The 57,671-nt window shown below is 38.7% G+C and carries 55 protein-coding genes, 4 tRNA genes and 2 pseudogenes (1 of these 61 running past the window's edge); 42 read left to right on the forward strand and 19 right to left on the reverse strand.

All coding sequences use genetic code 11. The features are described 5' to 3' along the window. Window positions 1-340: integrase core domain-containing protein (locus tag MKL62_RS00525; RefSeq protein WP_031559337.1), on the forward strand; the 340-nt coding region annotated here is incomplete at its 5' end. Between the two features lie 61 nt (window positions 341-401). Here the strand turns inward: MKL62_RS00525 and MKL62_RS00530 are convergent. Then, a pseudogene (locus MKL62_RS00530) lies at window positions 402-713 on the reverse strand (NUDIX hydrolase); the annotation flags it as partial. Window positions 714-827: 114 nt separating this feature from the next. Between MKL62_RS00530 and MKL62_RS00535 the strand changes: the two are divergent. The 6 genes from MKL62_RS00535 to fghA all read left to right on the forward strand — a co-directional run bounded on the left by MKL62_RS00535 (window position 828) and on the right by fghA (window position 6,010). After that, complete coding sequence (locus MKL62_RS00535; protein ID WP_002000136.1) at window positions 828-1,454, forward strand: CoA pyrophosphatase; 627 nt, start codon at window positions 828-830, stop codon at window positions 1,452-1,454. Window positions 1,455-1,476: 22 nt separating this feature from the next. Beyond that, the gene (locus tag MKL62_RS00540; RefSeq protein WP_086223200.1) at window positions 1,477-2,004 is read left to right on the forward strand and encodes a gamma carbonic anhydrase family protein; all 528 of its coding nucleotides are present in this window, start codon (window positions 1,477-1,479) and stop codon (window positions 2,002-2,004) included. Between the two features lie 132 nt (window positions 2,005-2,136). After that, the gene (gene tsaB / locus MKL62_RS00545) at window positions 2,137-2,802 is read left to right on the forward strand and encodes a tRNA (adenosine(37)-N6)-threonylcarbamoyltransferase complex dimerization subunit type 1 TsaB (protein ID WP_005129612.1); all 666 of its coding nucleotides are present in this window, start codon (window positions 2,137-2,139) and stop codon (window positions 2,800-2,802) included. An 11-nt stretch (window positions 2,803-2,813) separates the two neighbouring features. Then, window positions 2,814-3,605 carry a class I SAM-dependent methyltransferase gene (locus tag MKL62_RS00550; protein WP_005129611.1) on the forward strand — a complete coding sequence of 264 codons (792 nt, stop codon included), beginning with the start codon at window positions 2,814-2,816 and terminating at the stop codon, window positions 3,603-3,605. Between the two features lie 136 nt (window positions 3,606-3,741). Beyond that, window positions 3,742-5,193, forward strand: coding sequence for a C13 family peptidase (locus MKL62_RS00555; RefSeq protein ID WP_000566251.1), 1,452 nt, complete (start codon window positions 3,742-3,744; stop codon window positions 5,191-5,193). Further along, a complete protein-coding gene (fghA, locus tag MKL62_RS00560) occupies window positions 5,162-6,010 on the forward strand; it encodes an S-formylglutathione hydrolase (protein WP_005129602.1) in 849 nt (282 codons plus the stop codon). Before MKL62_RS00555 ends, fghA begins: the two co-directional genes overlap by 32 nt. On the opposite strand, the gene MKL62_RS00565 is transcribed toward fghA, so the two are convergent. Continuing rightward, on the reverse strand, window positions 6,011-6,283 hold the full coding sequence (locus MKL62_RS00565; protein ID WP_000843452.1) for a DUF2218 domain-containing protein: 273 nt from the start codon (window positions 6,281-6,283) through the stop codon (window positions 6,011-6,013). 184 nt (window positions 6,284-6,467) lie between these two features. Between MKL62_RS00565 and rpe the strand changes: the two genes are divergently transcribed. The 14 genes from rpe to MKL62_RS00635 all read left to right on the forward strand — a co-directional run bounded on the left by rpe (window position 6,468) and on the right by MKL62_RS00635 (window position 16,639). After that, window positions 6,468-7,154, forward strand: coding sequence for a ribulose-phosphate 3-epimerase (gene rpe / locus MKL62_RS00570; RefSeq protein WP_000043044.1), 687 nt, complete (start codon window positions 6,468-6,470; stop codon window positions 7,152-7,154). Between the two features lie 355 nt (window positions 7,155-7,509). Next, a complete protein-coding gene (locus MKL62_RS00575; protein WP_000216413.1) occupies window positions 7,510-8,331 on the forward strand; it encodes a Cof-type HAD-IIB family hydrolase in 822 nt (273 codons plus the stop codon). Between the two features lie 100 nt (window positions 8,332-8,431). Continuing rightward, complete coding sequence (locus MKL62_RS00580) at window positions 8,432-8,827, forward strand: hypothetical protein (protein WP_000174928.1); 396 nt, start codon at window positions 8,432-8,434, stop codon at window positions 8,825-8,827. Window positions 8,828-8,867: 40 nt separating this feature from the next. Then, window positions 8,868-10,802: a copper resistance system multicopper oxidase gene (locus MKL62_RS00585; protein WP_005129600.1), complete on the forward strand. Its 1,935-nt coding sequence runs from the start codon at window positions 8,868-8,870 to the stop codon at window positions 10,800-10,802. Beyond that, window positions 10,789-11,544, forward strand: a complete 756-nt coding sequence (locus MKL62_RS00590; protein ID WP_005129598.1) for a copper resistance protein B — start codon at window positions 10,789-10,791, stop codon at window positions 11,542-11,544. The genes MKL62_RS00585 and MKL62_RS00590 overlap by 14 nt, the downstream gene beginning before the upstream one ends. A gap of 28 nt (window positions 11,545-11,572) precedes the next feature. Continuing rightward, window positions 11,573-12,568 (forward strand): cation efflux transmembrane domain-containing protein, encoded by a 996-nt coding sequence (locus MKL62_RS00595; protein ID WP_001131889.1) that lies wholly within the window; start codon window positions 11,573-11,575, stop codon window positions 12,566-12,568. Between the two features lie 149 nt (window positions 12,569-12,717). Further along, a complete protein-coding gene (locus tag MKL62_RS00600) occupies window positions 12,718-13,038 on the forward strand; it encodes a DMT family transporter (protein ID WP_000312237.1) in 321 nt (106 codons plus the stop codon). A gap of 11 nt (window positions 13,039-13,049) precedes the next feature. Further along, window positions 13,050-13,529 carry a methylated-DNA--[protein]-cysteine S-methyltransferase gene (locus MKL62_RS00605; protein WP_000927479.1) on the forward strand — a complete coding sequence of 160 codons (480 nt, stop codon included), beginning with the start codon at window positions 13,050-13,052 and terminating at the stop codon, window positions 13,527-13,529. A 136-nt stretch (window positions 13,530-13,665) separates the two neighbouring features. Beyond that, complete coding sequence (argJ, locus tag MKL62_RS00610) at window positions 13,666-14,886, forward strand: bifunctional glutamate N-acetyltransferase/amino-acid acetyltransferase ArgJ (RefSeq protein ID WP_005129596.1); 1,221 nt, start codon at window positions 13,666-13,668, stop codon at window positions 14,884-14,886. Window positions 14,887-15,032: 146 nt separating this feature from the next. Then, on the forward strand, window positions 15,033-16,097 hold the full coding sequence (gene nadA / locus MKL62_RS00615; protein WP_001278262.1) for a quinolinate synthase NadA: 1,065 nt from the start codon (window positions 15,033-15,035) through the stop codon (window positions 16,095-16,097). A gap of 142 nt (window positions 16,098-16,239) precedes the next feature. Next, window positions 16,240-16,316, forward strand: a tRNA-Pro gene (locus MKL62_RS00620). Between the two features lie 56 nt (window positions 16,317-16,372). Continuing rightward, a tRNA-Arg gene (locus MKL62_RS00625) sits at window positions 16,373-16,449 on the forward strand. Between the two features lie 33 nt (window positions 16,450-16,482). Beyond that, window positions 16,483-16,558, forward strand: a tRNA-His gene (locus MKL62_RS00630). Between the two features lie 4 nt (window positions 16,559-16,562). After that, window positions 16,563-16,639: transfer RNA gene (locus MKL62_RS00635), tRNA-Pro, on the forward strand. 226 nt (window positions 16,640-16,865) lie between these two features. Here the strand turns inward: MKL62_RS00635 and add are convergent. After that, window positions 16,866-17,861, reverse strand: a complete 996-nt coding sequence (gene add, locus MKL62_RS00640) for an adenosine deaminase (RefSeq protein ID WP_000629044.1) — start codon at window positions 17,859-17,861, stop codon at window positions 16,866-16,868. 403 nt (window positions 17,862-18,264) lie between these two features. Between add and MKL62_RS00645 the strand changes: the two genes are divergently transcribed. Then, window positions 18,265-19,440 carry a zinc-binding dehydrogenase gene (locus MKL62_RS00645; RefSeq protein ID WP_000843800.1) on the forward strand — a complete coding sequence of 392 codons (1,176 nt, stop codon included), beginning with the start codon at window positions 18,265-18,267 and terminating at the stop codon, window positions 19,438-19,440. An 88-nt stretch (window positions 19,441-19,528) separates the two neighbouring features. Here MKL62_RS00645 and MKL62_RS00650 read toward each other — a convergent pair whose 3' ends face one another. Continuing rightward, a complete protein-coding gene (locus MKL62_RS00650; protein WP_002124034.1) occupies window positions 19,529-20,476 on the reverse strand; it encodes a LysR substrate-binding domain-containing protein in 948 nt (315 codons plus the stop codon). Between the two features lie 245 nt (window positions 20,477-20,721). On the opposite strand from MKL62_RS00650, the gene MKL62_RS00655 reads away from it, so the two are divergent. The 3 genes from MKL62_RS00655 to MKL62_RS00665 all read left to right on the forward strand — a co-directional run bounded on the left by MKL62_RS00655 (window position 20,722) and on the right by MKL62_RS00665 (window position 24,772). Further along, window positions 20,722-21,942, forward strand: coding sequence for an acyl-CoA dehydrogenase (locus MKL62_RS00655; RefSeq protein ID WP_005129583.1), 1,221 nt, complete (start codon window positions 20,722-20,724; stop codon window positions 21,940-21,942). Window positions 21,943-22,167: 225 nt separating this feature from the next. Continuing rightward, on the forward strand, window positions 22,168-23,490 hold the full coding sequence (locus MKL62_RS00660; protein ID WP_005129582.1) for an MFS transporter: 1,323 nt from the start codon (window positions 22,168-22,170) through the stop codon (window positions 23,488-23,490). A gap of 52 nt (window positions 23,491-23,542) precedes the next feature. Then, complete coding sequence (locus MKL62_RS00665) at window positions 23,543-24,772, forward strand: CaiB/BaiF CoA transferase family protein (RefSeq protein WP_005129581.1); 1,230 nt, start codon at window positions 23,543-23,545, stop codon at window positions 24,770-24,772. A gap of 40 nt (window positions 24,773-24,812) precedes the next feature. Here MKL62_RS00665 and MKL62_RS00670 read toward each other — a convergent pair whose 3' ends face one another. Further along, window positions 24,813-25,364: a TetR/AcrR family transcriptional regulator gene (locus MKL62_RS00670; protein ID WP_005129580.1), complete on the reverse strand. Its 552-nt coding sequence runs from the start codon at window positions 25,362-25,364 to the stop codon at window positions 24,813-24,815. Window positions 25,365-25,461: 97 nt separating this feature from the next. Here MKL62_RS00670 and MKL62_RS00675 point away from each other — a divergent pair, with 97 nt between their 5' ends. After that, window positions 25,462-25,995, forward strand: coding sequence for an HPP family protein (locus MKL62_RS00675; RefSeq protein WP_005129579.1), 534 nt, complete (start codon window positions 25,462-25,464; stop codon window positions 25,993-25,995). A gap of 78 nt (window positions 25,996-26,073) precedes the next feature. On the opposite strand, the gene tcuB is transcribed toward MKL62_RS00675, so the two are convergent. The 6 genes from tcuB to MKL62_RS00705 form a co-directional block, all read right to left on the reverse strand. After that, window positions 26,074-27,207 carry a tricarballylate utilization 4Fe-4S protein TcuB gene (gene tcuB / locus MKL62_RS00680; RefSeq protein ID WP_005129577.1) on the reverse strand — a complete coding sequence of 378 codons (1,134 nt, stop codon included), beginning with the start codon at window positions 27,205-27,207 and terminating at the stop codon, window positions 26,074-26,076. Continuing rightward, complete coding sequence (gene tcuA / locus MKL62_RS00685) at window positions 27,197-28,603, reverse strand: FAD-dependent tricarballylate dehydrogenase TcuA (RefSeq protein ID WP_005129572.1); 1,407 nt, start codon at window positions 28,601-28,603, stop codon at window positions 27,197-27,199. Before tcuA ends, tcuB begins: the two co-directional genes overlap by 11 nt. Before the next feature lie 103 nt (window positions 28,604-28,706). After that, the gene (locus MKL62_RS00690) at window positions 28,707-29,636 is read right to left on the reverse strand and encodes a LysR family transcriptional regulator (RefSeq protein ID WP_005129571.1); all 930 of its coding nucleotides are present in this window, start codon (window positions 29,634-29,636) and stop codon (window positions 28,707-28,709) included. A gap of 131 nt (window positions 29,637-29,767) precedes the next feature. Beyond that, window positions 29,768-30,562 carry a substrate-binding domain-containing protein gene (locus MKL62_RS00695; RefSeq protein ID WP_000749502.1) on the reverse strand — a complete coding sequence of 265 codons (795 nt, stop codon included), beginning with the start codon at window positions 30,560-30,562 and terminating at the stop codon, window positions 29,768-29,770. 93 nt (window positions 30,563-30,655) lie between these two features. Beyond that, entirely contained in the window at window positions 30,656-31,966 is a 1,311-nt protein-coding gene (locus tag MKL62_RS00700) for an MFS transporter (protein WP_000383636.1), read from the reverse strand. A gap of 278 nt (window positions 31,967-32,244) precedes the next feature. Continuing rightward, window positions 32,245-33,174 carry a LysR family transcriptional regulator gene (locus MKL62_RS00705; RefSeq protein WP_005129570.1) on the reverse strand — a complete coding sequence of 310 codons (930 nt, stop codon included), beginning with the start codon at window positions 33,172-33,174 and terminating at the stop codon, window positions 32,245-32,247. Window positions 33,175-33,472: 298 nt separating this feature from the next. Here MKL62_RS00705 and MKL62_RS00710 point away from each other — a divergent pair, with 298 nt between their 5' ends. Next, window positions 33,473-34,858 carry an outer membrane protein transport protein gene (locus tag MKL62_RS00710; protein ID WP_005129569.1) on the forward strand — a complete coding sequence of 462 codons (1,386 nt, stop codon included), beginning with the start codon at window positions 33,473-33,475 and terminating at the stop codon, window positions 34,856-34,858. A 33-nt stretch (window positions 34,859-34,891) separates the two neighbouring features. Next, window positions 34,892-36,259 carry an amidohydrolase gene (locus MKL62_RS00715; RefSeq protein WP_005129568.1) on the forward strand — a complete coding sequence of 456 codons (1,368 nt, stop codon included), beginning with the start codon at window positions 34,892-34,894 and terminating at the stop codon, window positions 36,257-36,259. Window positions 36,260-36,316: 57 nt separating this feature from the next. Here MKL62_RS00715 and MKL62_RS00720 read toward each other — a convergent pair whose 3' ends face one another. Then, window positions 36,317-37,324, reverse strand: coding sequence for an AraC family transcriptional regulator (locus MKL62_RS00720; RefSeq protein ID WP_005129557.1), 1,008 nt, complete (start codon window positions 37,322-37,324; stop codon window positions 36,317-36,319). A 216-nt stretch (window positions 37,325-37,540) separates the two neighbouring features. Here MKL62_RS00720 and MKL62_RS00725 point away from each other — a divergent pair, with 216 nt between their 5' ends. Beyond that, entirely contained in the window at window positions 37,541-38,566 is a 1,026-nt protein-coding gene (locus MKL62_RS00725) for a fatty acid desaturase (RefSeq protein WP_109850619.1), read from the forward strand. Window positions 38,567-38,667: 101 nt separating this feature from the next. On the opposite strand, the gene MKL62_RS00730 is transcribed toward MKL62_RS00725, so the two are convergent. Then, window positions 38,668-39,276 (reverse strand): LysE family translocator, encoded by a 609-nt coding sequence (locus MKL62_RS00730; RefSeq protein ID WP_005129555.1) that lies wholly within the window; start codon window positions 39,274-39,276, stop codon window positions 38,668-38,670. Between the two features lie 255 nt (window positions 39,277-39,531). On the opposite strand from MKL62_RS00730, the gene MKL62_RS00735 reads away from it, so the two are divergent. The 9 genes from MKL62_RS00735 (at window position 39,532) to hxsA (ending at window position 48,540) form a co-directional block, all read left to right on the forward strand. Continuing rightward, window positions 39,532-40,404, forward strand: a complete 873-nt coding sequence (locus tag MKL62_RS00735) for a LysR family transcriptional regulator (RefSeq protein ID WP_005129554.1) — start codon at window positions 39,532-39,534, stop codon at window positions 40,402-40,404. 365 nt (window positions 40,405-40,769) lie between these two features. Beyond that, window positions 40,770-41,756 (forward strand): DUF1852 domain-containing protein, encoded by a 987-nt coding sequence (locus MKL62_RS00740; protein ID WP_000031355.1) that lies wholly within the window; start codon window positions 40,770-40,772, stop codon window positions 41,754-41,756. Window positions 41,757-41,777: 21 nt separating this feature from the next. Next, window positions 41,778-42,821, forward strand: a complete 1,044-nt coding sequence (locus MKL62_RS00745) for a methionine synthase (RefSeq protein ID WP_000735355.1) — start codon at window positions 41,778-41,780, stop codon at window positions 42,819-42,821. A gap of 185 nt (window positions 42,822-43,006) precedes the next feature. Then, window positions 43,007-43,498 (forward strand): flavin reductase, encoded by a 492-nt coding sequence (locus MKL62_RS00750; protein ID WP_000249482.1) that lies wholly within the window; start codon window positions 43,007-43,009, stop codon window positions 43,496-43,498. A gap of 676 nt (window positions 43,499-44,174) precedes the next feature. Further along, window positions 44,175-44,729 carry a TetR/AcrR family transcriptional regulator gene (locus MKL62_RS00755; protein ID WP_223236542.1) on the forward strand — a complete coding sequence of 185 codons (555 nt, stop codon included), beginning with the start codon at window positions 44,175-44,177 and terminating at the stop codon, window positions 44,727-44,729. A gap of 183 nt (window positions 44,730-44,912) precedes the next feature. Further along, window positions 44,913-45,185 (forward strand): hypothetical protein, encoded by a 273-nt coding sequence (locus MKL62_RS00760; RefSeq protein ID WP_000192295.1) that lies wholly within the window; start codon window positions 44,913-44,915, stop codon window positions 45,183-45,185. Beyond that, entirely contained in the window at window positions 45,154-46,608 is a 1,455-nt protein-coding gene (gene hxsB / locus MKL62_RS00765; RefSeq protein ID WP_005129552.1) for a His-Xaa-Ser system radical SAM maturase HxsB, read from the forward strand. The genes MKL62_RS00760 and hxsB overlap by 32 nt, the downstream gene beginning before the upstream one ends. A 7-nt stretch (window positions 46,609-46,615) precedes the next feature. Continuing rightward, window positions 46,616-47,806 carry a His-Xaa-Ser system radical SAM maturase HxsC gene (gene hxsC / locus MKL62_RS00770; RefSeq protein WP_005129550.1) on the forward strand — a complete coding sequence of 397 codons (1,191 nt, stop codon included), beginning with the start codon at window positions 46,616-46,618 and terminating at the stop codon, window positions 47,804-47,806. A 47-nt stretch (window positions 47,807-47,853) separates the two neighbouring features. Then, window positions 47,854-48,540 (forward strand): His-Xaa-Ser repeat protein HxsA, encoded by a 687-nt coding sequence (gene hxsA / locus MKL62_RS00775; RefSeq protein WP_005129549.1) that lies wholly within the window; start codon window positions 47,854-47,856, stop codon window positions 48,538-48,540. A 121-nt stretch (window positions 48,541-48,661) separates the two neighbouring features. Here hxsA and MKL62_RS00780 read toward each other — a convergent pair whose 3' ends face one another. Then, a complete protein-coding gene (locus MKL62_RS00780; protein WP_005129548.1) occupies window positions 48,662-49,009 on the reverse strand; it encodes a darcynin family protein in 348 nt (115 codons plus the stop codon). Window positions 49,010-49,130: 121 nt separating this feature from the next. Between MKL62_RS00780 and MKL62_RS00785 the strand changes: the two genes are divergently transcribed. Further along, window positions 49,131-49,730, forward strand: a complete 600-nt coding sequence (locus tag MKL62_RS00785; RefSeq protein WP_005129547.1) for a TetR/AcrR family transcriptional regulator — start codon at window positions 49,131-49,133, stop codon at window positions 49,728-49,730. Window positions 49,731-50,647: 917 nt separating this feature from the next. Here the strand turns inward: MKL62_RS00785 and MKL62_RS00790 are convergent. After that, window positions 50,648-51,736, reverse strand: a complete 1,089-nt coding sequence (locus MKL62_RS00790; protein ID WP_005129546.1) for a C40 family peptidase — start codon at window positions 51,734-51,736, stop codon at window positions 50,648-50,650. 266 nt (window positions 51,737-52,002) lie between these two features. Then, window positions 52,003-52,653, reverse strand: coding sequence for a hypothetical protein (locus tag MKL62_RS00795; protein ID WP_005129544.1), 651 nt, complete (start codon window positions 52,651-52,653; stop codon window positions 52,003-52,005). A gap of 93 nt (window positions 52,654-52,746) precedes the next feature. Here MKL62_RS00795 and MKL62_RS00800 point away from each other — a divergent pair, with 93 nt between their 5' ends. Then, window positions 52,747-53,739 (forward strand): hypothetical protein, encoded by a 993-nt coding sequence (locus MKL62_RS00800; protein WP_005129543.1) that lies wholly within the window; start codon window positions 52,747-52,749, stop codon window positions 53,737-53,739. A gap of 384 nt (window positions 53,740-54,123) precedes the next feature. On the opposite strand, the gene MKL62_RS00805 is transcribed toward MKL62_RS00800, so the two are convergent. Next, the gene (locus MKL62_RS00805; protein ID WP_005129541.1) at window positions 54,124-54,987 is read right to left on the reverse strand and encodes a LysR family transcriptional regulator; all 864 of its coding nucleotides are present in this window, start codon (window positions 54,985-54,987) and stop codon (window positions 54,124-54,126) included. 224 nt (window positions 54,988-55,211) lie between these two features. Between MKL62_RS00805 and MKL62_RS00810 the strand changes: the two genes are divergently transcribed. Continuing rightward, a complete protein-coding gene (locus tag MKL62_RS00810; protein ID WP_005129539.1) occupies window positions 55,212-56,105 on the forward strand; it encodes a PhzF family isomerase in 894 nt (297 codons plus the stop codon). Between the two features lie 85 nt (window positions 56,106-56,190). Then, a pseudogene (locus tag MKL62_RS00815) lies at window positions 56,191-56,310 on the forward strand (TetR/AcrR family transcriptional regulator); the annotation flags it as partial. An 80-nt stretch (window positions 56,311-56,390) separates the two neighbouring features. Here the strand turns inward: MKL62_RS00815 and MKL62_RS00820 are convergent. Continuing rightward, complete coding sequence (locus tag MKL62_RS00820; RefSeq protein ID WP_005129537.1) at window positions 56,391-57,170, reverse strand: tetratricopeptide repeat protein; 780 nt, start codon at window positions 57,168-57,170, stop codon at window positions 56,391-56,393. A gap of 114 nt (window positions 57,171-57,284) precedes the next feature. Continuing rightward, a protein-coding gene (locus MKL62_RS00825) for a ribonucleotide-diphosphate reductase subunit beta (protein ID WP_000025828.1) crosses the window boundary here: on the reverse strand, window positions 57,285-57,671 show its 3' end. 897 nt of this gene lie beyond the right edge of the window; only the last 387 of its 1,284 coding nucleotides appear in the window; the start codon falls outside the window, past its right edge; the stop codon is at window positions 57,285-57,287.

Here is a 57,671-nt window from a genome sequence, read left to right on the forward strand (position 1 = left end):
AGCTATTGAAAAATATGGTCGACCTGAAATATTTAATACAGACCAAGGCAGTCAGTTTACCAGTGATGCATTTATTGATGTATTGAAATCAAATGACATCCAAATCAGCATGGATGGTAAAGGTCGATGGGTTGATAATGTGATGGTTGAACGATTATGGCGGAGCGTTAAATATGAAGAGGTGTATCTCAAAGCCTACAGCAATGTTTTGGATGCGAAGAAGCAATTAAACGCATATTTTGAATTTTATAATTTGAAACGACCTCATTCGAGTCTGGACAAAATGACTCCAGATGAGTTTTACTATGACCAGCTACCACAACAAAATAAGGTAGCTTAACTAGAGCAGAGTATCACTTATAAATAAGCTTTTAGTTGTTCAAACATGTGGGACCACCTCTATTGTACATGCAATAAAGTTGTTCTATTTCAATCTCGGCTTCTGCCTCTTCACGAGTTTCACGCGCCGCACCTTGTTCCATAGTTTCGAACAATTCCATATAACCCGCAGGCAAAGTCCATAAGCCATAACGAGGTTCAATCGCGCGACGACAAAGTAATACTTTGTCTTCCCATAACGCTAAGGCACCGCAGATTACTTTGGGGTTTTCATAGTGAATATTTCCACAATGAGTACAAACACGGCGTACTTTATGATCACCTAAAGGAATTTTTTGTTCGGTTTTATGCCCACACGCTACACAGAAACTCATAATTATCATCGAGTATAGAGATGCCTCAGCATAACTGAATTTTTAGACTTACGCATCAACTCTATTCCCTAAGTTTGATTTTCAGATATGATGCAAAGAGAGACAGAATAATAGGTGAATGGTATGGAAGAGCACTTGCTAACACAAAAGTTACAGCAAAGATTGCGCTTTTCCACCCGCATACAAGAAGCACAAGCTGCGGTACTTATTGCGATTACGAATGAAAATAATCCTAAGGTACTGCTTACACGCCGTTCAATACATATGAACAACCATGCGGGGGAAGTTTCTTTTCCTGGTGGCAAGCGTGACCCTAGTGATACTAGTAATATTGTTGTAGCGCTAAGAGAAGCTCAAGAAGAGACGGCTTTAAATCCGTTTGATGTGCAGTTGCTAGGCGATTTGCCGATGCAACGTGCAAGAAGTGGTTTGTCTGTAAAACCGATTGTTGGGCTTATTCCTCCTGAGGTAACTTTAATTCCTCAGCCCACCGAAATTGATCGAATTTTCTTTGTGCCTTTACAGCAACTTATAGAGACGCGTCCGACGCCATATGAAGTGCGATATGCTCATCAATCTTTATACTTCCCAAGCTTGCAGATTGATAATGAAATTATTTGGGGTCTCACAGCGCGAATGTTAATTGCCTTATTTAAATATGGTTTAGGCTACCAAAAAGAATGGCCATTTCTACTGAATGCACCAACGTTTGGAATGCCAAAATTTTCTCATAAAAAATAAAGATCAGGACTGATAAATTATGATGTATAGCTATCAAGGGCAGCATCCAAAAGCCTTACATGAGCCATGGGATGGTTGGGTTGCTCCAACCGCAACGCTTATTGGACAAGTAGAACTAGGCCGTCAGGTCAGTATTTGGTTTGGTGCTGTAGTGCGTGCCGATAATTGTGTCGTTCGGATTGGTAATTTTTCTAATATTCAAGAAAATTCGGTATTACATACTGATGCGGGCCTTGAGCTAAATATTGGCGAATATGTCACTGTTGGACATAAAGTCATGTTGCATGGTTGTACGATTGGCGATAACAGTTTGATTGGTATGAATGCTGTCATTTTAAATCGAGCTGTGATTGGTAAGAACTGTATTATTGGTGCGAATGCTTTAATACCGGAAGGTAAAGTGATTCCAGATAACTCAGTGGTAATGGGCTCACCTGGCAAAATTGTAAAAACTTTAGATGAAGAAGGCGCAGCAAAAATACGCTTGAGCGCACTACATTATGCTGAACACTTTAAAAGCTATGCCGATTTGAAAGAATTCTACTTTTAAAATTTTAGTGAGATATTTTCTATGCCAAGCACCAGCTTGGCATTTTTATTTAGATAGGAACAACTCGCCTATCAGAGCCGAGTGGGGTATCATAACTTCTGTTTTTAATCTGATTGAATACTAAGGTTGTGCATGAAACTGCTGGCGTTGGAAACTGCAAACGAGCAATGTTCCATTTCATTAATCGATGAAACCCAAGAACTCTTTTTCCAACTCGATACGCGAGCGAAAGCACAAACCCAGACCATTTTGCCAATGATTGAGCAAGGGTTACAGCAAACCGGACTTAACGTAGCTGGTTTGGATGCAATTGCCTTTAGTCGAGGGCCCGGTTCTTTTAGTGGTGTTCGAATTAATGCTGCTGTTGCTCAGGCTTTAGCTTGGTCACAAGATTTACCTGTGGTTCCCGTTTCTACCTTACAAGCTCTTGCACAAGCGGCTTACCGACTTGAAGGTTTAGAACAGGTGACTGCGGTACTCGATGCACGTATGAATGAAGTTTACATTGCAAGTTTTGTTCTAGATGAGCGAGGCATCATGCAGTGTATAGATGAAGAAAAATTAATGAACTACGAGCAAGCGGCTGCCTATGCAAAGCATTGCTTAATCGGTTCGGGTGCTAAGCTTCTTCAAACTGATGCAGAACATCAAACAATCACTGCCACTGCACAAGACATTGCTTCGATTGCACTTGTGTATGCAGCGCAAAAACAGTGGGTTGATGCTGAACATGCTTTACCAGTTTACTTGCGTGATGATGCATGGAAAAAAATTGCGGATCAGGGTAAAGCAAATTAAAGGCACTGCGCATGCACATATATTTTGAAGTAGATTTTCAAGAACAAGCACAGCACTACCAAGCTGTGCTTCATTCTAGAGGCGTGACTGTCGATTTACAGCCTATTGAAAAACTCAATGCCCGTTTTTTACGTTTAAACCCTGACTTGGCTCTTTGTGTAGATGAAAACGGACTTTGGTTATCTGCTAACGGCATGAAAATGCAGCCTGACTGGAAAGCTGAAATTCCGCGTTTAAAACGAGCAAGTCTTAAATCGGAAATGATTGCTCGTGCTTGTCAGTTAGGTGAAAAGCCAGTACTGGTCGATGCTACAGCGGGCTTAGGTCATGACAGCTTACTTATGGCTTATCTAGGAGCCCAAATCCAGCTTGTTGAGCGCCATCCGATTTTATTTACTTTACTTGAAGATTCAAAAGATCAGGCACAGCATGATCCATTTTTAAGCCAATTTATAGATCGTATTCAACTGATCTTCGCTGACTCTGCAAGCTATTTACAGCAATTAGATCAACAGGCAAAAACAGTTGATGTGGTCTACCTTGACCCGATGTTCCCACAGCGCGATCAAAATCAACAAGCAATTAAAAAACAAGCCCAAGTCAAAAAGCAGATGCAGCTTTTGCATTTACTTTTACCCGAAGATGGAGAAATGGATTTGGGTGATCATTTGCTTGAGCTAGCCAAAAAAGTTGCAAAGCGAGTGATTGTAAAGCGTCCACGACATGCTATTTTTTTAGCAAATCAAGAGCCAGCCCATCAGTGGCAGGGGGATGCTTGTCGTTTTGATGCTTACTTTCAGTAAGCTTATGTAAGGTTAAGTTTTATTGCTTGAATAATGCACAAATATATGTGATATAGTTCAAAAGCATGATTGCTAAAATTCTTAGCAGGCATACACTTATGGTGCCTGACAAAAACGAAATTTTTGAAACCTTTTTATGATTGATCTCAAACCTTCCATTAACTTTTGGCATGATTTTAAAAGTAACCAGCTTGCCGGAATGTGGTTATTTTTGGGGTCAAGACGTTCCTTACAGATCGTACATCCCTCTATTCTTCAGCTCATTGTTTGGGGAATATTAGGTGGGTGTACCAACTCACTTTATAGTTGGCTTGTTGCCGGTCAAATTGGCGACTTCAACTCACAAGGTCTAATTGGATACGCACTTTGGCCTTTTATTGCGCTTATTGTTGGCATTTTCTTATCACAGCGTATTAATCAGCCGCGTTTAATGTTGGTTCCAGCCTTATTGTGGTTGGTTTTAGATACCAATATTTTATTAATACAGTGTTTAATTCAATATTTGGGATCTAATGGTTATCTAAACTTTATTCCGGATGCTATTTATAACGGTATTTTACCAGGTTTGTTTGTAGCACTTTTTGTGTGGCAAAGTTTGGCGGTCATTTGGGTGTTCTCACGTGAGCTTAAGTGGCCTTGGTGGGAGCGGGCATTGGTTATGGTTGCGACCATTGCGACCATGGTGGTTTGGCAACTTTCCGTAAAAGATCAGCCTATTTGGAAAGTGGAAGATTCTCCACCTACTTTTGCCGAAGATGCTTTTTATGCACAAAGTAAATTACTTCATGATGCTTTAGAGCAAGTTCAATATGGTGAGTTAGCTAAAAGTCATTGGTATTTCTTGGGTGTTGCAGGCGATAGTTATCAAGACGTTTTTAAATCGGAAGTGGTTCGTATTAAAGAACAATTTGATACGCGTTTTGGTACAGTCGGGCGTTCAATGATGCTGGTCAATAATCCGGATACCCGAACCGAAATCCCGATTGCATCTAAAACCAGTATAGAGTTGGCCTTACGCCGTATGGGCCAGCAAATGAACCGTGATAGTGATGTGTTATTTTTATATATGACATCGCACGGTGAACAAAACCATTTTGAAATTGAAAATGCACCTCTAGATTTGGGGCAAGTCGATCCGAAATGGTTACGTGAAACGCTCGATAAAGCGGGGATACGTTGGCGTGTGATTGTCATTTCTGCTTGTTACTCAGGAAGTTTTATTCCGGCGTTACAGTCACCTGATACTTTAATTATTACGGCATCTGCTGCGGATAAAACTTCGTTCGGTTGTAATAACGAAGCTGACTATACTTATTTTGGACGAGCTTTCTTTGATTTAGCGATGCGTGAGCAGTCTTCTATGAAAGATTCATTTAATGCTGCTAAGCAAACCGTAACCAAATGGGAAGTAGCTCAAGGTGTAGAACCTTCAGAGCCACAATGGATGATTGGTAAGAATATGGAACTTATGCTACCTCAGTTGGAAAAATATCTTTTTCCTCAACCAAATACAGGTAGTGTAAATATTGCTCAGACACAAACAGAGGCTAAAAACGATGCAACTCCTGCAAAAAAACCGCTGCTTTGAAGGTGAGCAGCGCATTTATCAGTTTGATTCTCAATTATTAAAAGGCTCTACTAAGTTTGGGGTGTATTTGCCACCTGCTGCTTTAGAAGGTAAACCTTGCTCAACTTTGTTTTACTTAGCGGGTTTAACATGTACTGAAGAAACTTTTGCCATTAAGGCACATGCACAGCATATGGCTGCCCAGCTTAGTCTTATACTGATTACACCTGATACTTCACCTCGTGGTGGACAAGTTGCAGTAGGTGACAATTGGGATTTAGGTCAAGGCGCAGGCTTTTATATTAATGCCACAGAAGCACCTTGGTCTGAGCATTATCAAATGGAAAGCTATTTAATCGATGAGTTATATCCACTTATTTTAAAAAGTTTTCCAGTAAATGCTCAACAGGTCGGTATCTTTGGGCATTCGATGGGGGGACATGGCGCCTTAACTTTAGCTTTTAAATATCCTGAGAAGTTTAAGTCAGTGTCTGCATTTGCACCGATTTGCGCGCCAACTGAATGTGCATGGGGTGAAAAAGCATTCAGCCATTATTTAGGTGCAGACCGCGATAGTTGGTTGGCTCATGATGCCACAGCTTTAGTCTCAAAAAATGGTGCGGTATTTAATGAAATTTTGGTGGATCAGGGGTTAGATGATCAATTTTATGAACAACTTCACCCTGAAAAATTTAAACAAGCATGTTTAAAGGCAGGACAGCCTTTAACTTTAAGACAACATGCTGGCTATGATCATGGCTATTATTTTATCCAGACCTTTATGGATGAGCATTTGCAGTTCCATGCAATCCAGTTGGAAAAGGTCGCTGGCGAATAATTAGTGCTGCCATTCCACCTGAAATTCTTGTTGAGCCATACGGTTTAGATGATCAAGGACAACTTTTTCCAAGTGGTCATGGTCATCTAACTGGCTATCAATAGCAACATTTAACTGCTCTGTTTCTGGCGCAAGCGTAATAGTTGCTGTAGGCATTAAGATTTTAAAATCTTGTTCAGTTTCTTGTACTTCAAATTTATGTTTCCAATGATTAACTAGACGTTTTGCAATGCGTTTTCCATCGTTTGTTAATAGATGAGTTGTGCTTTTCATTATCAATCCTCACATTGGTTTAATGTACCTTAACAAATTCGTTTGGCACTTGGCATACTATAGTAGCAACGTTACGTTGCAAGTTTGAAATGTTGTCATTTAAGCAAAGAAGAGCGGGCCAAGTAGGTTCTTTTTTGTTATAATTTTTAGCCTCTCCTTAAATTTTTAGCCAGGTCATCCACCTATGTCCAAGCCTTATTTGATTGCTCCTTCTATTTTATCTGCCGATTTTGCTCGTTTAGGCGAAGATGTAGACAAAGTGTTAGCTGCAGGTGCCGATGTAGTGCATTTTGATGTGATGGATAATCACTATGTTCCAAATTTAACTTTTGGTGCAGGTGTGTGTAAGGCTTTAAAAAATTATGGAATTACTGCTCCTGTTGACGTGCATTTAATGGTATCTCCAGTTGACCGTATTATTGGTGATTTCCTAGAAGCAGGCGCAGATATCATTACGTTTCACCCAGAAGCTTCTCATCACATTGACCGTTCATTACAGCTTATTAAGTCTGGTGGTGCTAAAGCAGGATTAGTTTTTAACCCAGCAACACCATTGCATTATCTAGACTATGTTCTTGATAAAGTTGACCAAATTTTATTAATGAGTGTAAATCCAGGTTTTGGTGGGCAAAAGTTCATTCCAATGACTTTAGAAAAATTACGTGAAGCGCGTAAAATTATTGATGCAAGTGGCCGTGATATCCGTTTAGAAGTAGACGGTGGTGTTGGTCCTGCAAACATCCGTGAAATTGCAGAAGCTGGTGCAGATATGTTCGTTGCTGGCTCGGCAATTTTTGGTCAACCAGATTATAAAGTTGTGATTGATCAAATGCGTGCAGAGCTTGCAAAAGTCGGTAGTGTAGACGCTTAAAAAAGAATATTAAGCTGAGAGTAAACTTGTGGATAACTTTGTTTATAACTGTATGGATAACTGTGTTGATAACCATATGGATAAGATGTTGGTAAAATAAACAAAATCAGATCAACCGTTTATTCTCTAAGCAAAATGTATGAAAAAAGAACGCTTTGGCGTTCTTTTTCTATTCTATAGGGATATTTTTGGATCTGTTTTTTTATTAAGCTTTGCTAAAAAATAACCTGTGCAAAAAACGAGAGGGCTTGTGTAAAACTTTTTAAAATATATTGAATAGAAAACTGTAAAAGTGTCATGAAAAATAAAGCTAAATTTGATTTAATAAGATTTTAGTAAGAGACCTAGATCATTAATGACAGTAAAAATTTTAGCGGTAGATATGGATGGGACTTTTCTTAATTCTAAGAAGCAGTACAACAAAGCACGTTTTTTAAAACAGTATGAACAACTAAAACAAAATAATATCCGTTTTGTAGTCGCTAGTGGTAACCAGCTTGCAAAGCTTGTTACGTATTTTCCAGAAATTAATCATGAGATTGCTTTTATTGCCGAAAATGGTGCTCATGTTGTAGATGCGGGGCAAGAGTTAGCTTTTGCTCATTTAAGCAAAGAGCAATTCATTGAGATTTTAAATGCGATTGACCCAGTGTATACCTCTAAAATGGTGATCTGCGGAAAACAGAGTGCTTATGTGCATAGCAGTATGAATGCAGAAGATTATGCTAAAGTCGCTCGCTATTTTGAAAAGCTGACGGTTATAGATGACTTTTATGCACTAGATGACTTGGTGTGTAAAATTACTTTTACTGCGCAGGAAAATGAAAGTTTTACGATTTTTGAGCATTTTCAGAAGCAAAGTTTTGTAAAAGATAAGGTTCTAGTACCAGTTTCAAGTGGCTTTAATTTTATCGATTTGATTCTTCCGGACCAGCACAAAGCACATGGTTTGAAGCTATTATTGCAAAAATGGCAGGTTCAACCCGATCAAGTCGTTGCGATTGGTGATAACAATAATGATATCCAGATGATTAAAGCAGCAGGTTATGGGTTTGCAGTCGAAAATGCAGTTGAAGCCTTAAAAGCCGTTGCTCCTTACACAACTGCAAATAATGAGCAAGAAGGTGCATTACAGGTAATTGATTTGGTTCTTCAGCATCAACCTCCATTTGCTTAATGACCTCAATAACAATCATCTAAGATGGAAAATTGTATCTAATTTAAAACTTAGTTATGCTAAACAACTAAGATAAGTAGATTGCTCAAGGCAATAAATGATGACACTGCAACACTTACGCAAGTATGCTTGGTTTGTGTTCCTGATGACTTTAGTTATTGGGTGGAGTGGTGTGTCTATTGCTCAGACACCTATGCAGCATGATCTTCATACTATGCCGTGTCATAGTGAGCAAATGAAACATCACTCTATGCATATTCAAGCTGATGAGCAGACAACGTGTCATCAATCTATGGCTCAGGTTTCTCACCAACATGGTGAACACTGCCAAGACTGTAATCCGGTCCATTGTCAGATGGTAAATCTGGCTTTACAGCAAGCTGTACCAGATATTGAATCATCATTTATTCCTATTCCATCTCAATTTAGTAGTATTTATCAGGCACAGCATTTAGCCGGATACTGGCAAGAAATCTTACGTCCACCAAAAGCTTAATCCTTTCTTACTTATTTTTTTAGTTAAAAGGATTAAAGCAATGTCTCATAAAACGATTAGCAGCCTCGTCGCTGTATTTGGTCTATTGGTTTCACCATGGACTCTCGCGGCAATTAAGGAATATCACCTTAATATTAATGAACAACAGGTCAATGTTACGGGCAAACCCCTTAAACGAATTACCGTAAATGGAAAATTCACAGCACCACTCCTTGAGTTTGAAGAGGGGGATGAGGCTGTTATTCACGTCCATAACCAATTAAAGAATCAAGATACCTCTTTACACTGGCATGGGTTATTACTGCCAGGATTAATGGATGGTGTGCCAGGTTTTAATAATTTTAAAGGAATCGCGCCAAACGGAGACTTTGTTTACCGCTTTAAGGTGAAACAAAATGGCACATATTGGTATCACGCCCATAGTAAAGGCCAAGAGCAAGACGGTTTATATGGGCCGCTTGTGATTTACCCAAAAGGCAAAATACCAGTTGCGGCGCATGAAAAAACTGATCGTGATTATGTAGTGATGCTTTCAGATTTCCATGATTCTTCTAGCGATAGCATTATGAAGAATTTGAAGAAATCTGCTGAGTATTATCAAAACCGCCGTGAAACTGTATCTGATGTATGGAAGCAAGTTAAAGCACAGGGCTTAAAAGCAACTTGGCAAGATCGTTCAATGTGGAATCAGATGCGGATGTTAAAAACCGATATGTCTGATGTGACGGGCTATACCTTCTTAGTCAACGGCAAGACTCCTCAGCAAAACTGGACAGCTAATTTTAAAGCTGGTGATAAGGTTCGATTGCGATTTATTAACGCATCGGCAATGTCATTTTTTGATGTCAGAATTCCAAATTTAAAAATGACTGTCGTGAGCGCAGACGGGCAGCCAGTTAAACCTGTAGCAATTGATGAGTTTCGTATTGGTACAGCCGAAACCTACGATGTCATTGTGGAACCTAAACAGCCAAATTATCAGATTGAAGCAGAGTCTATTGACCGTAGCGGTTTTGCCATTGGTACTTTGCACAATGAAAATACGCAGGCTGTGGGGCCAGTCCAAATGCCAACACCACGCCCACGTGCTTTATTGATCATGGATGATATGGGCATGAGTCATGGTGGTGGAAGTAATGAACATGCTGGCCATCAAATGAACATGCAACATGACATGTCGGCCATGCCTGAAATGAAAAAAGAGACGAGTCAGGCTAATCATGATCACACAATGATGAAAATGGATCATGACATGAAAAATATGTCATCTGGCGAACATGATCATTCCATGATGCACATGAAGCATGATATGTCAGCGATGTCTGAAATGAACCATGATATGCAGGCAATGTCATCTAGCGAGCATGACCACGCTATAATGAATATGAATCATGAGATGCCTGCTCAATCTGAGAATAAGCCTAAAAAGGATGAACCAGTTTATGGCTGGGCAAATGCTTCAACGCCAGCGGGTATGAAGGCACTGCAATATAGCGATTTGCAATCTTTAACACCTCAGCTAGATACCCGTGCGCCAGAACGAGAGCTTGTTATTCGTTTAGGCGGCAACATGGAGCGTTATATCTGGACCATTAATGGTAAGAAATTTAGTGATACCACACCACTACAAGTTAAGTATGGTGAACGCATACGCTTGAAGTTTGTGAATGACAGTATGATGGCTCATCCAATGCATTTACATGGCATGTTTATGCAATTGGAAAATGGTCAACAAGCTGAAAATTTACCAAATAAACATACTATTATTGTTCCACCCGGAAAGACCGTTACTGCGTTATTGACAGCCGATGCTTTGGGAGAATGGGCGATTCATTGCCATCTGCTCTATCACATGAGTGCTGGAATGATGAATAAATTAATTGTTGCTCAAGTCAACGATGGACAACAACCCGCTCAGTCCCAGCCAACTGTTCAATCTGAAAATGAGAAAGGAGCTAGTCATGCGCATCACTAAGTTATTTTCTCAAATGATATGTTGCGGTGCTTTCTCGGGTATATCTGTATTTGCTTTTGCTCAAGAACCTTTAACACACGATCATTTACGCGAACATGGTGGACAGGTTTATCAAGCAACAAAGATTGATACTGGCTGGACTCAAAATGAAGAGGGTGAAAGCAGTTTTTCTTCTGAATTGGAAAGCTGGGTGGGAACGGATGAAAATAAATTGTTCATTAAAGCCCACGTTGAGAAAGCAGAGTCAGAAGATGCTAATTATGGCGGTTCATTACTTTATAGCCGCAATATAGCTGACTATTGGGATGTACAGGCTGGTGTAAACTACGAGCGTTTGCAAAGAGAAAATGAAAAGCAAGATCGCTGGGCTGGTGTAGTGGGCTTACATGGCATGGCACCTTACTTTTTTGAAACCGATGCTTATCTGTATGTAGGTGAAGATCAGTTATGGAAGTTAAGCCTAGAGACAGAAAGAGATTTGCTTTTTACTCAAAAGTTGATTGGTAAGCCCTATTTAAATGCAGATGTTGTTTTACAAGATGAATCTCGCTATGCCATTAAAACAGGCCTGTCGAGTTTACAAGCCGGCTTTCAAACCCGTTATGAAATCAATAAAAAGGTAATGCCATTTGTTGATTTCGGTTATGGTTATGAAAAAGGTTTAAAACAAACCGCTTGGCAAACTGAAACCGACTCAGAACATGGTTGGTATTATGGAGCTGGGTTAACACTAAAATTCTAATTGCCGAACAAAAAGTAAGCTTAATGACATGCCATTGGTTTATACTGATGGCATTGTTTTTTGTGTCAGTTATGGTGCAAAGATGGCTTTAGAAAAACAAGAGAATCAAATAAATGTAAATAAAAGCTGTTCTAGCTGTGGGTGCTCAAATGTAGCAGCTCAGGACTTTTCTGTGGCAAGTGAACCTAGGGTAAATAAAACCCAATGGGTGAGTTATTATCATATCCCCCGTATGGATTGTGCAGCCGAAGAACAAATGGTACGAATGGCTTTAGCTTCTTATGCTGAACATATTCAAGAACTTTATTTTGATTTGCCCGCCCGCCACTTAGCGGTGTATCACAGTACTCAAGACGAAAAGATTACTCAGTGCCTGCAACGTCTAGGTTTAGGAGCCGAATTACAACAAACCCAACCACATTATGAGCCTGTTGAAAAACCCAAAAAGGTTCGATCAAGTTCCTCAACTAATGCAGCACAAAAACAGGTACTACAATGGCTGTTACTCATTAATGGGGTCATGTTTGTCATTGAGTTAATGGCAGGCATCATTGCCTCCTCCACAGGGTTAATTGCTGACTCGCTCGATATGTTTGCCGATGCTGCAATTTATGGTATTGCATTATTCGTGGTGGGTAAAAACCTCGACGCTCAATTAAAGGCTGCGCATCTTTCCGGATGGTTTCAATTTGGTTTAGCCATAATCGTTTTAATTGATGTGCTGCGCCGTTTTATATATGGCAGTGAACCAGTTTCAATTTTAATGATTTTAATTGGGGGATTAGCGCTTGCAGCCAACATTAGTTGTCTTTACTTAATGAGTGACCATAAAGAGAGCGGGGCACATATGAAGGCGAGTTATATATTTTCTGCAAATGATGTCATCGTAAACTTAGGTGTCATTATTGCGGGAATACTGGTTGCAATCACAGGCTCTCGTTATCCTGATTTAATTATTGGATTGATTATTGTTTTGTTCGTTTTAAATAGTGCACGAAAAATTTTACAGTTAAAAAATGAATAATATTTTCTGATAGAGGCAAGCTTGAGTTCGGGTTTGCCTTCATTTTTTATTTTAAAGTAAACTGAGTCTTCACATACTGGAGGAACGACCTCCCCCATAATGGGTAATCATGTCGGGACGACCTGACACTATAAAAATTAGTGAATGTTATGGCTTGGGCTATTTTAATTTTAGCAGGTGTATTTGAAGTGATTTGGGCATATTCTATGAAAATGTCTGAAGGTTTTACACGCTTAACACCTAGTATTATTACCGTAGTTTTTATGATTTTGAGTGTAGTTCTACTTTCAATTTCAATGAAAACTTTACCCCTTGGTACTGCTTATACGGTTTGGACAGGCATTGGTGCAATTGGATCATTTTTAGTTGGTATTTTCTTTCTTCATGAGCCTATTGGTGCGATGAGAATGATTGCCGCTGTACTGATTGTATCTGGACTGGTTCTAATGAAAATTTCATCTCCATCCTAAGAGGATCAAGTATGTTGCTGTCTTATAAGTATATCAATTCGCCTGTTGGGCAATTAAAGCTGGTTGCGAATGAAAATGCTTTGGTAGCAGTACTTTGGGACAATGAAAATCCAAAACGTGTTCGACTGGCAGAGCTGGTCGAACAACTTGAGCATCCAGTTTTATTAAAGACCGAACAACAATTACAAGAATATTTTGAAGGCAAACGCCGTGAGTTTACATTACCACTAGATTTTGAAGGGACTGCATTTCAAAAGCAGGTCTGGGCGGCATTACTGACGATTCCGTATGGTGAAACAAGAAGTTATAAAGATATTGCCGTTCAGATCGGAAATGAAAAAGCAGTGCGAGCAGTGGGTGCTGCAAATGGCAAAAATCCGATTTCAATTATTGCACCTTGTCACCGAGTCATTGGTGCGGGTGGCGCTTTGGTGGGTTTTGCCGGTGGTCTTGATAAGAAAGATATTTTATTAAGATTAGAGCAAAAATAAGCTATTTTTAGCGCTCGATTTTTTCAGGCTTTTCTAATAAGCTGTCAATTCTGATATTTCATATAAAGCGTGTTTTATAACCTCGCTATTTTCTGAAATATTAATCTATTCATAACAAACTCTGGATGTTTTAAAAATGGCTGTCGGTGACGTAACAATGCCACAAATGCATGTGGTAAAAGGTGTAAAAATTGGCTCAACAGAAGCATATGTACGTTACCCAAACCGACGAGATCTAGTCATTTTTGAATTTGCAGAAGGTTCAAATGTTGCAGGTGTATTTACGCAAAATGCATTCTGTGCGGCACCTGTTCATGTCTCTAAAGCCCATCTTGCACAAGGCAATCCGCGCTATTTAGTGATTAATACAGGTAATGCCAATGCTGGTACTGGTCCTACAGGTTTGAAAAATGCTCAGGATACTTGTGCAAAGTTAGCGGAGCTTGCTGGCGTTAACAGTTTCGAAGTACTTCCATTTTCAACAGGCGTGATTGGTGAGCAGCTTCCGATGGAACGTTTACTCGCTGGCTTACAACCTGCATTAAATAGCGTACAAGACGCTGCATGGAGTGATGCGGCATCTGGCATTATGACAACAGACACAGTGCCAAAAGGCGCATCTGAACAATTTGAGCTTGATGGTATGACTTATACCATGACCGGTATTAGTAAAGGCGCTGGGATGATCCGTCCAAACATGGCAACTATGCTGAGCTTTGTGGCAACAGATGCGCCTATTCGCCGTGATTTAGTACAAAAGCTATTAAAGACTACAGTTGAGCATTCATTTAACCGTATTACCATTGATGGTGATACCTCAACAAATGACTCTTGTATTTTTGTGGCAACTGGTCAGGCTGGTGGTGCTGAAATTACATCGGAAAGCGATGTACGCTACGCTAAAGTGTTAGAAGTACTTGCTCGTGTAATGAACCGTTTAGCACAGTTAATTGTCCGTGATGGAGAAGGTGCGACGAAGTTTATTACTGTTGCTGTTGAAGGTGGTGCAAATACTCAAGAATGTTGTGACATTGCTTATAGTATTGCGCATTCACCACTTGTTAAAACTGCACTTTTTGCATCTGATCCGAACTGGGGACGTATTTTAGCTGCAATCGGCTATGCTGGAGTGAAAGACTTAGACGTGTCTAAAATTCAGGTATGGTTAGACGACGTGCAAATCTGTAAAGATGGTGGTGCAGCCGAGGACTATACCGAAGAAGCAGGTGCTCGTGTAATGGCACAAACCGAAATTACCATTCGTGTTGACTTAGGCCGCGGACAAGCCAAAGACACGGTATATACGTGTGACTTATCTTACGACTATGTCAAGATTAATGCAGATTACCGTTCGTAAATATTCAGTTATAATCAAGCCTCGACAAAGAGGCTTTTTTATTAGCCCGATCTTTTGATATTAAATGATTGAATTTAGTAAATCGTTTAAGCAGTAACGTTATATGCGAGCAGGTATGCCAGCATGAAGGATAGAGAAGACGTTTTATGAGTGATGCGACTTTAATTGCCAACGATGCAAAAAACATTGTACAAGCGCATTTAGACCGTTTAGGTGAACCAAAAGACAACCGCCTAAGTGAAGAAGCAAAACAACAAAAGTTTGCACAGATCGAAGCAGAGCTCAAAAAACGTGATGCTGTCCTTGTTGCTCACTACTATTGCGATCCAGATGTACAAGAACTTGCCGAAAAAACAGGTGGATGCGTTTCTGACTCTTTAGAAATGGCCCGTTTTGGACGAGATCATGCAGCCTCTACACTGGTTGTGGCTGGCGTTAAGTTTATGGGCGAAACAGCAAAAATTCTGTCTCCTGAAAAAACGATTCTTATGCCGACGCTTGAAGCAACCTGTTCACTTGACTTAGGTTGTCCAGTCGATGAGTTCACGGCATTTTGTGATCAGCACCCTGATCACACCGTAGTTGTTTATGCCAATACATCGGCTGCTGTTAAAGCTCGTGCAGATTGGGTCGTGACTTCAAGCTGCGCAGTTGAAATTGTTGAGCATCTAGACAGCTTGGGTGAAAAAATTATTTGGGCACCAGATCAGCACTTAGGCCGTTATATTCAAAAGAAAACCGGCGCTGATATGCTGCTTTGGGATGGCGCATGTATTGTGCATGAAGAATTCCGTGCACGTGGCATTGCAAACATGAAAGCACTGTACCCAGATGCGGCTGTCTTGGTCCATCCTGAGTCACCAGAGTCGGTGGTAGAAATTGCAGATGCAGTGGGTAGTACCTCTCAATTGATTAAAGCTGCACAGACTTTGCCACACCAACGTCTAATCGTGGCAACGGACCGTGGCATTTTCTACAAAATGCAGCAAGCAGTACCAGATAAGATTCTGGTTGAAGCCCCAACAGCGGGTGAGGGCGCAACTTGTCGTTCATGTGCACATTGTCCGTGGATGGCCATGAATGAACTTGATGGAATTTTAGAGGTTTTACAAAAAGGTGATCAAGAAATACACGTTGACCCAGCACTTGCTGAACGTGCCAAAATGCCTTTAGATCGAATGTTAGCCTTTAGTGCATCATTAAAACGTTAAAAAGCCTCAAAATGCTTGTTAAATATACATTTGATAAGGATTTTTAACTTTTTTTGACAATAGGTGTTGACGTCTGAGGGCGTCGCGCCTAGAATGCACACCGTACCGCACGATGTGCGATACAGCAAAAGCTGAGATAGATCGGAGCATAGCACAGCCTGGTAGTGCACCTGGTTTGGGACCAGGGGGTCGTAGGTTCGAATCCTACTGCTCCGACCACTTAAAAGAATATTTTAAGATCGGCGAAGTATCGCATGATAAGTATCATCGGTTAAGCGCCTGTAGCTCAGTTGGATAGAGCATCCGCCTTCTAAGCGGATGGTCACAGGTTCGAATCCTGTCAGGCGCGCCATTTGGTAGCTTGGTACGTAGAACTTATTTGATGGTGGATGTAGCTCAGTTGGTAGAGCCCTGGATTGTGATTCCAGTTGTCGCGGGTTCGAATCCCGTCATTCACCCCAATTTCGGAGCATAGCACAGCCTGGTAGTGCACCTGGTTTGGGACCAGGGGGTCGTAGGTTCGAATCCTACTGCTCCGACCATATTTAAAAGCGTTTAAGCTTTCTAAAATATCCCATATATTAAAATCATTTCTTCTGATCTTATGGATAGAAGGAATTTTTTTTGTTTTCTATAATAAAATTTTAATTCCAAATTGCTCCAATATCTGAACTTATTTATATAAGCTCTGTTCGCTGTTCGCTGTTCGCTGTTCGCTGTTCGCTGTTCGCTGTTCGCTGTTCGCTGTTCGCTGTTCGCTGTTCGCTGCTATTGATATTTCTGTCTTAACTCATCTTTTTCTTGTTCTGATAAAAATGCGATTTTTAGTCCATTTTCTTGAGCTGTATAAATTTGCTCAGGGCTTAAACCTGCTAGTGGGGCAGCAGTTAAATATTCATGCTGTATCTCAATGCCTTCTACTGCTGGGTCATCCGTATTAATGGTAGCAAGCACACCATGTTCTAAAAAAGTCTTTAATGGATGCTCTGCTAAAGAAGGCACTGTGTTGGTTTGAATATTTGAGGTGAGACAAGATTCAATACCAATCTGGTGTTTAGCCAAATAATCTAGAAGTTTTAAATCTTGAACTGCTTTAACACCATGTCCAATTCGTTCAGCACCTAATTCTTCAATGGCTTGCCAAATACTTTCTGGGCCGGCAGCTTCGCCCGCATGTACGGTAATGTGCCAACCCGCATCACGTGCTTTTTTAAAATGATCAATAAATAAATTGCCCGGAAAACCAAGCTCATCTCCAGCGAGATCCAGCGCTTTAATATCATTTTTATGGGCGAGTAGAGCATTTAACTCTTTTTCACAGGCTTCTTGGCCAAAAGTACGACTCATAATGCCAATTAAATTCGCTTTTACGCCGTACGCCTGACTGCCTTCTTTTACTCCAGCAATAACTGCTTCAACAACGCCTTCAAGTGGGAGTTGATGGGTCATACCCATGTAACCTGGTGAAAAACGTAGTTCTACATAGTCTAGGCCTTGCTGTGCTGCATCCTGCATGTTTTCAAAAGCAATACGTTTGCAGGCATCTAGGCTCGCTAATACCTTTACGCCCCAATCGAGCTTCGATAAAAAACTTAATAAGTCGGGTTGGTTATCCATCACTTGTACGTGTGGTCGTAAAGATTCAATGTCGTAAGCAGGCAAATCTAAATTGTATTGTTGCCCCAACTCTAAAATGGTTTGAATGCGGATGTTGCCATCAAGGTGGCGGTGTATATCTGTAAGCGGGAGCGTTTTTGTAATCATAGATTTCTTCTTATCTGTTTGCATCAATTCATCATGCCTGTTTAGATGCACTGATAAAAGTTTGGTTTTGCTATGTTTTTGTGAAAATGGTTGAGTTGAGTTTTTTGAAATTACTATATTTGTATAAGTTTTAATTTTGATGACATTGTTCTGGCCTAAGAAGACAACACAGTCTGTGTAAGATACAAGCACCAAGATTTTTATTGTTTTTAATTTCGCAGAGCCTGTTTGTCTGTTGACTCTTTAAGAGTGGATTGGCTGAAGAATGGCCATTGGTATTTTGCCTTTTACTTGTAAAGATGAATAAAGGCTTGCTAAAGACCAAACCGATAAAGCGATTAATTTATCTGTAGAAATCTATTTCTGGCAAGTAAATGAAAAAGAAGAAATAGGAAGCACTCAAATGAAGTCGGTACTTTGTCATCAAACAACATTGCAAGTAGTGGACCAACCGAACTTAACACCTGCAAAAGGACAAGTTTTATTGGAAGTGGTGCGATGTGGGATCTGTGGTTCAGATTTACATATGCAGCATCACTGCGACCACATGCATGATTTGGCTGCACGTGTCGGGTTTAATGGTTTAGCGAAGTCTACAGACCCATTTGTACTTGGACATGAGTTTTGCGGCAAGGTTTTAGACTACGGTCCAAAAACACGCCATAAATTTAAAGCGGATACACTCGTTTGCGCAATGCCGCTTTTGAATGTAGATCAGCATGGTTATTTGTCTACAGGGCTTTCCCCAAATGCTTCGGGTGGCTATGCCGAGCAAGTATTGGCTCAATCAAGCTTGATGTTTGAAGTACCCAACGGTCTAGATGCGGATAGTGCTGCCATGACCGAACCTATGGCGGTTGCATTGCATGCTGTTCGCCGTAGCCGTGTAAAAACAAGTGAACCTGCGATTGTGATTGGCTGTGGTCCTGTCGGGCTAGGTGTCATATTAATGCTTAAAGCTGCTGGGGTTAAAACCGTAGTTGCCAGTGACTTTTCTCCAAACCGACGTAAGCTTGCCGAGCAATGTGGTGCGGATATTGTGGTAGACCCTAAAGAGACATCGCCATTTGCCAACTGGAAGGAGTTTGGTTTGCTTGGCAATGTTTCTGATGCCATTAACATGGGCATGGGGTTGTTTGATAAGTTGCAAGCGACACGCTTACCGTGGTGGCATGGATGGCGCATGATTGATAAATTGGGCGCTCTACCAAAACGTCCTGTTATTTTTGAGTGTGTGGGCGTACCGGGCGTTTTGCAGCAAATTATTGAAGGTGCACCTTTGTTTTCTCGAATTGTTGGGGTAGGCGTGTGCATGCAAAGTGACAAAATAGAACCAGCACTTGCAATTAATAAAGAGTTAGAAATTCAGTTTGTGTTGGGCTATACACCGCTTGAGTTTAGAGATGCGCTACACATGATTGCAGAAGGGAAAGTGAACTGTTCACCGCTCATTACGGGTGTTGTTGGCCTAGAAGGAGTTACCAATGCATTTGAGGCATTACGTGATCCTGAACAGCATGCCAAAATTTTGATTGACCCAAAACGTAGTGGTTCAGATATTCAATTGATGAGTCATTAATTCAAAGTAATCTATGCTTAACTAAAAGGTTGTGATCTCATCAATCACAATCTTTTTTTATGCGTATAGATCGCACAAAGTAACTTAGCTAATTTGTATTACTTTTTAGTTGTTCTAGTTCTTGGTAAATCCACTCAACAAATTTTTGAATAGTCGGTGAGATGTCTTGGCTCGAATGGATGAGGTAGTACTTTCGGCTGCCTTTTAATTTTTTATTGGAAACAATCACCAGTTCCTTTTTTTGTAGTTCAGACTCAATCAACATTTGTGGAATTAAAGCCATTCCCATGTCATGACTGGCAGCAACGGCAAGCATCGAAAATAACTCATGGCGCTGTCCATCAAAAGGCTTAGGGTGCTGCATGTGATGAGTTAGAAACCATTCTTGCCAAATGCTAGGCCGAGTGGTTTGTTGCAGTAGGGGAATTTTCAGTAAATCTTCAGGACTTAGATCATAGGTATTTTCATTGATCATCACAGCATTTGGAAAATACTTTTCGATTAGTCTTGGTGAGCACACAGGTACAATTTCTTCATCCATTAAATAATGTGCTTGTATGCCGGGCCAATGGTCAATTTGCTGCTGCGTACCTGCAAAAATAGCAGCATCAAAAATATTGTCATTAAATAAAAAGGGCTTGGTACTGGTTTCTAAATGAACCGTAATTTCCGGGTGTTTTTGATTTAAAAGATGGAGCTTGGGTAATAGCCAACGTGTTGCAAAGGTAGGAACCACACCTAATTTTAGTGTGCCACCTAAACCCTTATGAGAAATCACATCGGCTGTACATTTTTCTAAACCCAATAAATAGGGTTTAATGCTTTTAAAATATTGTTGTCCTGCAATGGTGAGTTCAACACCATGCCGAGTACGTATAAAGAGTTCAACGCCCAAGAAATCTTCTAATTGCTGAATTTGGCGCGAGACTGCACTTTGGGTAATACATAACTCTTGCGCAGCATAGGTATAACTTAGATGTTTTGCTGCACTTTCAAAGCAAATTAGACCCTGAATGGACGGGATACTTCTTCGCATAAACAAATCCTTTTATTTGTCATCATATTTCAAAACAGCATATGACCTAAATGCAGATATCCGAGTTTAGTATAAAAATAAGCCATTTTTAATGAAATACAACCAATTAAATAGTTAAATTTAATGCGACCCATTTTAAATATGCGTAAGTCGCATATCTGCATGAACATTTATCGTTTGATTACTGCATTTTTCACGCATAACATCGAGTTAAATAAAGAAGATCAAATCAAGCAGAGGATGCGATGAATCACATGGTGACAACAAAAAAAGCAAAAGTTCAATTTAACTGGCAAGACCCATTTTTAATTGAGCAACAGCTTACCGAAGATGAGCGCATGATTCGTGATGCAGCTCATGCCTATTGCCAAGAACGCTTGCAGCCCCGTGTACTTGAACAATTCCGTCATGAAACAACAGATCCATCTATTTTCCGTGAAATGGGAGAGCTTGGCTTACTTGGCCCAACCATTCCTGAGCAATATGGCGGCGCGGGTTTGAACTATGTGAGTTATGGTTTGGTTGCGCGTGAAATTGAATATGTCGACTCGGGCTACCGCTCTATGGCGAGCGTGCAAAGCTCATTGGTCATGGTTCCGATTCATGAATTTGGTACTGAAGAGCAAAAGCAGAAGTACTTACCTAAACTGGCTACTGGTGAATACATTGGTTGTTTTGGTTTGACCGAACCTGACCATGGTTCAGATCCGGGCAGTATGATTACACGTGCTAAAAAAGTTGAAGGTGGTTACCGTTTAACTGGCGCAAAAATGTGGATTACCAATAGCCCGATTGCCGATGTATTTGTAGTCTGGGCAAAAGAAGTTTCTGCTGAAGGCAATGTCGGTGATATTCGCGGCTTCATTTTAGAAAAGGGCTGGAAAGGCCTATCTGCACCCGCAATTCATGGCAAGGTCGGTTTACGTGCCTCGATTACGGGTGAAATCGTGATGGATAACGTATTTGTACCTGAAGAAAATGCATTCCCTGAAATTCGAGGTTTAAAAGGCCCATTTACCTGTTTGAACAGTGCGCGTTATGGTATTGCATGGGGCGCAATGGGGGCGGCCGAGTTCTGCTGGCATACTGCACATCAATACACCATGGACCGTAAACAATTTGGTCGCCCGTTAGCTGCAAATCAGTTAATTCAAAAGAAACTGGCAGATATGCAAACTGAAATTGCATTAGGTTTGCAAGTGGCTTTACGTTTTGGCCGTATGAAAGATGAAGGTATTGCATCAGTTGAAGGCACATCCCTAATTAAGCGCAATAACTGTGGAAAGGCGCTTGATATTGCTCGTATGGCACGTGACATGATGGGTGGAAACGGCATTAGTGACGAGTTTGGTGTGGCACGTCATTTGGTCAATCTTGAAGTCGTAAATACCTATGAAGGCACACATGACGTTCATGCCTTGATTTTAGGTCGTGCACAAACAGGCATAGCCGCATTTAGTAACTAACTCATTCATTTTTAAAGGTAGAGGTGTTCTTTCGGGAGCACCTTTAGGGTTTTTTACGCAAAAATTTATGGAAAATGACAAGATTCATCGTAAGGATACTCATGTGAAGATGTGCCTCTGTGTACTTAAAACAAAATGTAAGGTATTGAAAATATATAAGATTAAGTTATGCAGAAAACATAAGTAAGCTACCGATGACTCATTTGGGAAAATGAGGAACTAAAGATGAACAATGACGTTCAAGTAATATCGAAAGAATTAAGAAATACATTTCCAAGTAACCTTGGAACATACGAAAGGATTGGACCTCATACATGGAAATGGGCGTTGTTATTTGCCTATTTTGCGATGGTGGTCGATGGCATTGATATTATGCTGCTATCTTATAGCTTGACCAGTTTAAAGGCAGAGTTTGGTTTAAGTACCTTTCAGGCTGGTGCATTAGGCAGTGCTTCTTTAGCAGGTATGGGTATTGGCGGTATTTTGGGTGGCTGGGCATGTGACAAGTTTGGCCGTGTACGAACCATTGCCAACTCGGTGACTTTCTTTTCTGTAGCGACTTGTTTGTTAGGCTTTACGCAAAGCTTCGAGCAATTTATGGCTCTACGTTTTATAGGTGCTTTAGGAATCGGAGCACTCTATATGGCGTGTAATACCTTAATGGCTGAATATGTGCCAACTACTTACCGTACAACGGTCTTGGGCACATTACAGACTGGTCAGACCGTAGGTTATATTGCTGCAACGTTATTAGCTGGTGCAATTATTCCAGATTATGGCTGGCGTGTTTTGTTCTTCCTGACAGTGGTGCCTGCTTTTGTTAATATTTTCCTGCAACGATTTGTACCAGAGCCAAAATCTTGGCAGCTCACCAAAATTGAAAGCTTACAAGGCAACAGACAGCCTAAAGAAAGAGTGGTGGCTGAAAAGCCAAAAAGTAGCAGTATTTATGAACAAATTTTTAATAACTTTAAGCACCGTAAAATGTTTTTGTTGTGGATGACCACAGCATTTTTCTTACAGTTTGGTTATTACGGCATTAACAACTGGATGCCAAGTTATTTAGAAACAGAAGTGCATATGAACTTTAAAAACTTAACCAGTTATATGGTGGGTTCATATACTGCAATGATTCTAGGCAAAATTTTAGCGGGTTATCTTGCTGACAAATTTAACCGCCGTGCTGTTTTTGTGTTTGGAACAATTGCCAGCGCCGTGTTCTTGCCAATCATTATTTTCTTCAATACCCCTGACAACATTTTGTATTTATTGATCACTTTTGGCTTCTTATATGGCATTCCATACGGTGTGAATGCGACTTATATGGCTGAAAGTTTTTCAACCGACGTGCGCGGAACAGCCATTGGCGGTGCCTATAACATTGGTCGTGTCGGGGCAGCGATTGTACCAGCCACCATTGGATTCCTGGCATCGGGCGGTACGTTTACTATGGCCTTTATTGTCATGGGCGCTGCGTATTTTGTTGCGGGTGTATTGCCAGGCTTATTTATTAAAGATCGTCAATACGATCCGCAAAAACAATCATAAACAATGACAGGAAGGTGCTCTGAGTACCTTCTAAAAAGATAAGGGTATCGTTATGGGTGCATTACAAGGAATTCGGGTTTTAGATTTAAGTCGTGTGCTTGCAGGGCCTTGGTGCGGACAGATCTTGGCAGACCTTGGCGCGGAAGTGATTAAAATTGAACGTCCTCGAGTCGGTGATGACACCCGTATGTGGGGACCACCATGGATGTCCGATCAAGACGGAAACATGACTCGTGAATCTGGCTATTTTCAGTGTACCAACCGCAATAAATATTCGGTTGCGGTAGACATAACCACACCCGAAGGTCAGGCTTTAATTTATGAAATTGCCAAGACTGCCGATGTCGTGATTGAAAATTATAAGACAGGGTCTTTGGCTAAATATGGTTTGGACTACGCGTCATTAAGTGAGTTAAACCCAAATATTGTTTATTGCTCGATTACCGGTTTTGGGCAAGATGGCCCACGTGCAGAAGAGCCCGGCTATGATTTTATTATTCAGGGTATGTCAGGCTTAATGAGCATTACCGGTGAGCCTGATGATGTGGCAGGTGGTGGTGCACAAAAAGTTGGAGTGGCTGTGGTAGATATTCAAACTGGATTGTATTCCACCATTGCCATTCAAGCGGCACTGATTGCACGCTCACACACAGGACGCGGTCAGTATATTGATATGTCACTCCTTGATGTACAGGTCGCGGCATTGGCAAATCAGGGAATGAATTATTTAGCTTCAGGTAAAGCGCCACAACGCATGGGTAATCAACACCCAAGTATTGTGCCGTATCAAACTTTTAAGGCTAAAGATAAAGAATTTATTATTGCTTGTGGCAACGACAAACAGTTTAAAGATTTGTGTATTGCGATTGGTTATCCAGAGTTGATCGAAAATGAAAAGTTTGTGCGCAACCAAGACCGCGTAAAATATCGAAATGAACTGATTCCTTTATTGTCGGAACACTTTTTGCAGAAAACTGCTAAAGAGTGGGTCGAGAGGATTCATGCACTTAAAGTACCCGTAGGTGTTATCAATTCTATTGAAGATGCTTTGGCTGAACCACAAATCGTGCATCGTAATTTGGTGGTCAATATTCCTCATCGTTTAAATGAAAACTTCCAAACCATTGGCTCACCCATCAAACTGTCTGATACTCCAGTTGAATATCATCATGCACCACCAGAACTAGGTGAACATACTGCTCAAATCTTATCGAGATTTAAAACAGCAGAAGAGCTTGCTGCGTTAAAAGAGAAAGGCATTATTGATGGGAAAATTGCTTAATCAAAATCTCATCTATTCAATTGCAGCTCTAGGGCTGCAATTATAAATTTTGGTTAATATTAAATAATTGATTAATCGAATTTTTCATGTTTATCGCAAGTGTTTCATCGAAACCATCGACTAAAAAGCGGCTAATGAGCCCTTCAATCACCGTATAGATCAGCTCAGATAAAGCTTCACCATTCGGCATATTGCAGTTTGCGGCGATGAGTTCTTTAATCCATTGTTTATGGGCTTTTGAAATCGAAATGATGTCTTGATCATTTTGGTTAGATTCTGCGACTGCTCTTACAAATAAACAGCCTTTAAAAAAATCTTGTCTAAACCAGTTGGTGTGCCAATCCAGAATTTTATTGATGGCCTCTAACCCTGTTGCATCTCCAACATAGCTCAAAAGGCTTTGCTTGAATCGCTCATCACGTGCAACGAGCACAGACTTAACCAATTGATTTTTATTTTTATAGTACGTGTACATGGTGGTTTTAGAGCAGCCAGATTCATCGCGAATCAGGTCAACGCCAACCCCGACAAAACTATTTTCATTAAATAACTTCTCGGCTGTATCTAATATTTTTAAGGCAGATTTTGACATGTGTCTTTTCCAAAAAATAAAATAGTACAGATCTGTACTATTTGAAATTTTATCTATATGCTTTTTAAAAAGCAATGTCTGTTTAAGGAATAAAACCATGTTCTCGATCTTTTATGGCAAAGAAAAACTGGCTCCGTCGCCCACTAAAGTTGATGTCTTAAGAAGCCTTGTTGGGGGGACGCTCAGTATTTTTATACTGTTGTGGTTGAGTAAGCTCACACACAATATCTTTATCATGGCCCCGTTTGGTGCAACCTGTGTATTGCTCTATACCGTGTCGCAGTCACCTTTGGCACAGCCCAGAAATATTATATTTGGGCATCTTATCTCGGCTTTTGTGGGTTTGTTTTTTTTAAAATTTGTCGGTGTTTCCATTTTTACAATTGCTTTTTCAGTGGGCTGTGCAATTGCGCTCATGCAGGTTTTTAAATGCGTTCATCCACCTGCTGGGGCCAATCCTTTAGTTATTTTGCTTACCGCAAGCAGCATACATTATGAGTGGAGTTTCTTAATTTTCCCTGTTTTGGTCGGTGCAGTGTCTTTAGTTTTAGTGGCGATGCTCATTAATAATATTAAAGCGAGTACGAAATGGCCGATGTATGGCTTAGGAATTTTAAATAGTAAAAAGTAGGGACGGTATGAAATGTTTTGAGCTTAAAAATAATAAAAGTATTCACTATGCCAAGATAGTGAATACTTTTGAATGAAATTATGACTTCTTAGAAATACGTTCTTCGATGGCAAATTTGAGTAAAGAAGCACTGCGGTAAAAACCATGTGCGAACTTTCCAAATGGCATGGTAATAAAGAATGTCATGACTGTGGCTAAATGGAAAATCAGTAAAAGTGCCATGTAAGGGGTATTGCGAAATGCCATGAGTGCTAACCCTGAAGCGCTAACGATAAGTAGAAGGAAAATAAAGCCTCGATCTACAGGTTTTTGCTCACGGTCACCATGCAACGGATGACGTTTAAGATTTAAATAGAGCAGGCCAGATGGTCCAACAACTAAGCCAATTCCACCCAAAGTGCCTAAAATCACAGGTAAGCTTAGGTAAGGATAAGGTGCGTGTAGGTCAAGAAAATAGTGATATAAAGTCGCTACACCCGTAGCTGCAAAGCAGAGCATAAAGCCATAAAACGTCAGATGATGGAACACTCGGCGGATTTGTGTGTAACGGTCATCTTGCTCATTACAGCCTTTACCATGTCCACCATCTAAATATTTAAGTGTTAATACGTTTTGGGTAGCTTGAACCAGATCGGGTTTCTCAACTTTGCCATGAATGACTTTAGAGGTTTGTCGCCAGAATTTGCTAATTCCAATGCCGAGCAAAACAACCGCAACTGTAAAGGTCGCTCCAAACAGTAGCGCTAAAAAGTTATGCGGGAAAATCGCATAGAAATTACCTTGATAGCCTGCAAACAGGTCGGTACCTTTGTACCACACCACAGCTAACATGCAAAAAAAGAAAATGAGTGTTAATACCGAGACAAAAGGAATACCTACAGACTTATAAAGTCGACCTAAAGGCTGAGGTGTAGCAAATTCTTGGTAAGTTTCTAAACGTACTTGCGCCATCGCTTTAGGAATGTTTACGCCAAACTCATGTGGTGGGGCATATTGGCAAGCGTGTAAACACGCACCACAGTTATGGCACAGGTTTGCGAGGTAATGAATATCGGCTTGGTTAAACTCAAGACGTTTGGTCATGGCCGCAAAAACAGCGCAAAATGACTCACAGTAGCGACAAGCATTACAAATCTGTAGGGCTCTTTGAACTTCTTGCTCATGGTCAGAGAGCTGAACAACTGGAATTAGGGCTTTGCTATTAGCATTCATGTTCAACTCCTTGTGAAAGTGCATAGTGGGCGGCATTTTTTCCGGCAATTCGACCAAACGTCGTTCCGATCGACATGCCGACACCTGCGGTATAACCCTGACCAAGTACGTTACCTGCCATCATTTCACCTGCGACAAACAGGTTGCGGCTAGCTTTATTGTTAAAACGCACAGCAGCATCATCTTCGACTTTTAAACCTAAATAGGTAAAGGTAATGCCGGGTTTAAGGGCATAGGCATAGAAGGGTGGCTGGTCGAGAGGAACGGCCCAATGAGTTTTGTTGGGAACAATATTTTCGGTGGTGCAGTCATCTAAAACAGTATGGTTAAAGGTGCCTTGCACACAGGCTTGATTAAATTCTTCTACGGTATGGCATAAGGTTTTGGCATCTAGCCCGATTTTTTCGGCTAACTCTTGAATGCTATTTGCTTTTACGCCAGCAAATACAGGTGGCATAAAGCGACCAATGGCTTTTGAATCAATAATCGAATAAGCAATTTGCTGGGGTTGTTTAGCAACAAGACGGCCCCAAATCGCATAACGTTTTGGCCAGAAGTCTTCGCCTTCATCGTAAAAACGTTCAGCTTTGTTATTGACCACAATCCCCAAGGAAACGCAGTCAATACGAGTGCAGATGCCGCCATCATATAACGGTGCTCTTGCATCTACAGCGACGCAATGTGATTGTGATGGGTCACCAATAATATCGGCGCCTTGATCTATCATAAATTTGAGTAAATTGCCCTGATTAAAGCGGGTTCCGCGAATAATGAAATTATCGGCAGGCCATTCGCCGTTTTCATTTTGTCCCCATGCTTCTCTTAACCATTCGAGATTTGACTCAAAACCACCTGCGGCCAATACACAGCTTTTTGCTTTAAATACACGTCCATCTTCAGCAATTGCAGCTTCAAAATGTCCTTGGTTTAACTTTAGATCTTTAATTTTTGTGTTGTATAAAATCTCGATGCCAAGCTCTTGAGCACTTCGGTAATACGCATTAATGAGGGCTTTACCGCCACCCATAAAAAAGGCATTGGTACGTGCAACATGCAAAGCACCCGATAGCGGTGGCTGAAAATTCACCCCATGTTTACGCATCCAGTCGCGGCAGGTCGCCGTGCTACGAATGACGAGACGAGCTAAATGTTCATTGGTTTTGCCCGCAGTCACTTTAAGTAGGTCTTGCCAATATTCTTCTTCGGGATAAGCATCGACCAATACGTCTTGAGGAGCATCATGCATGCAGCGAAGGTTACGAGTGTGTTGGGAGTTACCACCACGCCACTCTTTGGGCGCTGCTTCTATTATCAGTACAGAAGCACCACTTTCTTTTGCTGTGAGCGCGGCACATAGTGCGGCATTCCCACCACCAATTACAATCACATCATGCATGGATTTCTCCCTTTCTCAGCTAGGGCTAATGTAGCTTCAAAAGGAAAGATGAAGTGAGAGGCTAGGCTTGAATGGGTGTTTAGTAAAAATAAACACTAATGGCTTAAGTGTTTATGAGTTCCGCACCGGGCCAGTGCTTTTCATTAATCAAGTTTGCTACACAGGCACGAATCACTACTTTCGTGGCTAAGGTGGCAGGTGAGAGCTCTTCTTCAGAGAGACTAATTAAATAATTAATACGTTCAATAGCAGGTTCTACAACGCGTAGCAAACATAAGTCTTGCCTTGAGTTTAATGATGCACCCGCAGGTTGAATGGTTGCCATTTCGAGTTGGCTAATGCTTTCCATTAACAAATGCAGCCCATCAATTTCATAGGCCACTTTAAGCTGGTGAATTTTCTGTTCGAGCAACAAACGCAGTCCATGTCGCTGGCTTGGTAAAATCAGTGGAAGTTCTTTAAGCTGTGAATGAGTAATGGTTTGAGTATCGATACAGCTTTCAAGATGGTACTGACTCAGTACTTCTTTAGGCGAGATTAAAAACATTTGCTCTTTGACTAAAGGCTGTATGGCCCACTGTGGGTCGACATCGTCACTAAAGATGATAGCCACATCGAGCTGCCTTGCATTCACCAAGGCTTTGAGGTCACCCGATAAGCCTTCGATTAAACGGACCTTAATGTCCGGATAACGGTTTCTCATGAGTTTTAAAAAATGCGTGCCTATAACAGCTGCCACACTCGGTGAAAAACCGACGGTGACGTGACCACTTAAACGTGAGGAGTGCGCAGAGTCTACAGCATGGTCTAAGTGCCTAAGCGCCAGTTGAACCTGTTGAAAAAAAGCTAAACCCGCAGGGGTGGGAACCGTACCCAAAGCAGTACGTTGTAAAAGGCGAATAGAAAGCTCGCTTTCTAATTTTGAGATTTGCTGACTTAATGCAGACGTTCCAATATCGAGATTTTTTGCAGCTTTACCCAAGCTTCCTGACTCGATCACTGCAATAAAATACTTTAATTGTTTAAGTTCCACGGCAAATTCTACTTTGACCTTTGTTAATTATTCTACACTGATTTATTACTCTACATTTTGTTCTATTGCTTTGAGTAAACCGTTCAAAGAGTAAAGGCAACATCTTCTCAAAATGCTGCCTTTTAGAGCTTTTATTGTTTAACCTGCTCAAGACCCTGTTCTTCAATAATTTGTGTCGCTTGAGGCGATTTCACAAATTTAATTAACTCTTTTGCGACTTTTGCATGTTCCGAGTTTTTACCAATACCAGCAGCAAATACGGTAACCTTTTGGTAAGGCGCAGGGATTGGACCAACTAACTCAACTTGACCATATTTGCCGGTAAAAGGTTTGATTTCACTAATTTGCTGGAAACCAATATCAAACTGGCCTTCGGCAATACGTTTTGCAACGCGGTCGCCTACCACTTTTTCTGCTTTACTCGAAATTACTTTGTATTCGACAGGTGGGAAGCTTGGGAAAACATCTTTTTCAAGATGCGTACCACTCGCACTTGCTGAATAGCCTATGTGCTTGGCATTTAATAAAACTTTTTCAAATTTTGCCGCAGAGCTAATATCTGGTTTTGGTGCACCTTTAGGCACAGCCATGCCAATGCTTGAATTGACTAAAGCACTTTGTGAATTTGAGTCTACATAACCTTTTTCTGCAAGCTTGTTCAGTTCAGGAGCAGCCAACACAACAATGTCAAAACGTTCACCACGATTGAGTCGATTTGGAATTGCAGTCGGTGATTCACCCATAGACGAACCAGATGAGAGGTGAACCGTGTGACCAGTTTGTTTTTCAAATATTGGAATGAGTTTTTCCATAGATGAATAGAAACCGCCTGAGCTAATTACTTCGAGCGTATCTGCATTGGCAAATGTAGAACCTAAGCCTGCACCAGCTAGGCAAATGGTTATGAAGATAGGGGACTTTTTCATAGTGCCTCACTTGAATTGCAAGAAAGCATAGTACGGAGACTTAAGATCTGCCGTACTGTTTATTAAAATTTCAGGTTAAGGAATGAGTTGTTTTTAAGCGCTAACCTTTGCAGGTTCAGCAATCGCGTCAGGGTCTTTCTGTTTAGAACCACGACATAAATACAAGCTTGAGATGAGACTACATACCGCAGCGAGCATGAGCCAGAACGCTGGTGTGCTTGCATTACCTGTATTTTCGACAAGGAAGGTACAAGCCATTGGAGTCATACCACCAAAAATCGCGGCTGCAAGACTAAATGCTAAAGAGAAGCCAACGGTACGTACACGTTTTGGCATCACTTCGGCAAGCGTTGCGACCATAGTGCCGTTGTACATACCAAAGAAGAACGAGAAGTAAGCAAGGGTAATAAGTAGGTTTGAGAAGCTAATGTCGCTTACCAACCAGCTTAAAACCGGATAGCTGGTAAAGATCGCAAGTGTCGTAATACCCACTAATACTGGACGACGGCCAATTTTGTCGGAAAGTAAACCACCCATTGGTAACCAGAAGAAATTCGATAAACCTACAAACACGGTTGCTAAAAGGCTGTCTGTGACCGACATTTCTAAAGTACGTTTCGCATACACCGTGGTGTAAACCGTAATAAAGTAGAAAGTTGTCGTAGTCATCGCACTCATCATCATGCCGGCAAGTACAATGCGCCAGTTGCTTACAAGTGTGCTGAAAATTTCTTTTGAAGATGGATGAGTTTTTTGCGCTTTAAAGTCTTCAGTTTCCTCTAAAGTACGACGGAACAAGAAGATTAAAGGAATGATTAAACAGCCAATTAAGAACGGAATACGCCAGCCCCATTCACCCACTTGAGCATGAGTTAAAATGGTGTTGAGCCAATAACCAAGTAAGGCCGCAAATACAACCGCAATTTGTTGGCTACCAGACTGCCAGCTAGTAATAAAGCCACGATTTTTATCGGTTGCAATTTCAGCGAGGTAAATTGAAACACCGCCAGATTCAACACCTGCCGAGAAGCCTTGTAATAGACGCCCAATCACCACCAAAATTGGCGCGATAATACCAATGGTTTCATAACCTGGCACAAAGGTAATTAAGATGGTGCCAATTGCCATAAGACTTAAAGTGACAATCAAACCTTTACGGCGACCGACTTTGTCGACATAGGCACCCAAGAAAATAGCGCCGAGAGGACGCATAAGAAAACCCGCAGCAAACACGGTAAATGTCATCATTAAAGAGACATATTCATTATCAGAATGGAAAAACTTTGCTGCGATATAGGTGGCATAGAAACCAAAAAGAAAAAAATCGTACTGTTCTAAAAAGTTGCCACTCGTTACATTTAATATTTTTTTAAAAGTAGCCCTACGGTTATTAACGACATCCATTGGAGACCTCCTTGGCCTAACAAAATGGAAACATTCACGATCTTCAAGGATTGGACGTAAACTGATTCAATCAATAAACCTAAATAGGAAATGGGTTAGAGATGAGATTTAAAGGTGTCCTTCGTAGAAAATGTGATGCCTTGTTTCCAGTTCAAACTACACATCTATGTTTCGATAAACAGAAAACCACTTATCATTCGAAGGAAAATGTAATCTTAAAAAGCAGGAGGGAGTGAGAGGAGAAAATTAATTAGGTATTTAGAAAAATTAATGACCCTTTATAAAATAATTTCAGAACATGGCCAAATCTGGTTTTGAATCAACTCTTTCACACATGCCTTAATGGCTGACTTGGCAGCAAGTGCGGCAGGTGATAATTCTTCTTCGGCAAGGCTCACCAAATAGTTAATTCGTTCAACTTCCGGGTCGACCACCTTAAGCAATTGCAGCTTGTGTTTATACTCTTGTAAGCAAGCACTACCGGGACGAACACTCGCAAGATCAAGATGAATCAGGCTGTCCATAAGCAAATGCAAGCCATCAATTTCATAGACGACATTGAGCTGTCCAATCTTGTGCTCAAGCAGTTTCCTTAAGCTATGGCGTTGACGTGGCAACACTAAAGGAATATCGCCGATTTGATGCGACTGAATAATTCCGCTTTTAATACATTCGCTAAGACCGTATTTTTCGAGCACTTCTTTGCGTGCCATTAAATACATTTGTTCGCGTACCAAAGGCTGAATTGACCACTGTTTATCAATTTCATTGGTAAAAATAATGGCAATATCAAGCTGACGCGAATTAATCGACTGAATCAGGTTCCCCGACAAGGTTTCCACAATCTCTAAACGAATGTCTGGATAACGTTCAGACATTAGTTTCATTAAAGGGATGCCAATTAAAGCGGTAATGGTCGGTGGAAAACCAAGGCTGACATGACCTGAAAGCCGTGCTGAATGTGCAGCATCTATGGCGAAGTTCACTTGACGCAAAATAAGTTGAGAGTGCTTTAAAAAGGCAAGGCCAGCAGGGGTTGGGGTCACACCAAAAGCATTACGCTGTAATAAGCGAATGCTTAACTCTTGCTCGAGCTTACTAATTTGCTGACTAATTGCCGAAGCACCCACATCGAGTTTTTGGGCAGCTTTTCCAATACTGCCTGATTCAACGACCGTCAAAAAATACTTTATTTGCTTGATTTCCATAATAAATGTATTCGCTCATCATCCTTGATTTATAGAGATATGAAGGATTGGGAAATCTATCATGCGTTTTAATATTAACAGCAATATATAAAAAAGTTTCTTAAAAAAATAACTTCTCATTTTAAAAGAACAATCGTTTTTAGGGTGATTGAAAAATAATATCCATGTTGTAGCTACACAAACTATAACTTTTCAATATGGCATCTACGGTCAAATTATTGGCGTTTTGAGCTAAGCATAATCGTTCAAATCTACATAAAGTGAGGAATCAAAATAAAAAAATATCCAGGATGGATCTATGAATTTTGTTGTGAATAAAAAAATATTTATCTTAGGAATAGCATCGATTTGCACAAGCACATTACATGCTGCTGCATTTGATAAAACAGGGCAGTCTGTAGCGGCATTTTTACAACCGGGCAACTATTTTGAAGCAAGTTTAGGAATAACAGATGCCGATTTAAGTGGTGTAGAGTCGGGTACCAATCCTTCACATCATTCAATTTCAGATATCGCCAATACCGATTATCGGCCTACGGCAGCGTTAAAACTACAGTTGGCACCGCAGTATTCATTTGGTCTGTTATATGATCAGCCTTTTGGTGCTGACACGGAATATTCAGGTGTAAATGGCTTCGTTGCAACGCCAAAAGATACCGTTATGTTACCTGGAATTACAACCACAGGGCTTGCCAGCGCTACATTGGGCCATGCTCCTACAGGAAATGCAAAATCAGAATTTGATATACAAAATTTAAGCTTCATTTTGGGTTACCAACCCACAAAAAACTGGAATCTTTATGCGGGGCCAGTCTATCAAACTTTTAAAAGTCAGGTTGAATTAAGGGGTAATGTATTTAGTCTCTATAATGGATATGACTTTCATACTAAAACTGTCAGTGATTTAGGGTGGTTAGCAGGACTTGCTTACCAAATTCCAGAAAAAGCTGTGAAAGTCTCATTAACCTACCGTTCAGCCATTACCCATAAAGTAAACGCGACTGAAAATGCCCCACTCATTGATATGTTAAGCACTCAACAAGGTCGTGATTTAGTTAATCAGCATCTAGATTACATGATTTCTATTGGTCAGATGACTCCACAAAAGAAAGCTTACTTAAATCAGATTATTGCTAATTTGCCAGAACAAGAAGATACAGGTACAACAAAATTTAAATCTCCTGATTCAGTGAATTTGGAGTTCCAGACTGGACTGCGTCAGGGAACGTTACTATTTGGTAGTTTACGCTGGGTAAATTGGAGTGATCTCGCTCTACAGCCTTATCGCTTTGGTGAGATCTCAAAAGTTGTTGGCGTACTATCAACACCAAGCCGCCCGGAAGGTTTTAATTTGGTTCGTTATTATGACGACCAATGGTCTTTAAATTTGGGTTTAGGACAACGTTTTTCGCCAAAATGGTTAGGTTCTGTGTCAGTTGGATGGGACTCAGGAGCAGGCGATAAAGTGTCAACGGGTGGCCCAACTAAGGGATATTACAACTTGGGCGTGGGTGCTCAATATAGCCCGACATCTCAATACTTTATTTCTGGCGGTGTGAAGTATTACTGGTTAGGCGATGCAAAAGCTCAGCTTGGCGCACAGGCGGGTAGTGACTATTATGTAGGTGAGTTTAAGGATAACCACTCAGTCAGCTATGGCTTAAAAATTGGATATAAATTTTAAAATTAAATCAGTCATTTATAAGGTTTTAATTACATGAATAAAATCATTAAAAACGGTATGTTTTTAGGGTTGTCGACTTTGATTTCAGGTTATGGAACTCTTCTCCATGCGGAAGCAAGTCCAACAAATTTACCCGTAGTTTCACAAAAAGCGTTAACCATTATTGATGGGCAAACCGAGTGGTTAAATAAGGTCTATAAAGACATTCATGAACACCCTGAACTTGGGTTTATGGAAAAGCGTACTTCTGCCATTGTTGCCAAAGAGCTTAAGTCACTAGGTTTTGACGTTAAAACGGGAATAGCCAAAACAGGTGTGGTTGGCATTTTAAAAAATGGTGAAGGGCCAACGGTTATGTACCGTGCCGATATGGATGCCAACACTGTTGAAGAGGCAACTGGTCTACCATACGCGAGTAAAGTGCGCGTAAAACTTGATGATGGAACCGAAACGCCTGTAGCCCATATGTGTGGTCATGATGCACATGTGACATGGATGCTCAGCATGGCAAAAACATTAGTCGCTTTAAAAAAGGAATGGAGCGGAACTGTTATTTTAGTCGCGCAGCCTGCTGAAGAGCCAATAACAGGTGCTAAAGCTATGGTGACTGACGGTTTATGGACAAAATACAACTTACCAAAACCTGATTATTTCTTTGCCGTACATACCACACCTGCACCTGTGGGCGTTGTCATCAATGCACCGGGGCCACGTATGGCAGGAACCGATCAGCTTGATGTTTTATTTAAAGGTGTGGGTGGCCATGGCTCATTACCAATGCTCACCAAGAACCCGATTAGTATGGCTGCAAACGCAGTGACTCAATATCAAACCATTATGGGTAATGCAGTTGATCCGCAACAAGCGGCAGTGTTATCGATTGGCTCAATCCAAGCTGGAAACTCGAATAACGTGATTCCTTCTACTGCATTGGTCAAAATGAATTTGCGCTGGTTTGATCCTAAAGTGCGTGAAACCATGCTAAATAATATTAAGTCTATGAGTGAAGGTGCGGCCCAAATGCAGGGCATGGGTAAAGATCAATTACCTACCTTTACGTTTAAAGGTTCGAGCACACCTGTAGTTAACAATAAAGAATTTTCGGCACGTTTAAATGGGCCTTTAAAAGCACTATTGGGCGATAAACATGTTCTAACTGAGTATCCCGCGGTTATGGGATCAGAAGATGTTCATCATTTATTAGGCGACCAAAAAGACATTCCTTTTAACTTTATGTTTATTGGTGTAGCAGACCCAGTTGTGTTTGCAAATGCAGTCAAGCAAGGCAAACCTGTGCCTTATATTCCACATAGTCCAAACTACATTGTTGACTTAAAAGCTTTGCCAGTTGGTGCCAAGGTCACTACAGTTTCGATGTTAGAACTACTCACTAAAAAGTAAGTTACTCATAAAAAAAAGATGCATTCATATGCATCTTTTTTTCTAAGTTTTTAAAAGTTAAGAGCAAGCTAGATATTTTTCTCGATAATGGATGGGCGATAAATCGGTCCAACGTCGAAAAGCACGTGTAAAACTACTGACATCGGTAAAACCTAAAATATATGCAATTTCAGTCACACTATGGCCTGTGTTTTTTATATAAGAAAGTGCCAGTTCATGACGGGTGTCATCTAACAGTTCACTATATGAAGTGTTTTCTGCCGAGAGTTTCCTTTGCAAGCTACGAATACTTAACCCTAAACTTTTTGCTATTTCTTGTTGCTGAAAGTCGCCGCTAGAAAGCTTTTCAATTAATTTTAATTTTACTCGCGCTAATATATTTTCTTTATCAAACCGTGCCAGATAACGAATAATAATTTCATCATACTCTTGGGATAGGCTTGGATTTGCACCTTCAAGCGGCTTTTCTATCGTTGCTGTATCAAACACAATCATGTCTTTAGGTGCATTGAAAATAATTGGTGCTTTTAAAATATTCTGAAACGTGTCTAAATCTTCAGGTTCTGAACGTCTAAGTTCAATCCGTAACGGAGAAAAAAGCGATTCTTGCAGTGCTCGACATGAGCGAATAAATATCGAAATAAAAGCATCAATCGATTCAGGCTGAACTTCCTCAGGCACATGAATAACGAAATAATGATTATTACCTTGCCCATAAAATTCGAGTTCAGGAATATCAGTCACAATACGAAAGTAACGGATAATTTTTAAAAACATTTCTTTTAAAGTTGTACTTGTAGTGAGAGAGTGACCGAGTACATGAAATGTGTTTTGATTAACTTGGCTTGCGACTTTAAGGCCAAAGCACGAATCTTGAGTGGCCTCCACAGCCAGTCTCCATAAAGTTGCAGTGTGCTCAAGTGAGTAACGTGCATCGGGATTATGAAGGGCCTGAATATCTAGACCTGCTTGTTTTAGTAAAGTTTGGCTATCACATCCTGCCTTATCAAGAGCTTTTTGAATTGCTTTAACCCAGCTGGCTAGCGCCGTTGCTGTCTGTGACATGTTATATCCTATAACTTCTGATTTTTATTCCTTACCTCATTATAAAAGAATTAAAAAATAAAAAAATCTTTTGTTTTTTGAGCGAAATATCAATTGGCATCTCCAGCCAATATTTTGGCGTTGTCGGTTAAGCGTATTAAGTAGCTTGGAAATAAAGTAGAACCATGAGAAAAGTGAGGGACAATCATGACCTATATTTATAAAAATCCTGCCGGAATGACCGATAGCGAAAAAACGGAACATATTAAAAAAGTAGTAACAGCAGAAGGCGTGGCTTTACGCAAACGCCATCCTATTTTGAACCATCAAAATGCTATCGGGGCTGTCATTCTATTTTTTTCTTTAGCAGGAATGATCACGACTGCGGTCCTTTATATCAATCATCAACTTTCAGCTTGGTTTGCAATTCCAATTATTGCTTTTTTTGCATCTCTTACCCATGAGTTAGAGCATGACCTGATTCACTGGATGTATTTTAGAAAGAAACCATGGGCACATCATTTAATGATGGGCTTAGTCTGGTTAGCTCGACCAAGTACTATTAACCCGTGGAAGCGTCGTGAGCTGCATTTTAACCATCATAAAAACTCAGGCACCGAAGTTGATTTAGAAGAAAGAGCTTTAACTAATGGAGAGCAGTGGAGCATACGTCGACTCATCGCGATTGGTGATAACGGCTTGGCGGTCTTGTTCCGTATTATTTCTGCAAGCAATTGGACGGTGAGAAAAGTAATTTTTAAACGTGCATTTATGGCTTATTTTCCGTTAGGAATTATTCATTGGTCGCTGTGGTATATCTTTTTAGGTTTTCATGCAGTAGATGCTGTTTTAAGTTGGGCGAATGCACCGATTGCTTGGTCAGCTACCACTTTAAATATTATGCATGTGGTTAATATTTTGACTGTTGTTTGGGTTGCACCGAATGTACTGCGTACCTTCTGCTTGCACTTTGTGACTAGCAATATGCATTACTACGGCGATGTCGAATTGGGTAATGTCATTCAGCAAACTCAGGTGTTAAAACCTTGGTGGATGATGCCGTTCCAACTGTTTTGCTTTAACTTTGGTTCAACGCATGCCATCCACCATTTTGTGGTGAAAGAACCATTCTACATTCGCCAAATGACGGCACCGGTTGCCCATAAAGTCATGCGTGATATGGGAGTACGGTTTAACGATGTTGGAACCTTTAAAAGAGCAAATCGTTGGAACATAAATGATTTATCAGGGTCAAAAAGTTAAAACATAGCTTTTTATCTCACTCAAATGGACTGAGTTCTGTACGAAGCGCTCAGTCCATTAACCATAAACTCACTATAGAGTTTCTTAAAAATTAAGCGGCTCTACTGAAACTTAGTAAGAAGCAAAATCACGCCTAAGACACATAAGATTGAACCAATCACCCTATTAATCTGTACTTGCTTGGCTAACATTTTTTGTCTTAGTAGCATGGATGAGAACAGTACAGCCACCAGTGAAAACCATACAAAATGGGCAAATGACATAAAAAAGCCATAAGCCAAAAGAATGGCTTTAGGCGTAGTTAAACTCACGATTTGCGTATAGGTACTAATCACAAATAGCGTGGTTTTTGGGTTCAGGGCGTTAGTAAAAAAGCCGTATTTTATCGCTTGAAAACTGCCTATAGCGTTTAAAGCAACAGAGTCTAAAACTGGTTTTTGAGTAAAGGTTTTATAGCCAATATAGATCAGGTAAATTGCACCAATATACTTAACAATATTCAAAATTTGCGGTGTATAAATCATCACAAAGGCAACGGCGACTAACGTATAAGTCACATGCACCAACACGCCAAGCGATATTCCAAGTGAAGTAAACACACCTATTTTTCGACCGTACAAGTAACTATTTTTAGTCACAATCGCGAAGTCAGCGCCGGGGCTAACCACCGCCAAAATCGTAATGAGAATAACCGCAATAAACTCAGCCATTATCTTGCACCCTCACTGAAAACGAACGGTTTTATCTGTACTTTTTGGAATGTATTCGAAAGGAGAGCTGTTTTACTTAAAGCTGCTATTCTTTTGGTGAGAAAGATTGGGGCTTTACATTTATGAAGATAGATATAGATATTTAAAATATTTTTCATCATCTAAAATAGGTTTTAATAAAGATGATTTTTATTTTGAACAGAAACCTAAAAATAAAAATCGATAAAAACGACAACATAATTATGAGTTTTTGGAATGATCGAAAGAATATCGCTGAATTCACTAAAATTTTTCTATTTCGTGGCGAAGTATGGCAGCTTGACTTTAGCTGCAAAGAAATTATTTGTGACGCAAAGTGCGGTTAGTAAACAGATTTATAATTTAGAAGAAGCCTTAAATACGGCTTTGTTCGACCGAAAAAATAAAACGCTTGTGATGACTAAGCAGGGTGAAACTTTATTGAGTTGTTGCCATCAAGTTTTTGGTCAACTCGATGAATGTTTAATACAACTCAGCCAACCCAAAACCGAAAACAAACAATTGGTCTTGTCCTGTGAACCGACACTTTCTATGAAATGGCTCATACCGCGGCTATCAAAATTTAAAAAGCTTGGTCATGATTTTGAGGTTGTGCTACTCACAGCAGGCGGTGTGGTCGATTTTGAAAAAGATAATATTGATATCGCGATTCGTAGAAATGACTTTGATTGGGGTGAGCATATCTATAGCGAAAAGATTGCTGATGAATATATCGCTCTAGTTCAAGCAACCAACCCATCGGAAACCAACGACGTACTCATTTCGACTTCTAGACCAAATTTTTTCAAAAACATGAGCCGCATTGCTGAGTTAAAGCAGAATTTAAAAGGCTACTGCAACGTTGAACTTGAACATTTTTACCTATGTTTAGAAGGTTGTTTGGCTGGACTTGGCGCGACAGTCATCTCAATTTATATGATTGAAAAAGAGCTGGAGTGGAACTTACTGAAAAAAATTTCACCTGTTGTACAAGATGGTTCAGCCTATTTTTTACTTTCTCATAGCGCTTTTGAGGAAGATTCACGCAAAACCATATTTTTAGAATGGCTAAAAGCAGAGATGAATGAAAGTCAGCACACATTACTTTAAGTTGATTCTTCTAAAATTGAATTTTTTTAATAAGTAACTGAAAATAATGATAAATATTTAGAGTGATTAAAGCGCTACGTGAGCATCATATATTGAATTTCTGCTGTCTAAAATTCCCTAAGATGAAAAATATTTAACTTCATACTTATTTATAAAACCCTAAACATGAATTTCACTCAGTTTTGAATGAGACTAAATCATTTTTATTCATGTTGTGATTGCGGTATAAATCTATCCATGCTCTGAAGCGCTCCAGTTATTCACTTTTGATAAGACCACAAGGCACAAAACTGATAAGGCTGGAAAGTTCAAAAAGAGCAAAAAGATTTTTTAGGTTTATCTCAGAAATTAGGGTACTGATCACAATGAGTAAAGAATTTACATTTACGATTAAGAGTATTTGTTTCGATGAGAACTATCGTCCAGCAGACAATACGCGTATTACAACCAACTTTGCTAACTTGGCGAGAGGGATGAGCCGCGAAGAAAATTTGCGCAACACATTACGGATGATCGACAATCGTTTCAATGCCTTAGCTCATTGGGACAACCCTAAGGGCGACCGCTATGGCGTTGAACTTGAAATCATTTCAGTTGAAATGAATATTGATGCCGAAAACCGTACTAGCGGGCTTCCTTTAATCGAAATATTGAAAACCAATATTGTTGATAAAAAGACCAATGAACGCATCGAAGGTATTGTAGGCAACAACTTCTCGTCTTATGTACGTGACTATGACTTTAGTGTGCTTTTGTTAGATCACAACAAAAACAAGTCGACTTTTAGCACGCCAGAGAAGTTTGGTGAATTACACGGTAACTTATTTAAGAGCTTTATTAACTCTGAGACTTATAAAGCCAACTTTAAAAAGGCACCAGTCATTTGCTTAAGCGTTTCAACAAGTAAGGTGTATCACCGTACTGAAAACGAACATCCTGTTTTAGGTGTTGAATACAAGCAAGAAGACTATTCATTAACCGATGAATATTTCCAAAAAATGGGCTTAAAGGTTCGCTATTTCATGCCGCCGCATAGCGTTGCGCCGTTAGCGTTCTACTTTACTGGCGATTTGTTGAGTGATTACACCAACCTTGAGTTGATTAGTACCATTAGTACGATGGAAACCTTCCAAAAGATTTACCGTCCTGAAATTTACAATGCAAATTCAGTGGCTGGAAAGTCTTATCAACCAAGCTTGAAGCACCAAGATTATTCACTTACTCGAATTGTGTATGACCGTGAAGAACGTAGCCGTTTGGCTATAGAGCAGGGGAAGTTTGTTGAAGAGCAATTTATCAAACCATACCAAGCGATTCTTGAGCAGTGGTCTGCGAATTACGCTCCTAATTAATCAACATATAGGTCATTTATTATGAAAAAGTTATTACCGACTTCAACTGCTGGCAGCTTACCAAAACCGTCTTGGCTTGCAGAACCTGAAAAGCTTTGGTCGCCGTGGAAACTCGAAAACGAAGGCTTAGTTGAAGGTAAAAAAGACGCGTTACGTTTAGCACTTCACGAACAAAAACTTGCGGGCATTGATATTGTCAGCGATGGCGAACAAACCCGTCAACACTTTGTGACGACATTTATTGAGCACTTAAATGGCGTAGATTTTGAAAAGCGCGAAACAGTTCGTATTCGTGACCGTTACGATGCAAGCGTACCGTCTGTGGTAGGTGCCGTGTCGCGTCAAAAGCCTGTGTTTGTTGAAGATGCAAAGTTTTTACGTCAGCAAACTGATCAGCCAATTAAATGGGCGTTACCTGGCCCAATGACCATGATTGATACGCTTTATGATGGTCACTACAAGAGCCGTGAAAAGCTTGCTTGGGAATTTGCCAAAATCTTGAACCAAGAAGCGAAAGAGTTAGAAGCTGCTGGTGTAGATATCATTCAGTTTGACGAACCTGCATTTAACGTATTCTTTGACGAAGTAAATGACTGGGGTATTGCAACTTTAGAGCGTGCAATCGAAGGCCTAAAATGTGAAACTGCGGTTCACATTTGCTATGGTTACGGTATTAAAGCCAATACTGACTGGAAAAAGACACTCGGTTCAGAATGGCGCCAGTACGAAGAAGCTTTCCCGAAACTTCAAACTTCTAACATTGATATCATCTCGTTAGAATGTCACAACTCACGTGTGCCAATCGATTTACTCGAACTCATTCGTGGTAAAAAAGTCATGGTGGGTGCGATTGATGTTGCAACGAACCAGATTGAAACACCGGAAGAAGTTGCCAACACACTACGTAAAGCGCTTCAGTTTGTAGATTCAGACAAGCTTTACCCGTGCACAAACTGCGGTATGGCGCCTCTTTCTCGTGAAGTGGCACGCGGCAAACTAAATGCCTTAAGTGCAGGTGCAGAAATCGTTCGCCGAGAACTGACGGGTTTTGATCTTACTGCTTAATATTTACCAATAAGTGGTATAAAGGGTTACTTTTTTGATGGCAGTTGATAATCAAACAAGTAACCCTCATTTTACTTACTACATGTCGCTCTAATCTGATCGCATGTCGATAGTACCTTTCTGATGGAGTTGGGCGGTATAGCAAACACACAGGACAAGGTACGGTTCAATTTAGGAATAATGTCATGGTTCAAGCAACAGACTTTAGAAATGCAATGTCTTTACTCACAAGTGCAGTTAGTGTTGTGACCACGGCAGGCATGTCTGGCCGTTTTGGATTTACTGCCTCTGCTGTTTGTAGTGTGACTGACACACCGCCGACATTATTGGTCTGTATGAACCAAGCTGCGAGTTCACATGCACATTTCCTAGATAACAAAATCTTAACGGTAAATGTATTAGGCGCGCACCACGAACATATCTCAAAAGCATTTTCATCTAAGCTCACACCAGAAGAACGCTTTAAACATGGCGAATGGATTGAGTTAGAAACAGGCGCACCTGTGTTGGAAGATGCTTTGGTGAGCTTCGATTGTGAGATTGAGCAAATTCAACAAGTCGGCACACACACGATTTTTATATGTCCGATTGTGGCGATTAAACAAAGCCAACATGACCAAAGTTTGGTTTATTTTAACCGTGCTTATCACCAAGTGGGGCAGACAGAGACTGTCTAATCCTACTTATCATTTCGTTATTTCATATTAAAAGTCTCATTAAGAAGTCAATAAGCACGGATCGCTTCTGTTTAATTTTAAAAATATAATTAAATATAATATCTTAAATAATAATTTAGTTAATCTAATGAAAAACAATAAGAAATTTAAACACTTGTCATTAAAGCTACATTGACACATCTCAACTCTCAGATTATGCTTTGCGTGCTGGCCACATTGCCAGCCGGCTTTGACAGGCCGCGCTCAAGAACATTGAAAAAACTCGTTTTTTTTGATGTAGACCCGTTCGTCTCCCTTTTTGTAGCGGTAGGACGGAAGGGGGACACCTTCGGGTGTGCTGGGTCTTGAGCCAGTCTGTCAACCCTCTTTCGTTCTGCCACCATAATTCCAAATGAATGCTTTGGCAGAACTCCCAAAATTAGGAGTTGGCTATGCACATCCATCATTTGTTGGCCTTGAGCGCCAAAAGCTATAACGACACAGCTTAAAAATTTAAAGCAGCTTGAACGCCGTAGGGTTTTCAGGCTTTACGTCATTTTTATTTAAAACTTAGCAACAACAAAACTTGAGATGTGCCAAGCACCGTCTTACGGCTTTGCTGTGCCTTTTTTTCTCCCAAAAGGGCACAGGCTTTTTATCTCATTTAGAAACAACAAGAATTTATAACGGTAAAACGATGCCAACTTTAGAAATATCTTCCAAAAAATTACAGGTAGTCCAAACCGCCATCCAACTCTTTACCACGCATGGATTTCATAATGCAGGGGTAGACCTCATTATCAAAGAAGCCAAAATACCGAAAGCCACGTTTTACAACTACTTCCACTCCAAAGAATGCCTAATTGAAATGTGCATCGCCTTTCAAAAAAGCCTACTCAAAGAAGAAATGCTCTCGATTATTTACTCAAGCCGTTACTACACCCAAAAAGATAAACTTAAAGAAATTATTGTCTTACATACCAATTTAAACAGTCTGTACCATTTGCTGCTTAAAGCGGTTTTTGAAATAAAACGATTGTATCCGCAGGCCTACCGTATGGCAGTTGAATACCGAAAATGGCTGCATCGGGAGCTTTTTGACTTGATTTTTAGCTGTGAAACCCGTGCTTTTAAATTTGATGCAGACATGGTTTTAAACCTTATAGATGGCCTGATGCTACAGGTTTTAAGCTCAAATTGTTTGGATGAAAGAGATGTAGTGTTGGAGAGGTTTTGGGGGAGGAATATATAGGAATAAGAAGATCTTAAAATAATAGGTATTAATCCGATAGAGGTTTAAAAATAGGATGAATAATTTATAAATAAAGAATAAAGGTGATATTTTTATGAGCTTAATATGAGTATAATTGTTTAATTAAACTAAAATATATTATGTGATCAGTTTATCTAAAATATTATTGAAAATGAGGTAAAAGTGACTCAAAAATTAATTAAGTTCGGCTTTGATTTTCATAGCGAATTATTATTGGATGAAATTTTGCAGGCATTGAAGTTTTGTCCAGTTCAATACGATATTGAGCAAATTAGCGAGCAACATTACTTTTTTGAAGTCAGTGAACCGAAAGAAAAGTTACTTATACTTAATTTTATTAATGATTTTTATTTGCGGAAAGAACTCAATGCAAAAATAGCACCTGAGCAAAAATCATTTATCGATGCCATTATTAGAGCGAGTATTAGTAAGTAAAATGCTTTTTAGTAATACTGAATTAATGCCATTTAACTTTAAAAGAATGGCAAATGAAAACTACCTCATAACAAGTGTTACAGGTGATTTTGAATTTATTTCTAATGAAAATTTGAGAAAATTAATAGCAAAAGATGAGTCCTTAGATATTGAACTCTATCTTAAATTAAAATCTAAATTTTTTTTAATAAGTAAAAATGCTATTGGAACAAAAAGAGCTTTAGCATCAAGATTACATTCAAAAAAATCGACTGTTTTAAATGGTCCTGCATTGCACATTATTGTGGTCACTATTCAATGTATGCATTCATGTTCATACTGCCAAGTAAGTCGAAAGCAAGAAGGAGATGAATTTACCATATCAAAGGAAGATTTATTTTTAGCTTGCGATACTATATTTGAAAGTACTTCAGAAACGTTGACAGTTGAGTTTCAGGGGGGAGATCCTTTACTACGATATGACTTAGTAAAAACTGCTATTGAGTATATTAGTGAGAAAAATAAGCTGCACAATAGATTAATTCGTTTTGTAGTAACAACTACATTACATCAGTTAACATCTGAAATGTGTTCATTTTTTAAAGAACATCAAGTTGTATTATCTACAAGTATTGATGGTGTTGCCGATTTGCATAATAAGAATAGACCAATTGCTAATCGAGATGCTTATGAAAGAACTCTTGAAGGTTTAGAACTTGCACGCAAAGAGCTAGGGCAGGATTCCGTTTCTGCATTAATGACGACTACACGTAAGAGTTTGGACTATCCTCATGAAATTGTAGATGCATACGTTAAATTGGATTTTAAAGAAATTTTTATTCGTGGTTTAAGTGATTATGGCTTTGCCAAAAAGAACTCAAAACGACTTGCTCCCACACAAAGTGAATTTTTAAATTTTTATTCCAAAGCATTAGAACGGGTTCTTTATTGGAATAATGAGGGGTATGAACTTATAGAGGTACATGCTGCGATTTTGTTAAATAAAATCCTATCCCCTTTTGATCAAGGCTATATTGACTTGCAGAGTCCGTCTGGAGCTGGGCTGGGTTGCATGGTTTATAATTACGATGGATATGTTTATCCAAGTGATGAAGCTCGTATGCTTAAAGAAACAGGTGATATATCATTGCGTTTAGGTAAGATTGGAGAGCCATTATCTCAATTATTATCATCTAACTTACAAAGAAATATTATTGCATCGAGCCTTAATTTTAATGATCCAAGCTGTAGAGAGTGTGCTTATTTACCTTATTGTGGGCCTGACCCAATTAGTGCCTATAATGAATTTAAAATGATGGCTCCACCTACTCATTTAACTAGTCACTGTAAACGATACATGGGGTTATTTGATCTAATTTTTAATAAATATCAAGATTCTGTAAGTTTCAGAAAAATAGCAAGACGATGGGCTTTTAGTAAGTAGATATGTAATGAGAAAAATAAAATTAGAGACAGTTACACAGCATGTGCCACAAATCTGTAGGGTACTTAATCTTAATAACTTATATGTAGAGTGGTTACCTGATCAATCTATTCTTGTGCCAATTAATAATATTCAAGAAGTCAGAATTTTTGATAGATATATTGAATCTGGTTTAGATAATCTATATCCAATTTATAGTTCAGATTTAATGGATATTGTTGGCGAAAACAAACTCTTTATTCCAGAAGGTCAAGTATTAGAAGCTAATGATGTGGTTGCCATCGATCTATATAAAAAGAATCTAAATGTGCTTTTGAGAGCAAGTGATACCCATCATACTTTATTCCTCACTAATAGATGTAATAACTATTGCATCATGTGTTCCCAGCCACCTACCAAGCATGATGATTCATGGTTAATAGAGCAGGCATTAGAAATAATTAAACATCTAAGTTATGTGCCAATGAACATTGGTTTAACGGGAGGTGAACCATTATTACTAGATAAAAATTTAAGATTGATCATAGATACCATTCATCATAAATTCCCTTCAACTAAGATTGATGTATTAACAAATGGCCGTTTATTTAGTAATTCTGAGGTAGCGGAATTGGTGTTATCCAATCTCGAAACTAAAGTTAATTGGCTCATTCCTTTATATGGACACGCTGATCTCTTACATGATTTTGTGGTGCAACAGCATTTAGCTTTTGAAGAGACCTTAGAAGGCTTCTATGTTCTTCAAAATTATGAGCAGCCAATACAATTACGAATTGTTCTAGTTAAGCCCGTGTTAGAGAACTTACTCAATCTTTGCAATTATATCCGCTCTAATCTTCCCTTTATTAATGAAGTCGCATTTATAGGATGTGAGCCTATTGGTTTTGCATTAGCAAATAGAGAACTTAGTCAAGTTGATATTAAGGAGTGGTGGAAAGAGTTAGAAAATGCTGCTGATATTTTAATAAACTCCAAAATCCGCTTTATTTTTATGAATATTCCTTTATGTTGTTTGCCTGAAAATCTATGGGATTTTGCCGCGCAGAGTATTTCAGATTGGAAAAATACTTATGATCCAGTATGTCAGGAATGTGATTTAAGAGGAAAATGCTGTGGTTTATTTAGTTGGTATAAAAATGGTTGGATGCCATCTACTATAAAACCAATAAAATTGTTGAAACCAAGTATGAATAATTAGCATAATATAAATATTAAATAAAAAATTATATTTTTGGGAGTTGAAGTGTGAGTAAATTTATAAAGTCTTTAGCAATTTTTGCAGCTTCTGCTCCAATCATTAATAATAAAGCCACTGCTGCTATTGGGGTAAATGTAGATACTTATGATAACTTAGAGCCAGTTTCGATTCGACCTCTTAACTATGAGTATGAGAATATGTTCGCTGGTCATAGAAGTCACTCTAGTCACAGAAGTCATTCCAGCCATTCTAGCCACTATTCTGGATCTGGTTATTCAGGTTACTCTGGTTCTAGAAATCCTGTTTATTCTGTTCCTACTTATACTCCACCTAGTTATGTTAGTTCGAGTAGTTCTGTAAAAAAAGTGACTACACCTTCATCTAAATCTACTACTTTAAGATCTAATTCTAATATTGTAGTTAAAAATTATTCTAATATTCCAACTAGTAGTAATACAACAAGTCAATCCTATTATGATAATAGTGAGAATTTAAATAATATTGCAGAAGAAAATGATCCAGTTCTAATGCGTGTTTTACAAGTTAAGCGTGTACAAATGGCTCTAGTAAACCGTGGATATTATTCAGGGAAAATTGATGGTGATTTAGGTAAAAATACACGTAAAGCTATCGCTAATTATCAAATAGATAAGAATTTAGCTATTAATGGTCGAATGACTACAGAATTGTTAAATAGCTTGGGTATTTTAGCCGTTAATTATTATGAAGAGTGATTTTTAATCAGTATGTTATTAGATAGAGCCAATTGGTAATATTATTTATAATTGGAAGTTGGAACATTTCTTATTGATCAAATAAGCTTACGACCAGATTATATGCTGGTCGTGAATCTAATTAGATTGTCCACAACTTCTCTAAAGAACTTTCATACTCCAGATACCCATCTTCAATTGCAGGAATAATATCTACAAACTCAAAGTAGGGCACCGTACACAACTCAGAGTCTCGGATCGCATCAACCACAAAATAATAATCTTGCAAAGATGACGTCTCAAACACAGCAATATCACTGGCTTTAGTACTAAACGCTTCAACGTCATACCACCGAACTTTTACAGTCGGGTACTTCTCAAAAATAGGTTCAAGTTTCTGTGCACTAAACTCAGCACGCTTTTCACGAGCTAAAGCCAACCAAGCAGGTAAAGCTCTTAAATGAATAAAAAAAGTATAGGTTCTAGACATAACCACTCCATGACTGAGGCGAGTTGTAGTTCAACTGAAAAGACAGGATTTTCTTGTCATACCAACATGGCTCAGTCAGTATATGAGTAATTACTCACATTAAATACTCGCATTCCGGCCCATGTCAGAAACACTTCCAGACCCACGCAAACGCCCGCGTCAAGCACGCTCAGTGGCAACTTTTGAAGCTATTTTAGAGGCGGCTGCTCGTATTTTGGAGACGTTAGGCATTGCTGGATTTAACACAAATGCCGTGGCTGAACTTGCTGGCGTAAGCATTGGTAGCCTATATCAATACTTTCCATCTAAAGATGCTTTAATTGTCGAGTTAATTCGACGTGAGCGCGCCAAACTTTCAAATCATATCGTTGAAGTCATACAGCAAAGTGATGCCGCAGACTTAAAAGAAAAATTAAAACTCATCATACAAGCCGCTGTGCAACATCAATTGAGTCGTCCGCAGTTGGCACGAACCTTAGAATTTGCTTCTGAACTTATTGGAAAAGATGTTGAGGAAAATGAGCTTCAACACGAACTTGAAACCATAATTTCTGATCTGTTTATACGCTCAGGTATTTCACATGTACAGTTAGCCGCACAAGATGTAATTGCTTTAAGTAAAGGAATGATTAACGCGGCAGGCATAGCAGGGGAAAGTGATTTAAACCATTTACAACAGCGAGTTGAAAAAGCTGTATTTGGTTATTTGGGTTTAAGCTAACGGCCATAGGCCACTGTTATAGAAAAATTTTTAAATATTATTCATCTTTGTGGGTAATGTTTTTTAACTATGCTATATTTTTTTATACGCTTAGAATAATTTATGGGAGAAATAGTTATGTATAAAAGAAATTTTTATCGTATTTTTTCTATTTATTTGTTTCTCTAATAACTTCAACTTATTTTAACTTAGTGGATGAGTTCTTTTCTGAACTTTTAAAGGTACTTCAGATCGAAAATAAGTCTATTGTATATTTAATTGTTGCCTTGAGTATTTTTTTAACAAACCCCTATTTTCAAGAACTGTTTAGAAAAAGAATTCGAGAAGCATGCTTAATAAATTTTATGACATATCGATTGAATTTTGAAATTTCTAGATTTAAGTGATTTCTCTTTAAAATATTATTTGTAGAAAAATAAAAAAGCTGCTCTAGTAAAGCGGCTTTTTTTTGAGTCTAATCATAAGACGACACATCACTTATCATTTTTCTATATGTAAAAGCAATATGTTAATCGTCATTGTGATTCTCAATGACATTATTTTGCGACATAAACTGTGTGATTATAGAATAAAAAAGTCACAACCTACGTCATTATGAAGAGCATATAGATGTGATAAACTTTTTGGAAGATGCATTTAGATACTCGAATTACTTAAGCTTATGTGTACGATAAGGGCAGTGAGTCATCTTATAACTATTTAGAAAATTGAATATTTGTGTGCTTGAGAATTAAGAGAGATTACATGAAATTGTGGGAAATTGATTAATAAGTAACCACAAAACGTAACAAATCATTAAAAAAGCCCCAACACTATGAATTGGGCTTTTTATTAAAAAATAAGACTATGATTTATATCAGATAAAAAATTACATTTCGCATAAGGCGTATTATGTTAATTTTAGAATATCTAAACTTTTACAGATATTCTTTATGGCCATCTTGCATGAAAATTTTTCTAATATTTTTTTGTAGACTTTGGATTTCTTCAACAAGTTCGGATAGTTCCTCTTTATTTCCATTTCCTATAAGCAGCTCTCTATTTATATAACGAATCAGAACATTCAGTCTCGTATTACCCTGTTGCAATAAGTTCTTATATAAGTTTTTCAATAATAAACAATAATTAAGTTTAGTCTTATGATAATTATCACACGATCGTGCATAACTTATTAAATGTCTATTAATCACATTATGATTAATTTTTAATTCAGTCAAAATATCTAGAGAAGCACTAGAAGAATATTTATATCGAGGGGGATTAACAACTTCATCTTGTTTATATTGTCCTAAATAATTAGTATTTTTTATAAACTTACATACTTGTTTATCATACTGAGGATGTTTTATTAAAAATAAACCAACATCATCTTGATTTAAAATAATAAATTTCTCTTTTTTAGCTAATTTTACGACATTATCTAGCCATAAATAATTTTGGATTTGGTTCTCTTTGATTTGGCTTTTTGTCTTAGAAAAAGCAATTTCTTCTTCAGTTGCTATACGAATAATGTCAGGTACGGTTTCAAGCAGCTCTGAAGAATTTAAATTTTCAGGTGAACAATAATTAGGATTAGTTACCAAATTTATATCTACGTGATTAAAAGCTTGAGCAACTAAACGAGAACAAAACTGTCCTGCTTCTTGAGCTTCCTCATCTGTTGTTTCATATTTTTTTGTTCTAACTGCCTCTTTAATAGAATATAAGGTTGAAATTTGTGAACGCAAAAAAAGTTCTATTTGTGATTGATCTTCTTGATTCAAAGTACCTTTATAACGAAGAACTTTACAATCATCTATATTTTTAAATATCAATCTTTGAGGATTTTCTGAAAATACTCGACCTTTAACGGTAGCTTCGATTAAAGAGAAATCAGATACACAAATTAATGCATGTGAATAATCGCCTTCACTAAAATAACGAATTGCTTTAGAGCGAAGATGCTTACTGCGTGTAAGAACAATATCAAATTTCTTTAATTTAGATATATCTATAATGTATTTCATATAAAAATAACAAATTTAGCTTAAGGTTATGAATTATTTTAACTTATTTAAATCTAATTCTAAAGATATCAGGTCAAACTATAGATTGTTTCATATCAATATCGCGAATTAGCATTAAGGTCAAGGATCTCACTTTTGAACAAAATTCTACGTGAAGCAATGCTAAATGAACGTAAAAATCATCGATAAAAAAGGGAGTTATCAACTCCCTTTTTTAATTGTGCATAACGCCTATCATTTTACATAGATAAGAATTGTACGGAAAATTATTTATCTTCATTTACTTTTTTAGAAAGTAACCTAAGTTTTTCTTCTATCGTAATGAAAATTACAGTAGAAAACATTCCTGTTAAAAAACAAAGTAAAATTATCTTATAGAAAGTTTTTTCATTTGCTTGTTCACTGACTGTTACTAATTGAGAAATATTAGATCCATGTCCTATTAATAGATCAAAAAATATTCCACTTTGTATACCTAATAAAGTAGCTATACCAAAAAAACCAGATCCCACAATTAATTTGAAGCATTTGATAACATTCATGCTGTAATCTGATAAGAGAATTCTTGTATATGATCCTAGTGCAGACATTAAAAATGCTGGAACCATATACAGAATTAAATTAAAACATCTATTTAAGAATTCGAGTGTACTAGGACTTAAAGAAACAATAGCTTGTATCTGTGTAGGACCTAGTAATGTAGAGAATATATAAGAAAATAATGCGAATAAGGCTGAAAGGGCTAGAGCTACTATGTAAGTAACAATCCAAAACTCTCCAAGTTTCGTTGAGAGAGGATTTATAAAAGTTGCTTGAATTACATTTCCAAGATTGTCTAGAAAACTTTTCTTGTTATCGGGTATATGATTTCTTTCAGAATCATCTTCAGTTTGTTGAGTGGGCTGACTTTCAATCATAATTTTGTATATAGATTAGTATGACTGTATTATTTTATCATTAATAAAAATATAATTTTCAACTATTTATATTTATTTAAATGTGGAATTATTATGATTGATACTAGTAACCGAAAGCCAAACAATATTTATACTCAGTTAGCAGAACATGCTAGAAATGTCGCTGCTGCGGATATATTTAGAGTAATGAACTCGGAAATTGAATCAGAAGCTTTATTAAATAAAATCAGAGGATCTTCAGATCAAGAATTAAATTTTTTAGCGAAAGTTGCAAATATTCCTGAAGAGCAACTTGCTGTTTATAAAGATTTTGTCAGAGGCAATGATAATGAAGTAACACAAGAATTAGCCAAATTTAATGTTAATAAAATTCTACGTCCTGGCGATATCATATTGATGACGGGTGTCTCTACCCAATCTAAAATACTAGTTGCATCCCAAAAACCTGTTTATTTCAAAGCAGTATCAAGCCACGTAGCAATAGTTCAATCGGAACTTGTATGCGTAGATGCTATACCGAAAGTAGGTGTTAGTATGAGATCTGTTATGGATGTACTAGCCGATGTTGAGCCCAATTGGAGGGTTATTAGATTCAATGAAGTTAATGAAACCCACTATGATAATATTTTAAAAGCATGCGCTTTCTATCTGATGCAGCCATATAAGATAAAACCTAAAAAGAATCCAGGAAAAAATTTTTCGTACTGTTCTGAATTAGCAAGAAAAATATTTTTAGACTTAAAAATTAAAAATACAGGAATACCAAATAATACTATTGTAAAACCATGCAATTTTGATCGACTCGCAGATAAAGAAAATAATTGGATTGATGTAACGAATGATGTTCGTGACTTTATAGTATTTTGCCAAAAATATAAGGCCATATTTAACTCTATGTGTAAGCTTCAAATCGATGGTATTAAACTAAACCAAAGTCGTTATAAAGAAAGAAGAGAGTTATTAAAAACCTGTAGAGAGAAAGTATCTAAAGGATTATTATCAAAAGAAAAGTATATAGAAATAGAGCAACATTTTGAAAAATTGGAAAGTACAATGACTTTCCAATTTTGGAACTATCAGAAATAAATTAGGTTTTTAGATTTTCCTAAAATTAACATGATACAACCTAAATGGAACCTCAAAAAATAGCCCTAGATCGAGGGGCTATTTAACATAAAATCTCTTATGAGAACTCCATACGCCATGAAATCTCCCGCCTATTTAACATAATGGCGCTTATACGAAACCATATTTAAAAAGATTTTTAAATCAAAGTTTTAAGAATTTTTTATCTACCATAAAAAAGCAAAATTCCGATTTTGACACAAGTCGGATTTTTTATGAGCAGATTTGATAGTTCTCGCCAATCATTTTAACTACAAATCACTCTGTCAACTTGAGCGAGACATAACTCGGTTTAGCATATAATTTCTTTTTTAAATTCAAAATTAGAATAAAAGTTAATTCTTATCACAACAGATATTCTTGTAGCTCTTTTTCAATTGTTTCGCTAATCAACGTTGAATAGTCACTATCCTTAGTATCTAAATGACGCATTAACCACACATCTTGTTTTAAAGTTTGTTCAGGTAGTATGGGTACTAAACCAGAAGCCTGTGCAACAAAGCAAGGCAGGGCTGTAATTCCTTGTCCTTCAATGGCTGCTCGTAGTTGCGAGTGCATGTTATCAAAAGACAAAGCAGGCGCTGCATTTTGAGTGAGTTCACGCATCCATTGTGCTAAGAACGTATATTGAAGCCTTCTATCCCAACCGATTATACGATGATTCAATAAATCATCAGCCGTTTCAGCATGCTCTTTGAAACTGGCAAAATAATCCTTACTACCATAAAGTCCATACTGCAGTTGGCCAAGTCGCCGAATAATGTAACGCCCACTTTCTGGTCGGACAAGTCGAAGAATAATGTCAGCTTCCCGTCGGGAAAAATCAACAGGAACGACACTTGTTGATATTTCTAATTGTAAATCTGGGTGCTTTAGTTGCAATACTGTTAGCTTTGATTGAAGCAACTGCTGCCCAATTAACTCAGGTAAAGCAATACGGAACAATGATTGTTGCCCTTGATCGTTGTAACGTTCCATCGCTATTAAATGCTCTTCAGCTTTTTCAGCCAAAGCAAAAAAATGTTTTCCAACATGGGTGAGTGTATAGCCATCACTGTCTCGAGAAAAAAGAGTCGCATTGAGACTTTTTTCTAGTTCAACAGCTCTGCGATGTACGGTAGAAACACTAATACCAAGCAGTTTTGCACTGCGGCTCAACCCGCCAGTTCGCCCAATAGCTAACAAAACTTTAGTATCGTCCCAGTTCATACCTTTCCATATTTAGAAAATGCGTTTGCAATAAAAACTATAGTATCGCCGATGTTTAGATTTATACAATTCAAACAACCACTACAAAGACTCAAAACTCATTATATGAGACGACTATAAACTTTTTAGAGCTAAGGCATGTGTCGTTGCAATTAAATAAGATTTTCTGGTTATGGCAGGAGCTATTTCTGAGATCACAATGTTAACAACAGAGGAGTTCTGCCATGACGACCATTTATATAGTTGATGCGTTTACCACCAAACCAAATACAGGAAATCGAGCAGGGGTTGTTCTAGATGCGGACCATCTTACGACTCAAGAGATGCAAGATATAGCTGCATTCGCTGGGTATTCAGAAACTGCCTTTGTTTTGTCACCTAAAGATCAAAGCCATGATATACATGTTCGATATTTTACCCCTACACATGAAGTCCCAATCTGTGGACATGCCACAATCGCCACTCATTTTTTACGTGCAACTACAGGCCACCAATCCGACTATCCATTAATCGCAAAAACAGGAGCTGGTCATTTACCCGTTTCAATATTTGGAAGTCCAGAAGCGTTATTGGTGAAAATGACTCAAGGTCGCGTAGAGTTTTTACCACCTTTTAATGAGAGTCAACGGACTGAACTCGCAAGCGCACTCGGTGTGAGTAAAAGTGATTTTGCTGACTTACCAATACAAGTTGTCACGACGGGGCATTCCAAGGTGATGGTGCCGATGCTGAGCAGAAGTAAGCTTGATGGATTAACTCCAAATAATGAAAAATTGAAAGCTATTAGTGCTGAAATCGGTTGCAATGGTTTTTTCCCCTTTGTTTTGGAAGGGAGTAGGCAAGAACCTATTACTTATGGTCGAATGTTTGCACCTGCAATCGGTATAAATGAAGATCCTGTAACTGGGAATGCAAATGGTCCAGCGGGGGCGTACCTTGTTCATCACGATTTAATCGAATGTGACCAGAAAGTAAGTTATTGGGGATATCAAGGCTTCGCAATAGAAAAACCGGGGCGGGTTTTAGTGACAGTTGAGAAAACAGATTCAATATTACACGTTAGCATTGCAGGCCAAGCAGTTTTAGTTGGCTCAGTTTTGTATTCTGGAAAAGATTGATGATCTTTGAGAAATTATGGCATCTTGCGTATTTCAAAGAATTTCTTCTCTTTATGTAAGTTCATCATCTCAGATATTCATTTAAGATGTAATTGCTTTAAGCAAAGGAATGATTAACGCGGCGGGCATAGTAGGGGAAAGTGATTTAAATCATTTACGACAGCGAGTTGAAAAGGCTGTATTTGGGTATTTAGACCTATCATAAATATTATCAATTTATGGATCTGTAGATATGAGAAAAGGGTTGTTAGTAACACCCTTTTTCTAAGTGAAATACATTATAGTTTACTGAAACTGTTCTAAAGCCTCTTTCGCGGGTTTATATCCATTATGGGCAGCTTTTTTGAACCAAAATTTTGCTTTTTCATAATCTGAGTAAACATTAGCATACATATAGGCTAGATTGTTTTGAGCTTCAGGTACACCTTTCTCAGCTAGTTGTATATATAGCTCTAAAGCTTTTTCATTATCTTGTTTAACTAAGTTACCATCTGAATAAATATTTGCTAAGTTATATTGAGCTTCAGAAAGATTTTGTATTGCAGCTTTTTCATATAATTCTAAAGCTAAATTAATATCTTTTTGTACACCATCTCCTGAAAGATAAGCATTTGCTAGATTATATTGAGCTTTAGCATAACCTTGATTAGCAGATAGTTTATAAAACTCTAAGGCTTTAGATCTATTTTTGTTTACATAATAGCCATTATCATACATAAGCCCCATATTGTATTGAGCTTCTGGAAAATTATTTTTAGCAGCTTTCTCATACCAATAGTAAGCTTTTTCTTCATTTTTCGACGTACCAATTCCTTTGGAGTACATTCCTGCTAAATCATTTTGTGCAATAGGTAAGCCTTGTTCAGCCGCCATTTGGAAATAAGAAAAAGCTTTTTGATAATCTTGTGGAACATTTTTTCCTAAGAAGTATTTACTACCTTGTTCGTATAGTTTACTTGACTCACTTTGGTTATTATTTTGTGGTGAAAGTGATTTTGAGCAGCCTATAATATTTAAGGTACACAAACTTATGACGCTAAAAATTATTAAATACTTTATATGCATAATGTATCTCTTATAAGCTAATCTGGTTCAATTTAATACTAATAATTATAAAAAATCCGACATAGAGTCGGATTTTTTATAGTCTCAAATTACTTTGAGTAAGAACGCTTCAACTTACCAGCTTAACGCACCACCAGTTTGGTAGTCAGTTACGCGAGTTTCAAAGAAGTTCTTCTCTTTACGTAAGTCCATCATCTCCGACATCCACGCGAATGGGTTAGTTACACCAACAAATTGCTCTGGTAAACCTAACTGAGATAAACGACGGTTACAGATGAATTTCAAATATTCTTCCATCATGCTTGCGTTCATACCCAATACACCGCGTGGCATTGTGTCACGTGCGTATTCGATTTCAAGCATCGTACCTTCAAGAATCATTTGAATCACTTCTTGTTGGAACTCGGCAGTCCAAAGGTGAGGGTTCTCAATCTTGATTTGGTTAATCATGTCGATACCAAAGTTCAAGTGCATAGACTCATCACGCAAGATGTATTGGAA

Source organism: Acinetobacter sp. AOR01_HL (assembly GCF_027855455.1).
Taxonomy (GTDB): domain Bacteria; phylum Pseudomonadota; class Gammaproteobacteria; order Pseudomonadales; family Moraxellaceae; genus Acinetobacter; species Acinetobacter baumannii.

Bases quoted from the DNA above. Each gene is read 5' to 3' on its own strand.
- MKL62_RS00790 (WP_005129546.1), bottom strand. From the start codon at position 51,736: ATGAAATACATTATAGATATATCTAAATTAAAGAAATTTGATATTGTT.
- MKL62_RS00705 (WP_005129570.1), bottom strand. From the start codon at position 33,174: ATGGAAATCAAGCAAATAAAGTATTTTTTGACGGTCGTTGAATCAGGC.
- MKL62_RS00550 (WP_005129611.1), top strand. From the start codon at position 2,814: ATGCACATATATTTTGAAGTAGATTTTCAAGAACAAGCACAGCACTAC.
- MKL62_RS00820 (WP_005129537.1), bottom strand. From the start codon at position 57,170: ATGCATATAAAGTATTTAATAATTTTTAGCGTCATAAGTTTGTGTACC.
- MKL62_RS00795 (WP_005129544.1), bottom strand. From the start codon at position 52,653: ATGATTGAAAGTCAGCCCACTCAACAAACTGAAGATGATTCTGAAAGA.
- hxsC (WP_005129550.1), top strand. From the start codon at position 46,616: ATGAGAAAAATAAAATTAGAGACAGTTACACAGCATGTGCCACAAATC.
- MKL62_RS00585 (WP_005129600.1), top strand. From the start codon at position 8,868: ATGTCTCATAAAACGATTAGCAGCCTCGTCGCTGTATTTGGTCTATTG.
- MKL62_RS00810 (WP_005129539.1), top strand. From the start codon at position 55,212: ATGACGACCATTTATATAGTTGATGCGTTTACCACCAAACCAAATACA.
- MKL62_RS00675 (WP_005129579.1), top strand. From the start codon at position 25,462: ATGTTCTCGATCTTTTATGGCAAAGAAAAACTGGCTCCGTCGCCCACT.
- MKL62_RS00720 (WP_005129557.1), bottom strand. From the start codon at position 37,324: ATGTCACAGACAGCAACGGCGCTAGCCAGCTGGGTTAAAGCAATTCAA.
- MKL62_RS00700 (WP_000383636.1), bottom strand. From the start codon at position 31,966: ATGGATGTCGTTAATAACCGTAGGGCTACTTTTAAAAAAATATTAAAT.
- MKL62_RS00575 (WP_000216413.1), top strand. From the start codon at position 7,510: ATGACAGTAAAAATTTTAGCGGTAGATATGGATGGGACTTTTCTTAAT.
- MKL62_RS00590 (WP_005129598.1), top strand. From the start codon at position 10,789: ATGCGCATCACTAAGTTATTTTCTCAAATGATATGTTGCGGTGCTTTC.
- MKL62_RS00650 (WP_002124034.1), bottom strand. From the start codon at position 20,476: ATGCGAAGAAGTATCCCGTCCATTCAGGGTCTAATTTGCTTTGAAAGT.
- tsaB (WP_005129612.1), top strand. From the start codon at position 2,137: ATGAAACTGCTGGCGTTGGAAACTGCAAACGAGCAATGTTCCATTTCA.
- nadA (WP_001278262.1), top strand. From the start codon at position 15,033: ATGAGTGATGCGACTTTAATTGCCAACGATGCAAAAAACATTGTACAA.
- MKL62_RS00540 (WP_086223200.1), top strand. From the start codon at position 1,477: ATGTATAGCTATCAAGGGCAGCATCCAAAAGCCTTACATGAGCCATGG.
- MKL62_RS00740 (WP_000031355.1), top strand. From the start codon at position 40,770: ATGAGTAAAGAATTTACATTTACGATTAAGAGTATTTGTTTCGATGAG.
- MKL62_RS00800 (WP_005129543.1), top strand. From the start codon at position 52,747: ATGATTGATACTAGTAACCGAAAGCCAAACAATATTTATACTCAGTTA.
- MKL62_RS00745 (WP_000735355.1), top strand. From the start codon at position 41,778: ATGAAAAAGTTATTACCGACTTCAACTGCTGGCAGCTTACCAAAACCG.
- MKL62_RS00735 (WP_005129554.1), top strand. From the start codon at position 39,532: ATGATCGAAAGAATATCGCTGAATTCACTAAAATTTTTCTATTTCGTG.
- argJ (WP_005129596.1), top strand. From the start codon at position 13,666: ATGGCTGTCGGTGACGTAACAATGCCACAAATGCATGTGGTAAAAGGT.
- fghA (WP_005129602.1), top strand. From the start codon at position 5,162: ATGCAACTCCTGCAAAAAAACCGCTGCTTTGAAGGTGAGCAGCGCATT.
- MKL62_RS00655 (WP_005129583.1), top strand. From the start codon at position 20,722: ATGAATCACATGGTGACAACAAAAAAAGCAAAAGTTCAATTTAACTGG.
- MKL62_RS00645 (WP_000843800.1), top strand. From the start codon at position 18,265: ATGAAGTCGGTACTTTGTCATCAAACAACATTGCAAGTAGTGGACCAA.
- rpe (WP_000043044.1), top strand. From the start codon at position 6,468: ATGTCCAAGCCTTATTTGATTGCTCCTTCTATTTTATCTGCCGATTTT.
- MKL62_RS00595 (WP_001131889.1), top strand. From the start codon at position 11,573: ATGCCATTGGTTTATACTGATGGCATTGTTTTTTGTGTCAGTTATGGT.
- add (WP_000629044.1), bottom strand. From the start codon at position 17,861: ATGATTACAAAAACGCTCCCGCTTACAGATATACACCGCCACCTTGAT.
- MKL62_RS00780 (WP_005129548.1), bottom strand. From the start codon at position 49,009: ATGTCTAGAACCTATACTTTTTTTATTCATTTAAGAGCTTTACCTGCT.
- MKL62_RS00750 (WP_000249482.1), top strand. From the start codon at position 43,007: ATGGTTCAAGCAACAGACTTTAGAAATGCAATGTCTTTACTCACAAGT.
- MKL62_RS00665 (WP_005129581.1), top strand. From the start codon at position 23,543: ATGGGTGCATTACAAGGAATTCGGGTTTTAGATTTAAGTCGTGTGCTT.
- MKL62_RS00660 (WP_005129582.1), top strand. From the start codon at position 22,168: ATGAACAATGACGTTCAAGTAATATCGAAAGAATTAAGAAATACATTT.
- MKL62_RS00565 (WP_000843452.1), bottom strand. From the start codon at position 6,283: ATGAAAAGCACAACTCATCTATTAACAAACGATGGAAAACGCATTGCA.
- MKL62_RS00555 (WP_000566251.1), top strand. From the start codon at position 3,742: ATGATTGATCTCAAACCTTCCATTAACTTTTGGCATGATTTTAAAAGT.
- MKL62_RS00580 (WP_000174928.1), top strand. From the start codon at position 8,432: ATGACACTGCAACACTTACGCAAGTATGCTTGGTTTGTGTTCCTGATG.
- hxsB (WP_005129552.1), top strand. From the start codon at position 45,154: ATGCCATTATTAGAGCGAGTATTAGTAAGTAAAATGCTTTTTAGTAAT.
- MKL62_RS00710 (WP_005129569.1), top strand. From the start codon at position 33,473: ATGAATTTTGTTGTGAATAAAAAAATATTTATCTTAGGAATAGCATCG.
- MKL62_RS00755 (WP_223236542.1), top strand. From the start codon at position 44,175: ATGCCAACTTTAGAAATATCTTCCAAAAAATTACAGGTAGTCCAAACC.
- MKL62_RS00715 (WP_005129568.1), top strand. From the start codon at position 34,892: ATGAATAAAATCATTAAAAACGGTATGTTTTTAGGGTTGTCGACTTTG.
- MKL62_RS00605 (WP_000927479.1), top strand. From the start codon at position 13,050: ATGTTGCTGTCTTATAAGTATATCAATTCGCCTGTTGGGCAATTAAAG.
- tcuB (WP_005129577.1), bottom strand. From the start codon at position 27,207: ATGAATGCTAATAGCAAAGCCCTAATTCCAGTTGTTCAGCTCTCTGAC.
- MKL62_RS00670 (WP_005129580.1), bottom strand. From the start codon at position 25,364: ATGTCAAAATCTGCCTTAAAAATATTAGATACAGCCGAGAAGTTATTT.
- MKL62_RS00695 (WP_000749502.1), bottom strand. From the start codon at position 30,562: ATGAAAAAGTCCCCTATCTTCATAACCATTTGCCTAGCTGGTGCAGGC.
- MKL62_RS00600 (WP_000312237.1), top strand. From the start codon at position 12,718: ATGGCTTGGGCTATTTTAATTTTAGCAGGTGTATTTGAAGTGATTTGG.
- tcuA (WP_005129572.1), bottom strand. From the start codon at position 28,603: ATGCATGATGTGATTGTAATTGGTGGTGGGAATGCCGCACTATGTGCC.
- MKL62_RS00805 (WP_005129541.1), bottom strand. From the start codon at position 54,987: ATGAACTGGGACGATACTAAAGTTTTGTTAGCTATTGGGCGAACTGGC.
- MKL62_RS00725 (WP_109850619.1), top strand. From the start codon at position 37,541: ATGACCGATAGCGAAAAAACGGAACATATTAAAAAAGTAGTAACAGCA.
- MKL62_RS00730 (WP_005129555.1), bottom strand. From the start codon at position 39,276: ATGGCTGAGTTTATTGCGGTTATTCTCATTACGATTTTGGCGGTGGTT.
- MKL62_RS00785 (WP_005129547.1), top strand. From the start codon at position 49,131: ATGTCAGAAACACTTCCAGACCCACGCAAACGCCCGCGTCAAGCACGC.